This window comes from Streptococcus infantis (genome assembly GCF_047464415.1).
GTDB lineage: Bacteria > Bacillota > Bacilli > Lactobacillales > Streptococcaceae > Streptococcus > Streptococcus infantis_AE.
Genome location: NZ_JASHBX010000012.1, coordinates 1 through 57,671, shown reverse-complemented (window position 1 = coordinate 57,671; position 57,671 = coordinate 1). Strand labels below are relative to the sequence as shown.

Below are 57,671 nucleotides of genomic sequence, written 5' to 3'. Positions count from 1 at the left end.
CAAAATTACGGACAGTTTTCTTGATGTAAGTATAGGTTGGATGGAACATCTTGATTTCAGTCATGCTAGCAACATCGACACCATCATAGGTAATGTAGTCACCTTCTGACTTGCCTTTTTCACGACTGGTGATGCGCCAAACTTGTTTCTTCCCTGGCGTTGAAACCTTCTCTGCATTGTTTGAAAGCTTGATGGTATTGCGCATATGACCGTTCTCATCTTCGATGGCAACAACCTTGTAAACTGCTCCAAGTGCTGGTTGGTCATAAGCAGTGATGAGCTTAGTCCCTACACCCCAGACATCAATCTTAGCTTTTTGCATTTTGAGGTTAAGGATGGTATTCTCATCAAGGTCATTTGATGCATAGATCTTAGCATCTGTAAATCCTGCCTCGTCCAGTTGTTGACGAACTTTTTTAGAAATATAGGCGATATCTCCAGAGTCAATACGGACACCAAGGAAATTAATCTTATCACCAAGTTCACGCGCAACCTGAATTGCTGCTGGAACACCGATCCGAAGAGTATCGTAGGTATCCACTAGGAATACACAGTTTTTGTGCGTTGAGGCATAAGCCTTGAAAGCCTGATAATCATTGCCATAGACTTGTACCAAGGCGTGAGCATGAGTCCCTAGAACAGGAATACCGAAGAGCTTACCAGCACGTACATTACTAGTTCCATTGGCACCACCAATGACAGCGGCACGAGTTCCCCAGATAGCTGCATCCATTTCTTGAGCACGACGTGTACCGAACTCCATCAAAGGCTCATCTTCAATGACTGAACGAATACGAGCCGCCTTAGTCGCAATCAAGGTTTGAAAGTTGACGATGTTCAAGAGAGCTGTTTCAACCAATTGACACTGAGCCAAAGGACCTTCCACTTGAACAATCGGTTCATTGGCAAATACCAAATCCCCTTCTTGAGCAGAACGTACAGTCAATTCCAACTTGAGATTACGGAGATATTCCAAGAAAGCACCATGATAACCAAGTGACTCCAAATAAGCAATATCGCTATCCGAAAAACGCAAATTTTCAAGGTATTTCACAATTCGTTCCAAACCTGCAAATACAGCATAACCGTTTTTGAAAGGTTGTTGGCGGAAATAAACTTCAAAAACTGCTTTCTTGTTATGAATGCCTTGGTCGAAGTAAACTTGCATCATGTTAATTTGATACAAATCAGTGTGCAAAGTTAAACTATCATCTGGGTACATATACTGTCCTTCTTCCCTATTTGTAAAAAGATGAAAATGTTTCTTCTTTTCTCATAAATTAGTACTATTATAACACATTTTCTCGATATTGATAAAAAGCTAACAAGCTATTCCATGCTCTCGAGTTCATCCATATCTTTTTCATACTTTTTCTGAGCCCATTCACCATAACTTTTCAAACCTAAGTTTCCAATAAAGACCCAAGGAAGATAAAGGATATAAGTAAATACCCATGCATAAATATACTTAATATGTAGAGGGTTGTGCTGATAAATTTCGATATTGAACTGGTAGTTCTGTAGCATCAAGGTAGCTGTAATCACTAGAGTTAATAATAGGCAACCTAAAATTGTAAAATGAAAACGACTATAATAGGTCACACCAAGACTTCTAGCACGATTGAAAAAGTAAAAATTCCCTATGATTATAATTACGAGAAGCATGCTAGGATTAAAAAGGCTTGGTGCTAACACTGATATGAAATAAGCTAGAAACAATAATCCGATAGAAATATGAAAACTCTCTGCACCAGCTTTATGAAGTTGTTGCTCTTCTCTTTCATCTAAAAATTGATAATAATAAAATCTATTTTTCATCTTCTTCCTCCCAAAATAATTGGTCTAAAGTTTTGCCTAAGCATCTGCAAATGGACTGGCAAAGGGAGAGACTAGGATTATATTTCCCAGCTTCTATCAAGCCGATAGTCTGGCGCGTAACCCCGACAGCTTCTGCCAAGTTACCTTGTGTCAGTTCATGCTCTACTCGAGCTAGTTTTAATTTTAAATTCTTAACCACTTCTTACCTCCTCCTTAATTTTAAAAGTCGCGCTTCTTCTAAGTTCATTATATCATATAGTTTACATTATGCAATATATATCTGTCAATTTGTACGATTTTTTTAACAAGAAACTCTCTACCAGCTAAATGATAGAGAGTTTTCTGCTTATTCAAATTTTTTCAAAATATCTACAACGTCACTTCTCTGTTTGGCTTGATAGGCTTTGATGCCTAAACTTTCAGCCATGTTAGTGTTGTCTGCTATATCATCAAGAAAGACACAATTTGCTGGATCCAACTGATATTTACGGAGGATTTCTTCAAACATTTCTCGATCAGGTTTGATGACCTTAATATCACAGGAAAGAACAAACCCATCTAAAATCTTTTCTAGAGGTGCTAATTGATCTTTCAATAATTCATAAAAAACTGGTGAGGTATTAGATAGAACAAAAATACGATGGCCATTTTTCTTTAAACGTGCAAGAAGCGGAAAGACTTCCGTGTAAATATCGATATAGGCAGGCCAGTTCCAAATGACTTCTTCAACCTTTTTCTGATAGCAATCTCCTAATAGGGAAAGAACCTTATCAACCAATTCTTCTCGAGTCAAGGTCCCCAGGTCCAATCTTTCCCAGAGTCCCGACTGAAAAATAGCCTTGTCTAAAATTAGATAATCTTTCTGAGTTTTAGCTACAGCCTTCAAAATCTTATCCTTGTTCCATTCCAATAGAACATTTCCCATATCTAGTATGATATCCATTAACCCACCTCCATTATGAAGTGCCACTCTCTTCAATCGTTCATTTTCCGTTTACAACTCTTTTTGATAATAGTGCCTTTGTCCAGTATAGGGATAGTCTTTCATAGTAAAAACTTCCTGGTAGCCATACTTCTGATAAAAGGCTGGCGCTTGAAATTGATAAGTATTTACAAAAGCAAAGCGACAGTTTCTCTTTTTAGCTTCACTCTCTGCTTGCTGCAATAGTTGGGAGCCGATTCCTTGTCGTCGCAACTCCTCTTTCACAAATAAATACTCGATTTCTAGCCAATTTCCAAAGGTCTCTGCTACTAAACCAGCCATGAGTTGACCATGTTCATCTTCAACATATAGGTTTAGTGGCTCACATTCAGCTGCTTCCCTTTTAGAACGATTATAAGAGCGAATCAAATTCCCTATTTCCTGTGCTTTCTGAGACTCTGTATTCTCCAATCTAATGTGCATCAAAACCTCCTCAAAGACACTTACGCCTTGATTATATTCCTATTTTGAAGAACTGTCAAACTAAAAAAACTCACCAACCTGAGTTGATGAGCTTCTGACTTATTTTCTAAACTTCCATTGGCTGTAAATACCAAATGCAACAATCCAGATAGCTGAACCTCTAGCTCCCATTACAGTTGACTCTTGTAAGAAGAGTGTTCCAAATACAAAGATAAAGAAGAGCATAGTCAGAGGATTTAGCAAGCGATATTGTGGCATGAGATAGCCATCTGACATAAAGTCTTTAGACTTACGATATTTGAGATGGGCTACCATGATCAAGATGTAGATGGCGATATAAACACCTGATGAAGAAGCCGTAATCAAAGCAAAGGCATCTGATACTCCTGGAAGGACATTGATGAAGGCTGCAAAACCAATCAATACGGCAGAAGCAATGATTGCATTCTGAGGAACGTTGTGACGTGAGAGCGTGTCTGCCTTAATAGCTTTCAAGAAACGATTTGGTGAATCATGAGCAATTTGGTACAAGTGACGACCTGTTGAGTAAAGGGTTGAATTCAAGGCTGATGCAGCTGAAGTCAATACAACAAAGTTAATTAAAGCTGCCGCCCACTTAAGACCAACAAGTTCAAATACCGTTACAAATGGTGAATCTGCTGCAGAAAGCTCACGCCAAGGAATAATAGACATGATGGCTAAAAGAGCTCCACCATAGAAAAAGATAATTCGCAAGGGAATTTCCTTAACAGCCTTAGGCAAGACTTTTCTTGGATCCTTAGTTTCAGATGTAGTAACACCGATAAATTCAATCATCAAGTAAGCAAAGAAAACCATCTGGAAGGCCATGACAAAGTTCATCCCACCATTTGGGAAAAGTGAGAAGTGTTCACTAATATTAGCAAGACTTGCTGAACCATAAGGCGTTTCAAAGCCGGTCAAAACCATAAAAATACCTGTCGCAATCATAGCAAGAATAGCCACAATTTTAATCATGGCAAACCAAAATTCTACTTCACCAAAGATTTTAACGGCAATCAAGTTCACTAAGCCGAGTATTGTCAGAAATACAACCTGAATCAACCAAGATGGCCAAGATGGAAACCAAAACTGAACATAGTGAGCAATAGCCGTGATCTCGGCCATACCGATAAAGACTACTGAGAGCCAGTAAGACCAGACTGAGAAGTAACCCCAACCCTGACCTAGATAACGGGTAATAAAGTTGATAAAGGTATGTTGCTCCGGATCTTGGTACAACATTTCCCCGATAGCACGCATCATAAGATACATAAAGCCACCCGTAATCATATAGACCAAGACGATTGACGGACCTGTCAAACTAATAGAGCGACCAGCTCCTAGAAAAAGTCCCGTTCCAATTGTTCCTGCAATCGCCATAACCTGAACATGGCGATTGGTTAACCCACGTTCCATTTTATTTTTCTTTTTGTGCTTATTTTCTGAATTCATATAGTCTCCTCTAGTTTTTAGAATTAAGAAAAGGAGTAATAGGAAGCGCTTTCCCTATATCTACTCCTTCTTTTCATTCCTATTAAACTGTTTTTTCTACTTTTAAGATTTTAACATCATAGCTTCCTACAGGTGTTTCAATCGTAGCAGTATCACCTGTTTTCTTACCAATCAAGGCTTGCCCAATTGGGCTTTCATTTGATACTTTACCTGCAAAGGCATCTGCACCCGCTGATCCCACGATGATATATACTTCTTCGTCGTCTTCACCAATTTCTTGGATAGTGACTGTTTTCCCGATAGCAACTTCATCTTGAGCAACTGCATCGCTATTGACAATCTCAGCATAACGGATTTTTGTTTCCAAGCTAGAGATTTGTCCTTCAACGAAGGCTTGCTCATCCTTAGCTGCTTCATACTCACTATTTTCTGACAAGTCACCGTATGAACGCGCAATCTTGATGCGTTCTACAACTTCTGGACGACGAACTAGTTTCAACTCTTCTAATTCTTTTTCGAGTTTTTCCTTTTCTTCAAGGGTCATTGGATATGTTTTTTCTGCCATTTTTCTCAACTTTCTTTTGATTAAATTTAAATTTCTTTAGGTAGTAAAGCAAAATTATGTGGTAAACCACATAATTTTACAATGAAGACAAAGTCTTTTTAAAGCTTTCCTTAAATGATTTTGGTTAGTAGCGACCTTTTAAAATCTGTGCCTAAACCTAATGATTCTATCACTTCTAGACTCAGGTTCAAATAAGAGGTAGTGTTTTACTCTCGCAATTTCCGAACGCCTAAAACTTGTGAATTTCAGGCGTTTCTAATCATAGCGGAAAGACTTGTGTGACTTGCTATTCCCGTAAAAATTAGAGATTCTTTTCTACATTCACGGATGTAATAGCAAATCTTGTTCTAAGAGTTAGTTTGAACTACTTGATTGTGTCAATTTACTGTTAACATGCTCTGCAACGTTTCGATCATGTTCCTCTCGTGTCGTTGCAAAGTAAACCTTACCATCTTGTACATTGGCTACAAAGTAGAGATAGTCGCTCTTAGTTTGATTGATACTTGCTTCAATTGCATCTAGACTTGGACTGTCTACTGGACCAGGCATTAAGCCAAGGTTCGTATAATCATTATATGGTGAATTGATTGTTGTATCAATTGCTGCATCATCTGCCAAGCTAATATTTTGTCCTAGCTTACCTTCTGCATAGAGAATAGCAATATTACTCTGTAGTGGCATGCCAAGGTTCAAACGATTATAGAAAACTCCAGCGATCAGTTTGCGATCGTCAGTTTTCAATCCTTCTTTTTCCACAAGTGATGCGATGGTGAGGAGTTCATTCACTGTCAAGTTCTTTTCTTTGATTGCAGTGTAATGTGCTGACAAGTTTTTGTCCATAGCTGCCACCATTTCATCAATCAAGCTTTCAATAGTTGTGCTTTCTTTGATAGCATAAGTTGCTGGGAATAGGTATCCTTCTAGACGATAACGAACACCACTTTCTTTAGTTGGTAGACTTTCGAGAAGGGTTGGGTACTTAGCAACTAATTGAGAGATGAAGGTTTCATCTTGCACTTTTGCCAAGAAGGCATCAGCAGTCAAAGGTTCTTTAAAGTCTCCTTGAAGCTGACCAACTGTTTGTGCGATTTGATCAAGGGTATAACCTTCAGGGATTGTAAGATTTGCAAGTGCAACTTCTTGAGGTTGAGGCGTTCCACCCTTTTGCAATTCTTTGATGATATCATCTGTACTCATGCTCTTTTGCAAATTATAGTAACCAGATTTCAAATCATTGTAGTCTTTATACTTAGCATAAAGGCTAAAGATAAAACCGTGTTTTACCAATCCAGAGTTTTCTAAGGTATCACCAATTTGCTGAAGATTGGCCCCTTCTGGAATCTGAACCGTGACATACTGTTTTGAATTTGCATCGACTGGTTGGAGTGCAGATTCGACATAACGGTAACCAAAGAATCCACCTACACCTATTAAAATCAATAAAACTAATACTGTTACGAAAAAGCCTTTCAAGCGTGATTTTTTCTTTTTCTTGATTGGTTTCACTGATTCTTTACGACTTCTTCTAGGAAGTTCAGTTCTCGTTTCAACTGGAGCAGCTGGTTCTTGACTAGGAGTTTCTTTTTCAAGAACAGTTGGTTTCGGTTGAGGTTTAATATTCTTTCGAGCAGGACTTGGTTTGGCCTGATTCGTACGATAAGAAACTGGAATCCTTGTCGAAATAGCATTGAACTCTTTCTCTTCTTCCGCTGGTTGAGCAGGTTCAAGAGGCTTGACAGGTTCATCAGCTTCCGTTGATGGTAGAGGATCTGGAGCTACAGCTGGCTCTGAAGCTACAACTGGTTCTGAAGCAACAGAAGTTTCAACTGAATCATCTTGTAAAACTGGACGTGGTGGAACTGCTGGAGCATTAGCAAGCAATTCATCCACTAGAGAAACAGAATTGGCCATCAAGTCTTCTACAGAAGGTTCTTCCGCTGCTTTTTCCGCTTCTGAACTATTACTTAAATTTGAAAACAAATCATCGTTGCTACTTTTAGTATTCGCGATGCCGTCTTCTCTTTTTAATCTTTCTAAATCTCTTAAAATTTGTTCTTTAAAACTTAACTTTTCTTCTTCTCGAGAATTTTCGCTCAAAGGTGTTACCTCCTTGTTGATAATCCATAATATTATATCTTAAAAACTAAAGAAAAGCAACCATAGATGCCTTTCTGATGCCTAATTCGTGTTTTCCCAGACCATGTCATACCATTCTTCACCAGCAAAAGTCGACTTTGATTTTCCTTCATTCACAAAACCATGTTTCTCATAATAGCCAATGAGATAGTCATGGCAGGTTAGATTGATTCCCTCACGCTCATGCTCAAGAGCGAGATCTTTTAAAGCGGTCAATAATTTTCGTCCGACACCTAAAGCTTGAGCTTTCTTAGCAATGGATAGACAACTCACAGAGATATAGCCACCTTTTTGATGGCTATAATCTTTAATGTCTTCTGTAAAGGACTGGTCTTGTAAATATCGATGAGGGACTACTGGTCCCTCAATATAGCCTAGTATTTCCCCCTCTTTTTCAGCCACTAAAAAACTGGTCTTAATTTCCTTCAGATGAGCTTCAAAAACAGGACGAGGAATGGCTTCTTCAATTGAAAAATTTTCTAGTTCAATTTCAAAGATACGATCTAAATCTGTCAATCTAGCTTGTCTAATAATCATAGTTCCTCCTGATAATAGGGATTCTGCCAATGCATGAGAAAGGCAACTTCACTGCTCCTTTCTCCATCTACGATCCCTTGTTCCACAAATCCATTCATTTCAAAGTAGGCCAGCAACTCATCCTCACAAAGCAGATAAATACCTGGTCTATTTTGCTGACGGGTAACTTCCTTCAAAGCTGCTAGCAACAAGGTTCCAAAGCCTTGCCCCTGAAAATCGGGATCGACAGCTAAATCTTCAAGGATGATTGAGTTCTCACTAATGAATTCCTCATCTCCGATCTCAAGCATCCATTTTCTTAAAGAGGGAATAGGAGGTGTCGTCGCAGTGATATAAGCAATCCCTTGATCATCCAGGTTAGCTAAGAGAAACGTACCCGCATGCTTGCGGATACGTTCTTCTATTATTTCTCTATTCAATACTTCTAGGGAGTTTGAAATACTTTCTTGTATCAAGCAAATCTGATTTATATCTGATTGCTGTGCTTCCCTGATTTTAATTGGAAATTCCATGATCTTCCTTACTGAACATTGCTTGTCAAATTAGACAAGAGACGTTCGAATGAATATTCATAAGTTTGGATATCGCCAGCTCCCATGAAAACATAGACAGCATTGTCATGGTCTAGGAGTGGAGAAACATTTTCAACTGTGATAACTTGATGTTTCTTGTTGATTTTATTGGCAAGGTCTTCTACCTTGACATCACCATGGTCCACCTCACGAGCTGAACCGTAGATTTGTGCGAGGTAAACTGCATCAGCCTGATTCAAGGCTTGAGCAAAATCATCCAACAAGGCAATGGTACGAGTAAAGGTATGTGGTTGGAAAATTGCCACGATTTCCTTGCTTGGGTATTTTTGACGTGCAGCATCTAGCGTCGCAATGATCTCAGTTGGATGGTGAGCAAAGTCATCAATGATAACCGTATTATTAACAACCTTTTCTGTAAAGCGACGTTTCACTCCACCAAAAGTCTTCAAGTGTTCACGTACTAAATTCAAGTCAAAGCCAGCAGTATAAAGCAAACCAATCACTGCTGTAGCATTCATGATATTGTGGCGACCGAAAGTTGGAATGTGGAATTGGCCCAACTCTTGACCACGGAAGTGAACGGTAAAGGTTGAACCTGTAGTAGAACGAAGCAAGTCACATGCTACGAAGTCATTACCTTCTGCTTCAAAACCGTAATAATAGATTGGGGCATTTGCTGTAATCTTACGCAACTCAGCATCTTCACCATAGACAAACAAACCTTTGGTAATTTGTTTAGCATAATCATTGAAGGCATTGAAGACATCTTCCAAGCTTGTGAAATAGTCAGGGTGGTCAAAGTCAATGTTAGTTATGATAGAGTATTCTGGGTGATATGGCATGAAATGGCGCTCATACTCGTCAGATTCAAAGACAAAATACTTGGCATTTTCAGAACCACGACCTGTACCATCTCCGATCAAGTAGCTTGTATCAGTGATGTGTGACAAGACGTGAGAAAGCATCCCTGTCGTTGACGTCTTACCGTGGGCACCTGCAACTCCCATACTGATAAAGTCACGCATAAAGCTACCAAGAAACTCATGATAACGTTTGTAGCTGATACCATTTTGGTCAGCATAAGCAATTTCAACATTGTTATCTGGACGGAAGGCGTTACCAGCGATAATTTCTAAATCACCTTGAAGATTTTTTTCATCAAAAGGTAAAATTGTAATTCCTGCTTGCTCTAGTCCACGTTGAGTAAAATAGTACTTTTCAACGTCAGAACCTTGCACCTTGTGCCCCATTTGATGCAACATCAAAGCCAAGGCACTCATACCTGATCCTTTGATTCCGATAAAATGATAGGTTTTTGCCATTTTCTTCCCCTCTATTCGCTCATTCTAGTCAAGTTAAGCTCTTGTGCCACTTGACGTTCTTGTTCTTTTTGTTTACTTTTTTTGTTATAAATTTGGCTTTTCTTTAAAAAGTCATAATTGTTTTTCTTGGAACGACTTGTTTCACCGTCTGAAATTGGATGTTCCACTTGAGAAACGGTTTCTGCCAAAATATAGTGAGATTGACCTAACTTCTGACTATATTTCGCAAATTCTCCTGGATTTTCTTTTTGAAAAGGTGCTGTCGGTTGATTTGCTGGACGCACCTGGCTTGTTTTCGTTTGACGTCTCGTATGACTCACATCCTGAGTCAAATATCGAGCCGAGCGCTTCTTTTTCAAATCTGCACGAGCTTCTTCACGCGCTAATTCAGCATAGGATTTTTCTTTTTTCTCAATCGGTTTTACAAGAGGCTTGGCTTTCTCTTGCTTTTTTTCTTCAGTGATTGGAGACCATTCTAAGTAGTTTTTATCTTGATAATCACCTTTGATATTACTGATGAAATCAGACTCATCGTAGAGATTCATAACTGGCATTTCTGTCAACATGACTTCATCATCTGCCACTATTGGAAATCGTTTTTGTGTCATATTTATTTCCTTTCAATACTCCATTATAGCGTAATGTCTTGATTTTTCAAGTATAGGCTCATGAAATCCCTAAAATTTCTCGTATTTCAGCCAGACTCAGACTTCCTCGAGACTCTGTTCCATCCAAGATTTCAGAAACAAGATTTTTCTTTTTCTCTTGTAATTCTTGAATCTTTTCTTCAATTGTACCTCGAGTCACAAGGCGATAAACTTCAACAGCCTGCTCTTGCCCCATACGATGGGCTCGACCGATAGCCTGAGATTCAACTGCAGGATTCCACCATAAGTCTACTAGAATGACCGTATCCGCACCTGTGAGATTGAGTCCAACCCCACCAGCCTTTAGAGAAATCAAGAATACATCGCGCTCTCCTTGGTTAAAAGCCTTAGTCATTTCCTGACGTTCTTGAGAAGGAGTTGAGCCCGTAATTTTAAAGGAAGTCAAGCCTAAGTCAGGTAGCTCTTGCTCAATCCGATCCAACATACCTCTAAATTGTGAGAAGATAAGTACACGATGTCCACCTTCAGCAATCTGAACCAGCAAATCTCGTAAACTATCCAGTTTCCCGCTCTCTCCTTGGTAGTCCTCCATAAAGAGCGCAGGTGTATCACAAATCTGACGCAGACGCATGAGACCAGTCAAAATTTCGACGCGATTTCGTTGAAATTCCGAATCGCTTACCTGTCCCAGACGCTCCTGCATCTGTTGCAGCTGAGCAAGATAGATAGCTTTTTGTTGATCCTCCAGTTCATTCTTATAGACGACTTCAATCAAGTCAGGCAACTCTGTCAAAACCTCTTCTTTCTTGCGTCTCATGACAAAGGGTTTGATAAATTGAGCCACTCTCTCAGTTGATAGTTTCATAAACTCCTTCTTAGCAGGTAAGAGGCCTGGTAAGACAATCTGAAAAATCGACCAGAGTTCTCCCAGATGGTTTTCAATCGGTGTTCCTGATAGTGCAAAGACAGATGGAACCACAAATCGTCGCAAACTTTGAGCAATCTTCGTTTGTGCATTTTTCATCACTTGAGCTTCATCTAGAAAAAGAAAATCAAAAGATAGGTTTCGATAAATCTCACTGTCCTGACGGAAAGTAGCATAGCTTGTCACATAAATCTGATGATTTTCCGCCAAAATTGATTCTCGATGAGATTTTAAGCCATGCACGACCGCAACATCCAAATCTGGAGCAAACTTTTGAAATTCATCAGCCCAGTTATAGATTAAGCCAGATGGAGCAAGGATTAGGACACTAGTATCTGCTTGAACCTGACTACTTAAAAAGGCGATGGTTTGCAAGGTCTTCCCAAGTCCCATATCGTCTGCTAAAATCCCACCAAAGCCATAATGGTGAAGCATCTGAAGCCACTGAATTCCCTTTTTCTGATAATCCCTGAGATCTGCTTGGATATTCAGCACTTTCATCGGAAAATCTTCTGGATGCGTCAAATCATGGGCCAGATTGCGAAATTCTTCGGTGAAAGAAATTTGATCCTGGTCCTTAAATAGATGAGATAGGGTATAAGCTAGGGATTTACGAGCTCGAAAAGCTCCATCTTGTAGGTCCTCTATCCCTAATTCTTCTAAATCCTGACGGATACGCTTGGTCTGATCATCGAAATAGTAAACCTGATTCGAAGAGCTAATGTAATAATCTTGCTTCTCAACTAGCGATTTCATCGCTCGATCGATTTCTTCTTGATCTATATCTTGAAAATCAAATTGAATTTCTAATAGGCTTCCATTGGATGAGATGTGAACTTGAGGCTTCTGAACCTGATAAAGGTCTTGCAAGCTTTCAGAAATCTTTAATTCTCCAAGTGCTGCAAAGGCTGGCAAAACTTCCTGGAAGAAGGCATGGACTGCATCAGCTTTCAAACTTTGACGCCATGAACGAAAATCTGCTTCAAATCCAGCTGATAGAGCTAGTTGAAAAATCTCTTTCTCTAGTTGAATATCGCTAGCAAATGGAAGACTCTCTAGTTCATTACGATTCCTTACTAGGCAAGTTTCATACTGGAACTGCATATCCAAACGAATAGAACCGTCCTCTTCTCCTTCCATGTAGAAAGAAGGATGGAAAGACTGAATTCGAAGCCCCTCAGGAGCCTCTACCTTTCCTACGTTTTTGAACTGGGATAAGGTCGAAGCTAGAAGATCTCGATCACTAGTATCAAATTGTAAAATCTTTCTACCACTTTTATCGATAGATACTTTTTTAAATTTTTCTATAAGTCTAGCTTGCTCTTTAGACAGAAGGTAAAATGTACCTTTAGTAAACAAGACTTGTCCCTTATAAAATGAATTAAGCCCTACCTGTTGAACAATTTCCATCTCAAAATAGTTGAACTTTTCTTCAATTTGAAAGGTAAACAAACCTGCTTGACCATCAAAATCTTGAAATACAAGATGGTGATAATTCGAAATCTGATGGTCAAATTGAAATGCATCTAAACCCATCAGCAGACTAACACCCTGCTCAAAAAAAGACAGCGGGAAATAAAGATGACGACCTTGATTATGGAAAAAGAGGGCATTTTCAGCCTCATCTTCTACAATTCCTTGAAGGAAATTTAGAACAAATTGGCTACTTTCATCAAACTGACGAATATTCAAGGAAGTTTCATATAACTTCCCAATCATATAGGGTTTGCTAGTTTCTAAAACCTTCAGAAAAAGGGGTATATCTCGGATTACATAGAATTTCTGTGTCTGAATAAGACCGACTCTCAAAGTCCAAATAATACGATTAGTCCCTGCTTCAACCTGCCCTTGAGCAGACAACTGATAGATTTCAGAAAGTTTCGGAATTTGGACGGATTCTAAAAACTTTCCTCCAAAAGTAACCTGAGTTTCAACTTCTTCTTTCTTTTCGTGCACATTTTCCAGATTTCCTAAGAGTTCCTGGCCAATCGGATCATTTTTAAGGTAATGTTCTAGTGCTGCCAAATGCACACAAAACCCTCTTTTTTGGAAAAAATCACAAGCACAAAAAACCAAATCATCATCCAGGCTATAGCGAATTTCTTCATCTGCTACACGCGCATAGAGACGATGGTCTTTCTCTTTGATAATTTCAATCTGACTAGTTTCGTAGAGTTGAGCTCCCTCCATCCGAAGCTTACCTGGAATCAATTTAGCCATATGTTCCCCTTTTCTTTATCTCCTAATTATACCACATTTCTTCCTATGAAAATAGCCTTCTAGGGTACTTTTCCCCCAGAAGGCTAGCTTGTTAAAGGTTAGCGAAAGTGGTTAGGATTCGTTGACAAACTTCTTCCAAGACAGATGTCGGCATGGCTACATTTAAGCGAGCATGTAGAGCTCCTTCTTCACCAAAGTCCAAGCCTCTATTCAGGATAACCTTGGCTTCATCTCTTAAAAGCTTTCTTAGCTCCTCATCGCTAATATCATAGGCTGAAAAATCAAGCCAAATGAGATAGGTCCCTTGAGGTTTCATGACCTTAATTTTAGTTTTTTTCCCAAACAAATCAACTACATAATTGATGTGTTTCTCAATCAGTTCTTTGAGTTCTGTCAACCAATCTTCACCATAGCGATAGGCAGTTTCTGTTGCTAAATATCCCAAACCTGAGATTTCATGTTGATTATTAGCAAGCTGGCGTTTTTGGAAAGCCACTCTCAACTTGGAATTTTCGATAATGGCGTAAGAATTTTTCGTTCCAGCAATGTTAAAGGTCTTGGTCGCACTGCTTAAAATCAGTGAAAATTCTTTAAAATCTTCATTTACCGTATTGAATGACTGGTGTTTATTTCCAAACAAGGCTAAATCTTGGTGAATCTCATCAGATACCAGCAAGACTCCATGTTTTTGACACAGTTGTCCAATCTTCTCCAAGACTTCCTTCTCCCAAACACGTCCACCAGGATTATGAGGATTACAGAGAACGTAGAGCTTCACTTCCTCTTCGACAAAATCTTTCTCCAATTGATCAAAGTCAATCTCAAAAAGTCCGTCTTTTTCTACTAGAGAGTTGGGGATTAGTCTACGATTATTGAGCTTAATGCTGCGAGCAAAAGGAGGATAAACGGGTGTATTAATGAGTACTGCTTCTCCTTCTTTGGTAAAGGCTTGAATAGCTGTTGAAATGGCAGGTACTACTCCCTCGATAAAGACTAGAGCATCCTTTTCAAAGCGATAGCCGTGCTGTTTTTCCTCCCAATTTTGAACAGCTTCAATCAACCCATCACTAGCATAGGTATAGCCATAAACTAATTGCTCCGCATAGCTATGGACAGTCTGACGAATCTCAGGTAACACTTCAAAGTCCATATCAGCAATCCAGGCTGGTAATACTTCTCGGTCAGTCTCTGCTTCTTTCCATTTGTAGGTATGATGTCCAAAACGATTGGGCAAGGTCGTAAAATCATATTTTCCCATAGTCTTATCCTTCCAAGGCTTGACGCAAGTCTTCAATCAAATCTCTGGCATCCTCAATACCAATAGACAATCGCAAAAGATCATCAGTCAGTCCATAAGAATGACGAACCTCTGCAGGAATGTCTGCATGGGTTTGAGTGGTTGGGTAGGTAATCAGACTTTCTACACCACCCAGGCTTTCAGCAAAAGAGAATACTTTCAAAGTATTCAAGATATGAGGGATTCGTTTTTCATCTGCCACTTTAAAGGAAATCATTCCCCCACGACCTGTATACAAAACTTCTTTGACTGCAGGTGACTGTTCCAAAAAGGCTACAATCTCTTGAGCATTAGCTGTTGAGCGCTCCATACGAAGTGACAATGTTTTAAGACCACGAATCAATTGATAACTATCAAATGGTGACAAAACAGCCCCTGTCGTGTTGAGATTGTAAAAGAGCTTTTCGTACAAATCAGCATTATCTGTCACAACTACACCAGCTAGAACATCATTATGGCCTGCAAGGTATTTTGTCGCTGAATGAAGGACAATATCTGCTCCATCTTCAATTGGACGTTGGTAAATCGGGCTATAGAAAGTATTGTCGACGACAACTTTAGCACCCTTAGCATGAGCTAATTTTGACAATTTTTCAATATCAAATTCCAACATCAAAGGATTGGTTGGCGTTTCGATATAAAGTACATCCACATCCTTTTCTAGCTCGGCAATTAGCTCTTCTTCTGTGTTGGCATAGGTAAAGTGGAAACGTCCTTCCTGCTCCACTTGATTGAACCAGCGGAAAGAACCACCGTAAAGGTCACGGACTGCCAAAACCTTGCTTCCTACTGGAAAAACGCTAAAGGCTAACACAATCGCAGACATACCTGAACTAGTCGCCAAAGCATACTTGGCTGATTCAATTGCTGCCAAAACTTCCTCTGCCTTGCTACGAGTTGGGTTTTTGGTGCGGGTATAGTCAAATCCAGTTGATTGACCAAATTCTGGGTGCTGATAAGTCGTTGAAAAGTGAATAGGTGTAACCAAAGCACCTGTTGCCTCATCAGACTTGATCCCTGCTTGTGCTAAAATTGTGTTGATGTGAAATGATTTACTCATACAATACCTCCAAATCTATAGTAACTATTGTACCACTTATTTTGGATCCTTCGTTTTCTTGTTTTCAAGAGCTAGTTATAGTTTCAAACTATATAAAAAAACGATAACCTTTTCTAAAGTTATCGTTTTTTTGTTAAAAATCATTATCTAACGTGCTTGGCAAGATCTTCTTGGGCTTTTTTATTTGATTCTTCTTTTTCTTTCAGCCATTTTTCTTTAGCTTTTTCATACTCAGCAGCCGTTACAGTCTTATCTTGCAACTTGAGGTACTTGTATGATTCGACACCCTTATTTCCAGCTTGTGAGAATGGCGATGAGAATGGAACTGTCTTTCTCAAAGTCGGTGTTCCACCCTGAGAAACGTTTGGAATAGCAAGGGCGCTATCAACGAGCCAAGCTTGAACTTCAGCATATTTTTCATAACGTTTTGCTGGTTCTTGCTCCTTGTTCGCTTCTTCTAGCATTTGAGTGTAAGTATCCAGACCAACTGCCTTAGCCTTGTCATTGACCTCACCTGGTTCTAGACCAATGTTTTGCAACATACCACCGTTATTGACATTTAAGATATCAAGATAACTTGATGGATCCAAGTAGTCCGCACTCCAACCGCCATTATAGATATCAAAGTCTTTTTGAGCTGCAGTTTGAGCTAGGTAGCCAGAATTATCGTAATCGTCTGTTGATAATTGTTGGATATCGATCACCACATTCTCAGCTCCTAGAACAGATTCGATGGATTGTTTCAAAGAGCTTGCTTCAAGTACACCTTTTTTAGCTGATTGGTCAACTGTTACATCCAAGTGGATTGGGAATTGCACACCCTTAGCTTCCAATTCTTTCTTGGCTTCCGCAAATTTAGCCTTAGCCTTGTCAGGATTGTAGTATGGGTCTTGCGCATCTGCAAAGTTGATTCCTTGCCATTCTTGGCCATAGTTGACCATCTTTTCTGAAACAACATCACCAAAGTCTTTTCCGTTGATGCTTACAAATGTAGGAGGTACAACTAGGTTACGAATAATCTTCGTTGCTCCGTCTTCCCCTTGAGATTGAGCTCCATAGGCTGTACGGTTATAAGCATAGTTGAAGGCTTGACGGAAGTTTTTATTCAGAACTGCTTCTTGGGTTGATTTCTTTTCGATATCTGAGGACTTAGAAGTGAAGTTATAAGACTTTCTGTCCAAGTTGAAGTTCAAGTAATAAGAAGTTGCATTTTGCATACTATAGATGATGTTATCCTTGTTCTTCTCTTTAATTCCTTCAAAGCTTGAGCTATTTGGATAGAGACGTGCGTAGCTGTAGACTCCTTCTACAAAGTTACGAGCTAGTGCATCTTGGTCACTACCATCATAATAGGCCAATTTCACATCATCTACAAAGACATTTTTTTCATCCCAGTAGTTGGGATTTTTCTTGAACTCGATAACAGATTTTGAAACAAAGGATTTCATCAAGAAAGGTCCATTGTACAAAATGCTAGAAGGGTCTACCTTACCAAAGTCATCCCCTTTTGATTTCAGGAAGTCTGCATTGACAGGGAAGAGAATGGTTGATGTTGTTTTAGAATTCCAATAAGATTCTGGTCGTGTCAAAGTGTACTGAACTGTTTGGTCGTCAATCGCCTTAACACCGACAGTTGAAAAGTCAGTTGTTTTCCCGTTGATATAGTCATCCAAACCTGCTACAGAATCTTGAACCAGGTACAAAGCTTCGGATTTTTTATCAGCAGCATATTTCAAACCAGTTACAAAATCTTGGGCAGTTACTGGAGCATATTCTTCACCTTCAGAGGTATACCACTTAGCATCTTTACGAAGTTTATAAGTGTATGTCAAACCGTCCTGAGAAACAGTCCAATCTTCTGCCAAGGATGGAACGTAGTTACCGTATTGGTCATTTTCCATCAACCCATCTACCAAATTGGTAACGATGTCATTGGTTGTTGCACGGTTTTCTGCAAGATAGTTCAAACTAGACGGATCGCTAGAATAGACATAGTTGTATGTTTTAGTTGAACTAGCTGAGTTGCTACAAGCCGCCAATAGTAGACCGGCACTTAGGGCAAGGCCTGCCAGCGTCAGATATTTTGCCTTAGACTTTTTCATTTCCAGAACCTCCAAATTTAAATATTTGTATCATTATACAGCTATTGTTTTTTTTAGTCAAGCAATTTTATCTAATTTTTACCAAATTATAGATTTTTTTCTACTAATTTTATATTTTATCCTATTTTTTAAATAAAAAAATGAACAATTTAAACTTTTTCGGATAGAAAAGTTCAAATTACTCATTTTATTTATAAATTTTTATGATAATTTTAATCGTGCTCGTAACTGGTCAGCTTTTGCCTGTCCAATAACCTTATCTAAGAGACGAGTATAGAGACTCATGAATCCGTAGAGTCCACCACCGATAGCACCGATTAGAGCGACATAAATGAAACTCCAGAAACGTCCAGTTGGTTGGAAGACAAATCCTATCATCCATTGTAAGAAACCTACCAGAATAAACATGACAAGAGTTAAAATAGTCACTAGGACGGTTCGTTTAAGGATGATCTTTCGACGAACTCCTGTAATCTGACAGATTTCGCGATACATCAAAACAATTGGAATGATAAGACCGATAGTCGTTGAAATGAGAGGACCATAACTATGAAAAAGCGCTATTGATGGTAATTGTAAAACAATCTTAGCAATTGAGCCATAAACAAAATACAAGACTGCCTTACGGTTACGGAACATAGCCTGAAGCATTGGTGACAAGACCATGTACAAACCAAGAATGGTTGACTGCAAAACTGCAAAGACAAACAAGCCCATCGCCAAGCTATCTGGTTTACCGTAAAAGACTGTATAGAGTGGTTCACCTACCATGACTACTCCAACTGTTGCAGGTAAGAGGAATAGGAAAAGCATGGTAATACTATCTTGCACTAAGCGAGAAGCTGCTGGCAAATCCCCCTTGACATAGTTCTCAGTTAAAAGTGGTAATCCCACACTACCAATCGAAACTCCAACAGAAATGAGAATCATGGTGATTTTATTAGGATTGGCAGAGAAATAAGAAAACATGACAACTAAATCTTCATTATTGTAGTTGGTAAACCACTTCATGCTATTGATAAAGGTCATTTGGTCCAAAATTTGGAAAAGCTGAATAGCTGAACCTGTTATGATAAAAGGAATAGCTTCCTTAATCGTATCCATTAACAGATGTTTGCTATCAATCTTATCTCGTGTTTCAAAGACTTTTTGAAGCATTCCTTCTTTATAGAGGAAATAAAGCAAGACAGCAAAGCTAGCTACCATTCCCACAAAGGCCGCAAAGGTAGATTGGGTAACCGCTGCTAGATAGTCTCCTGAACCAAGCTTCATGATGATAAAGGTTGCTAAGAGCATCCAAATAACTCGGATAACTTGCTCAGCGATTTGACTCATGGCATAAGGCTTGAGATTATTCATCCCTTGGAAAAATCCACGGATGACACTCATAGACGGGAAAATCAAGACAGCCCAAGCTAGACTCTGCATAATGGGAATCAAGTCCTTACCGACACCAGAAAGATCTGCCAACCAAGGCGCAAAGAGATATAAGACCAAAGCAAAGACAAGACCTAGTCCAGTCATAAAGCCCAGGAAACTCCGAATCAGAGCAAAACTATGCTCTTCTTCTTTCATGGTGTTATACTTAGCAACCTGCTTTGCGACTGCAACAGGGATACCTGCTGTCGAAATCAACAAGAACCAAGCATAGATATTGTAACCCATAGTAAAGAGACCATTAGCCTTAGCAGCATAAGTCCCCATCCAGATATACCAAGGGATGATGTAAATGGCCCCGAGCAGGCGGCTGATAAAGTTACTAGCCGTTAGCCAGGCCGTTCCGCGTAACATCTGGGCCTGCTGATGATTATTTTCGTTAGACATAACTTCCTCATTCAATTTTAATAACTAGGAAATGTTCCTTATATTCCATTATAAACTTTTCCTTGTTACTTGTAAAATTCAGACTTTCGGTTTACAATAGAAAGTATGATAAAGATTGAAACTATATTAGACATTTTAAAAAAGGATGGTCTCTTCCGTGAGATTATCGACCAAGGACATTACCATTATTATCACAGTGATGTCGTTTTTGATAGCATCTGCTACGATAGCCGAAAAGCTCAAGAAAATAGTCTCTTTTTTGTCAAAGGAGCAGCCTTCAAAAAAGAATTTCTCCTTTCTGCAATTGAACAAGGACTTGGTTGGTATGTAGCTGAGCAGGACTATGAAGTCAATATTCCCGTCATTGTCGTTAGCGATATTAAGAAAGCCATGAGTTTGCTTGCCATGGAGTTTTATGGCAACCCTCAGGAGAAATTAAAATTACTTGCTTTCACTGGTACTAAAGGAAAAACAACCGCAGCTTATTTCGCCTACAACATCTTAAATCAACAACATCGTCCAGCTATGTTATCAACCATGAATACGACCTTGGACGGTAAGACTTTCTTTAAATCTGCTCTAACAACTCCTGAAAGCATTGATCTCTTTGATATGATGGCTCAAGCAGTTGATAATGGAAGAACCCACCTTATCATGGAAGTATCCAGCCAAGCTTATTTGGTGAAACGGGTTTACGGCCTGACCTTTGATGTCGGTGTCTTCCTCAACATTAGTCCTGACCATATTGGTCCTATTGAGCATCCGACCTTTGAAGACTACTTCTACCACAAGCGTCTCTTGATGAAAAATAGCCGAGCAGTTGTCATTAATAGCGATATGGACCACTTCTCTGTTCTAAAAGAACAAGTTGAGAACCAAGAGCATGACTTCTATGGTAGCCAGTCAAGTAACCAAATCGAGAACTCCAAAGCCTTTAGCTTCTCAGCTACTGGTAAATTAGCTGGAGACTATGATATTCAGTTGATTGGGCACTTCAACCAAGAGAATGCTGTTGCAGCAGGACTTGCCTGTCTTCGTTTAGGTGCTAGTCTAGATGATATCAAAAAAGGGATTGCGTCTACTCGCGTCCCTGGACGTATGGAAGTCCTCACTCAAAAAAATGGAGCAAAAGTTTTCATCGACTACGCCCACAACGGTGACAGTCTTAAAAAACTAATCTCAGTTGTTGAAACACATCAAACTGGAAAGATTGCTTTAGTACTCGGCTCAACAGGAAACAAGGGAGAAAGCCGTCGTAAGGACTTTGGACTTCTCCTCGATCAACATCCTGAAATTCAAGTATTCCTTACGGCTGACGATCCAAACTATGAAGATCCGATGGCCATTGCTGATGAAATTAGTAGCTACATCCATCGTCCTGTTGAAAAGATTGCTGACCGTGAGCAAGCCATCAAGACTGCGATGTCTGTTACAAGTCAAGAACTGGACGCTGTGATTATCGCTGGTAAAGGAGCCGACTGCTACCAAATCATCCAAGGGCAGAAAGAAGACTATCCTGGAGATGCTGCTGTTGCAGAACGTTATCTATAGTATATTTAAAGAAGGCTAGGAAAATCCCTAGCTTTTATTTTTTTATAAAGATGAATCTTTCTTTATCAAATTCTACAGCTAACTCATATTTCCCATCTTCATTTTGAATGATGTAGCCCAATAAAACTAAACTATCAACAAAGATATCTCGACGCTTCTGCATGAGCTGGTCTTTTATGAGAAATTTAAGCAAAAAGGTTGTCATATACTTGAGAGCATACTCAGGGTTGACATCACCCAAAACACCATAGAGTTTCTGCTGATCTTCTGTCAGCGGATACTGGTGCTTAACCTTATAAAAATAATTAGACAAGGTCATCTTTTCCCTAGCAAAATCCGTATACTCTTCAAGGATAGCTGCATTGGTTTGATTGCGTAATTCCGTCTGAAAATGTTTCTCCAGGATTTCTTGATAGATTGGACTATCGTCTCTCACAAAGACTTCTAGGTCTAGTTCAAGAGATTCTGTAGATTCTAGAAAGGGAAGATTGAGATAATAGCGTTTGTTTTCTCGAAGGATGAAACCAGCTTTAATATATTCCTCCAAATACTTATCAACAGGTATCTCCGGAAACTGAGCCTTGATTTCGCGGAGGATAACATCATCATGCTTATCAAGATAGTTTACCAAATCTCTAAAGAATGGTTGACGCGTCATGCGAGATGGATTAAAAATCTGAATCATGAAGATTCCTTTCTTTACAAACTAAAAGTGGTGATATTGCTAATTGACTAGGGTTAGTGCCAGGATGATTCAGAGGTACAGGAAGCCCCAACTCTCGATAATATTTTCTCCAGAAATCACTAATTTCCTGTGTATCATCCCCAAACTTCATGGGAATGGTCTCAAAAATAGGGAGAATTTCTGCTACAAACTGGGAACAGTAATAACCATCTCCAGCCAGGTAAAAGGAAGCATTGTAGGGCGAACCCAAAAGGCTCTCTGCCTGATTTTTGACTTCTTTGTGATCGATTTTCGGATAGCGATAAAGGTCATATACTTTCTCAGCTTCAAAGAAATCTTCAGGAGATTGGGCAATGACTCCGCCTTCCGTAGTTGCATGATAGATGAAGCCGTCTAAAAAAATGGCCACATGGCTATAGTTGCCAGTAGATTTCTGGATGGCTTGTCCTATATCTGACAAGTCCTTTATAAAAATCAAATCGCCAGATTCTAACATGCTCTCCTCCTAGCAAAAAAGGAGTCGAGACTCCTTTTTAACAATGGGTATCCCCATTTTCTTATTACAATTAAGCATTGAAGCTTTCAGTCAATTGTGGTACTACTTGTTTCTTACGTGAAACAGCACCTGGAAGGAAGGCATGGTTGTTTTCAAGTTTGAAGTTGAAAGCTGCTTCTACCTTGTCCATATTAGCACCAAGAGCCAAAATTTCTGAGTTTGAGTTGACGATATCTGTAATCATCAAAACGAAGTCAGAGTAACCGTTAGCTGCATTTGCAGCTTGGATAGCTGCTTCGATTTCAGCTTGGCGTTCCAAGACTTCAGCGATATCAACTGTATTGACTTGAGCCACACGAACGTTGTTTCCGTTCAATTCAAAAGTCTTGGCATCGATGTCGATCAATTCTTCTGCTGATTTGCTTGCCAAGTTAGTACCTGCTTTGAGCATTGCAAGACCGTATTCTTCCAAGTTAACTCCTGCCAATTCAGCCAATTCAGGCGCAATCACCTTATCAGATGGGTGAGTTGTTGGAGATTTCAAAAGAAGGGTATCTGAAATCAAACCTGAAAGCATCAAACCTGCAATTTCTTTTGGAACAGCTACACCGTGTTCTTTGAACATGCGGTAAACGATAGAAGATGCTGATCCAACTGGCTCCAAGCGCATGTAAAGTGGGCTAGCAGTTTCAAAGTTAGCTACGCGGTGGTGGTCCACAACACCATAAACTTCTACTTCAGCGATATCTGACACTGATTGTTGGAATTCATTGTGGTCAGTCAAGATAACTTGTTCTGCACCTTCTGCTTTAGCAGATGTGATAACGCGCGGTGCTTCAACACCAAAATAGTTCAATACGAAAGCTGTTTCTTCATTTGGAGTTCCAAGAGCCACCGCTTCTGTATCCAAACCATAAGCTTCTTTTGCAAGATAAGCAAAGGCTACTGATGAACCGATAGCATCTGAATCTGGATTTTGGTGACCAAATACTAGAATCTTAGACATGATAATACCTCGTTTCTTTATTCTCTTTATTGTAGCATTTTTTTTAATTTTTGACAAAAGTAAGAGGAGTCAAAGAACTCCCCACTACTCTTCTAAATGACTGAGTAAATTTTTTTCTTGGTTTTCAGATAAAAATCTTTCCTTTTGCACTCTCTTCTTACGTTTGAGAAGGGCTTCAGCAGACATGGCTTCTTCCTTACTATCGAAACCTTGAACATAGATGAGTTTTACTGGCAACCGAGCTCGTGTGTACTTGGCACCTTTCCCACTATTGTGGACAGCCACACGTTTCTTGACATCCGTTGTATAACCAGTATAGTAGGAACCATCCCGACACTCAACTACATACATATAAGCTTTATGATCCATAATAGATTTCTTGAATTTCTGGAGTATAGGAACCATCATCATTATGAACAATGAGTGGTGGCAGAACCTTAAAACCACTAGTGGAGCCGTCCTTAATAGCCTCGATCAAAAGCATATTGGCTTCCTTCTCCCGTTTAGGGTAGACAAATTGCAGACGCTTTGGAGCTAAATTGTGTTGTTGAAGCGTGTCTAAAATATCTAACAATCGATCAGGACGATGGACCATGGCTAAACGCCCATTGGATTTGAGAATACTTTGGGCACTACGGCAGATTTCCTTGAGATTGGTCGTAATTTCGTGCCGAGCCAACAAGTAATGCTCACTCTCGTTCAGATTAGAATTTGGGTCCACCTTAAAATAGGGAGGATTGCACAAAATCAAATCAACCTTGCTCCCCTGAATATAAGTAGGCATATTCTTCAAATCATCACAAATGACTTGCATCTGTTCTTCTAAGCCATTTAATCGGACTGACCGTTCTGCCATATCTGCTAGGCGTTCCTGGATTTCAACAGACAGAATTTTCGCCTTAGTCCTGCTACTGGCAAAAAGTCCAACAGCTCCATTCCCAGCACAAAAATCCACTATCAAGCCATTTTTAGGAAAACGAGGAAAGCGTGACAAAAGTACACTATCCACCGAATAGCTGAAAACCTCTCTATTTTGAATAATCTTGATATCTGTAGAAAAGAGCTGATTGATTCTCTCTCCTGATTTTAATAATTCTTCTACCATACTTCTATTATAACAAACTATATTAACATTTCAAGAGAGAAAAAATCAATTAAGACTTTTTCTTATTTAGATTAGAAATAGCTTCCTTGGTCCAGATAGGCATCATACGAGCCAAAGGAGCAAAGCCGTATTTGACACGGTCACTTGAAAAACGTCTCCGTCTCGGTAACTGATGTTTCTCTTCTTCCAAAGTCCGAATAGAAAGGCTTGCTTTCCCTGTATATTCGTCCAAATCGACAACTTGGACTTGAACTTCTTCACCGATTTTCAGTACATCATAGATATTCTCAATAAATCCTGTACGAATTTCAGAAATATGAATCAAACCTGTGATACCAGTCTCTAGCTCTACAAAGGCTCCATAAGACTGAATCCCTGTAATTCGCCCTGTTAGCTTATCACCTATTTTCATCTTAGTCCTCGATTTCAATCGTTTCGATGACGACATCTTCAACTGGCTTGTCCATTGCACCTGTTTCTACACCTGCAATTGCATCCAGAACTTCATAAGAAGTTTCATCTGCAAGCTGTCCAAAAACTGTGTGACGACGATCAAGGTGAGGAGTTCCACCTTGTTCCGCATAAATTTCCGCAATTGGTTCTGGCCAACCACCACGAGCAATTTCTTTCTTAGAGTATGGCAAGTGTTGATTTTGCACGATAAAGAACTGGCTACCGTTTGTATTTGGTCCAGCATTAGCCATAGAAAGGGCTCCGCGGATATTGTAAAGTTCTTCTGAAAACTCGTCCTCAAATGACTCACCATAGATTGATTCGCCACCCATACCAGTACCAGTTGGGTCTCCACCTTGAATCATAAAGTCTTTGATAATACGGTGGAAAATGATCCCGTCATAGTAACCAGCTTTTGACAGAGCGATAAAGTTGGCTACTGTTTTTGGTGCATGTTCAGGGAAAAGCTTAATACGCATATCTCCATGATTTGTTTTAATAGTCGCAATCGGACCTTCTACTGCTTCAATGTCTACTTGCGGAAACTGTAATTCTTTTTCTACCATACCAAATCCTTCTAAGGCATCAAAGATGCCATCTTCTTCTAATGTTTTTGTAATATAATCTGCTTTTTCTTTGATTTCGTCATGAGAAATCCCCATAGCAACACTAATACCTGCATAATCAAAGAGCTCTAAATCGTTAAGACCGTCTCCAAAGACCATGACGTTCTCAGGTTTAAAACCTAAATGTTCTATAACTTTTGCTACACCAGCTGCTTTTGAACCTGAAATTGGTACCACATCTGACGAATGTTCATGCCAGCGTACCATACGCAAAGTCGATGCTAAACTTTCAGGCAACGTCAGGTCATCTCCCTGATCCTCAAAAGTCCACATCTGATAGATGTCTTCTTTTTCATAAAAATCAGGATCAACATCCAAGTCAGGATAAATTGGATCAATGGCCTCACTAATCAACTCAGTTCTAGTGGAGAGTTTAGCAGTATGACTACCAACTAAACCATATTCAATCCCCACTTCCTTAGTCCAAGCAATATAGCTTTCAACCTTATCTTTAGCGATTTTGTTACTATCAATCACATTGCCTTTTTTATCCTCAATATAGGCACCATTCAAGGTAACAAAAAAGTCAGGTTTTAGCTCGCGAATCTCTGGCACGACACCGAAAATCCCACGACCAGTTGCAATCCCAGTCAAAATACCTTTTTCACGCAATTGTTTAAAAACAGTTGAAATTGAGGTGGGGATAAAACCAGTCTTTGAGTTTCTCAACGTATCATCAATATCAAAAAAAATAACCTTTATCTTTTTTGCCTTATATCTTAATTTCGCATCCATCACCTTTCCTCCTTCAATTCACTCTTTCCATTATACCATAAAGTAGTCAAATCCCACATCCCCAATAAAATCCTTGTCTCTTATCCGAATTCCTTTACTAGATACAGAACCAAATCATCATTATTTTGGCTAGTTGCATTCATTTCCAAGGGTTGATTTCGATACCAGACACCTGTCCCATCTGGAATGTAGCCCCGTCTGATATACAATCTCTGGGCAGGGCCATAGCCTAAGTGCAAACCTACACCAAGAGTGACCTTACTCGAAACAAACTTGACTCGTTTTTCTGCTTCTTCTAGCAGTTGATTCCCAATCCCTTGATTTCGAAAAGGCTCAAACACATTAAAATCTGATAATTCTGGATAGACTTCTGCAAAAGGACCATGTTTAGCAGAGGGCAAAATGGTAATGTAGCCCGCTACCGCACCCTCAACCTCTGCAACTAAGACTTCTCTCTCCCCACTTTCTTGCTCCTTAAAGTATAGAGTTAAAATCTCCTCTCTACTTGGCCAACCTTGGCTGATAAATCCTCGAGATAATCTTTTATGTCAGATTCTTGCATTTTTCTAATTGAACTTGTCGTCTTCATAAGCTTCTCCTTTATAGCTTTCTCCTAACATTATAGCATGCCAAGGTCAGAAAAAAACTATCTCTTGAAAAAAGACCCACCCGGGTTTTAATTCGCTTTCTTGTTTTCAAGCTAATGAAAAAGAGAGCCACTCGGACCCAAACTCGCTCTCTCATTTCAAAGCTCGTGAAAAAAAGACCCGTCGGGGTCTTACTCGCTCTCTTGTTTTCAAGCTCGTGAAAAAGAGGTCCACCCGGACCTCTTTTTTGGCTCTATAATATTTGTAGTGGGTAAATCCCCTATGGATATTATGAAGCCTATTTTTGTGTAGAAAAAAAGTTCCATAAGATCTATAATGAAAAGCGACCAAACCATCATTAGAAAGAATCATATGGAACAATTAAATTTTATCACAAACTTACTCGGAATTAAAGACAAGAACATCATAATTTTGGATTATATTGATGCTGGAACGCATAAAGAAGTCATCGCTAAGCTAGATTATCCTGCTCCTAAGTGTCATCACTGCCTAGGGCAAATGACTAAATATGACTTCCAGAAAGAATCTAAAATTCCCTATCTAGAGTGTGCAGGCTATAAGACACTCATTCGATTGAGAAAACGCCGTTTCCGTTGTAAAGTCTGCGGGAAAATAGCTGTCGCAGAGACTTCCTTAGTCAAAAAGAATCACCAAATCGCTACCATCGTTAACCAGAAAATCACTCAAAAATTAATCGAGAAAGTCCCTATGACGGCTATCGCAGAAAGTCTATCTGTATCTACTTCGACAGTCATTCGTAAATTGAAAGAATTCAAATTCAAGACAGATTTATCTTTCCTTCCAACTCACATGTCTTGGGATGAATACAGCTTCAAGAAAGGTAAGATGAGTTTCATTGCACAGGATTTTGATTCCAGAAAGATCGTAGTTATCCTGGATGGGCGAACTCAAGTGACTATTCGCAATCATTTCCTTCGTTATTCTAGTCAGGTGAGAAGTCGAGTGAAAGTCATTACCATGGATATGTTTAGCCCCTACTATGATATTGCCAGAAAACTTTTTCCTAACGCTAAAATCGTTCTCGACCGCTTTCACATTATCCAACATCTCAGTCGAGCTATGAATCGTCTTCGCATCCAAGTCATGAATCGTTTTGATCGCAAATCGCACGAATATAAGGCACTAAAACGTTACTGGAAACTCATTCAACAGGATAGCCGTAAACTCAGCGATAAACGATTTTATCGCCCGACTTTTCGCTCACACTTGACCAATAAAGAGATTCTCGAAAAGCTCCTTGCATACTCTCAAGAACTTAGAGAGCACTATGAACTCTATCAACTATTACTGTTTCATTTCCAAGAGAAACAAACAGACCATTTCTTTGAACTGATTGAAGAAACGATTTCTTGTGTAAATCCTATTTTTCAAACTGTTTTTAAAACCTTTTTGAAAGACAAGGACAAAATCATGAACTCACTGGAACTGCCCTACTCAAACGCAAAACTAGAGGCTACCAATAACCTCATTAAGGTCATCAAGCGCAATGCTTTTGGCTTCCGGAACTTTGAAAACTTTAAAACCAGAATCCTCATTGCTTTGAACATAAAAAAGGAGAGAACCAAGTTGGTCCTCTCCAGGTTATAACTTTTCATCAACCCACTACAGTTGACAAAGAGCTTCTTTTTTAATCTTCGTTTACGAAAGGCATCAAAGCCATTACGCGAGCGCGTTTGATAGCTGTTGTTACTTTACGTTGGTTTTTAGCTGAAGTTCCTGTTACACGACGAGGAAGGATTTTCCCACGTTCTGAAACGAAACGGCTAAGAAGCTCAGTATCTTTGTAATCAACATATTCAATTTTGTTTGCTGCGATGTAATCAACTTTTTTACGGCGTTTGAATCCGCCACGACGTTGTTGAGCCATGTTTTTTTCTCCTTTATAGTATTAATTGTCCATTAGAATGGTAAATCATCATCTGAAATATCCAAAGGATTCGTTGTTCCGAATGGATTTTCATCACGTGAAAAGTCAGGTACTGATTGAGTAGGTGCTGAATAGTTTGAACTTGGTGCAGAATAAGCTCCACCCGTATGTCCTTCACGCACACTACGGCTTTCCAACATTTGGAAATTCTCAGCCACGACTTCCGTCACGTAGACACGTTGTCCTTGCTGGTTATCGTAACTACGAGTCTGAATACGACCTGTCACCCCGATAAGTGAGCCTTTTTTAGCCCAATTAGCAAGATTCTCAGCCTGTTGGCGCCACATAACGACATTGATAAAATCAGCCTCACGTTCGCCATTTTGACTCTTAAATGTACGGTTTACTGCAAGAGTAAAAGTCGCAACTGCTACATTTGATGGGGTATAACGCAACTCAGCGTCACGAGTCATACGCCCTACAAGTACAACATTGTTAATCATAATCTACCTTCTTACGCGTCAGTTTTGACGATCATGTGACGAAGAATGTCAGCGTTGATTTTTGAAAGACGGTCAAACTCTTTAAGAGCTGCATCATCATTTGCTTCAACGTTAACGATGTGGTAAAGTCCTTCGCGGAAATCTTGGATTTCGTATGCAAGACGACGTTTTTCCCATGTTTTTGATTCAACAACAGTTGCACCGTTGTCAGTCAAGATAGAGTCAAAACGTGCTACCAAAGCGTTTTTCGCTTCTTCTTCAATGTTTGGACGAATGATATAAAGAATTTCGTATTTAGCCATTGATATGTTCCTCCTTTTGGTCTAATGACCCCAAGACATTGCAAGGGGTAAGTGAGGTTTGCTCACAATAAATTATTATACTAGAAAAAAATTTTTTTAGCAAGTAAAAACTGCTTCTATTTTATTTTTTACAGTTTTTTTGCTAAAGTTTGTGTAATTTCTTCAACCTGAATATTCTCAGATTCAAATTTCTGTTTAAAGGTAGCTAGATCAACCGTTCCCTCAATTTGAACTTCGATAACAATCTTACCATCTTTACGTGGAATATTAACAGTATGAGAAATATTTAGATTTTCCTCAACGATTAAAGAAACAATCTTACCAAGTACCCCAACTTCATTTTCTGTGATAAAACGAACACGGATTCCCTCTTCGCCATAACCAGAAATTTCAAGAAATGCTCTGAATACATCACGGTCAGTAATGACACCATAGACTTGTCCATTATCAATAACTGGCAAGATTCCAATCTTATTTTTCAGCATAAGGTAGGTTGCATCTTCCAAACTTGCATAACCTGAGACAGTTACAACATCACGAATCATGACGTCTTTTACTTTTGTTTTATTGAGCAAGTAATTCATCTCGAAGATTGAAAGACTCGTTGCTTTTGACGGACTGGCTTCAGCAATTGTTCCTTCTGTTACTAGACCAACTAATTTATCATTTTCAATAACAGGAAGACGATGCAAACCTTGTTCGCGCATCAAGTCCGCTGCATGTGCTACAGTCGTATCTGGACTAATATATACGACCTTTCGTGTCATAAAATCTTTAACTGCCATAGGAACTCTCCTTTATGTTTATAGTTTTATTATACACTTTTTACGAAAATCAATCAAACGCTTTCATCTCTTTTTCAAGATTCTGAAAACTCTGAAATACTATAAAAAGAGCCCTATATTAAGGCCCTCAATCTTATGATTATGTAATTTGTTTGGTAATCTTTCCCGCGAACTAAAACAATCCACTGGTTCTGATGATTGCCAAGCAATCTCTATCCGCAACCTAAACTAGTCTCCCAGACTATGCGAAGATTACTACGCAATCCTTATCCGCCGACTAAAAAGGTCCCCCGGACCTTTTTAGCCACCTAAATATGCTTTTCTGACTTCGTCTGATGCTGCGAGTTCTTTACCTGTTCCTGAAAGAACGATTTTACCTGTTTCAAGAACATAGCCTCGATCTGCGATGGCTAGTGCTTTATTGGCATTTTGCTCGATCAAAAGAACAGTTGTACCTTGTTTTTGAATATCTTGGATGATATCAAAAATTTCTTGGATGAAAATTGGTGCAAGCCCCATTGATGGTTCATCTAAGAGAAGAAGTTTAGGCGTTGACATAAGCGCACGTCCCATAGCAAGCATCTGTTGCTCACCACCAGAAAGGGTAGCTGCATCTTGGTTTTTACGTTCTTCCAGACGAGGGAAACGTGAAAAGACTTTTTTCAGATTTGCTTGGTTCTCTTCACGATTTTTCTTAAGAAAAGCTCCCATCTCCAAGTTTTCCAAAACTGTCAAACCAGGGAAGACGTGACGTCCTTCTGGTACTTGAGAAAGTCCTGATGCCACAATTTTTTGTGCAGGCATCTTTTGGATTTCTTGTCCCAAAAATTCAATTTTACCAGAACTTGGACGAACAAGTCCTGACAAGGTACGAAGGATGGTTGTTTTACCAGCCCCGTTGGCACCGATAAGGGAAACAACTTCTCCTTCATTTACTTCAAAGCTCACATCACGTACAGCTTGAATCATACCGTAGTGTACTGAGAGGTTTTCAACTTTTAACATAGACATTAGGCTTCACCTCCAAGATAAGCTTCGATAACACGTTTATTACTCTTGATTTCATCTGGTGTTCCATGAGCAATCAAACGACCGTACTCAAGAACATAGATACGCTCAGTAACTTCCATAACCAAGTTCATATCATGTTCAATCAGCATAATAGTAATGTTGAATTCATCCTTGATACGACGAATCAACTCAGTCAATTCTGCAGTTTCTTGTGGATTCATACCCGCTGCAGGCTCATCCAAGAAAAGGATTTTAGGTTCTGTAGCAAGAGCACGAACAATTTCCAAACGACGTTGTTGACCATAGGCTAAATTTTTAGCTAGAGTTTCAGCATCTCCATCCAAATCAAAGATTTTTAGTAATTCTAAGGCTTTAGCTTTCAATTCTTTTTCATTCTTATAAAAAGCTGGTAAGCGCAAGAAACTCGCAAAAACATGTTGTTTATGATGGTTGCTAAATGCAATCAGAACGTTATCCAAAACTGTCAAGTCCTTAAAAAGGCGGATATTTTGGAAGGTACGCCCTAAACCAAGAGATGCGATTTTATAGGGTTGCTTGCCATTTAACAAGTGACCATCCAAGGTTACTGTCCCTTCGCTTGGTTCATAAACACCTGTCAACAAGTTGAAGAGGGTTGTTTTTCCAGCACCATTCGGTCCAATCAAACCAACAAGTTCACCTTCGTTCAATTCGAGAGTGACGTCCCCAACGGCTGTCAGACCACCAAAATGTTTGGTTAAATTTTTTACTTCAAGTAATGCCATTAGTTTTGTCCCTCCTTCTTACCTTTTTTAAAGAGACGTGATAGGCTCAATTCCCATGTCCCAAGAAGACCACCTGGTCTGAAGATCATAACGAGTACCAAGGCCAAAGCATAGATAATCATACGAACGCTAGCCACGTCTTGAAGGAGCATGTTCAAGATTCCAAGCACGATCGCCGCAACAATTGCCCCTGTAATGGATCCTAAACCACCAAATACAACGATAATCAAGACATTGATAGAGTTGATAAACGTATAATCTTTTGGTACGACTGATCCGATAAATCCTGACTGAAGAGTACCTGCGATACTTGCAGTAACAGCACCAAAAACAAAAGCAATGATTTTAATTTTTGTAGTATTTACCCCTACTGACTCAGCAGCAATCTCATCTTCACGAACTGATAAGGTTAAACGTCCGATAGGACTGCGAAGGAAATTAAGAGTGGCAATCGTTGTAATCACGGCAAAGAAGTATACCATCTGCCAAGTTGTAAAGTTAGGAATCCCCAAAATACCAGCAGCACCGTTTGTAAGGCTTCCACCATTAATAATGAAGATACGAATAATTTCAGCAACCCCTAAAGTTGCAACTGCAAGGTAGTCACCCTTCAAACGTAGGGTTGGAATTCCAACGATCAAGGCAACCAAACCAGCAATGATAGCACCGAGCAACATAGCTCCAAAGAATGCACCATAGGTTGGAGATTTTGATCCGATAATGGCTGCTGCATAAGCACCAATAGCCATAAATCCAGCATGTCCAAGTGAAAATTGACCAGAGAACCCAACGATTAGGTTAAGACCTACTGCTAGAATAATATTGATACCGATTTGTTCAATAATCTGAATATGGAAAAGGTTCAAGACTCCTACTGAAACCAATAGGCTAATCAAACCATATCCAAGCAACAAAAGGAATAACCATAGAATATTAACTTTTAAATTTTCTTTCATTGTTTACACCTTCTCTTTCACATTCTTACCGAGGATACCAGCTGGACGAACAATCAAGATTAAGAGCAAGATTCCATACACGATGGCATCACGGAAATCTGACATTCCGAAGGCGGTAGCAAATGTCTCCAAAAGACCAATAACAAAGCCACCCAGAGCTGCACCAGGGATGATTCCGATACCACCAAGAACGGCAGCCACAAATGATTTAATACCTGGAGTCATTCCCATCAATGGTTCAAGAGAGTTATAGTAAAGTGCAATCAAAACACCCGCTGCACCAGCTAGAGCTGAACCCAATGCAAAGGTGAAACTGATTGTACGGTTCACGTTAATCCCCATCAGCTGAGCAGCATCACTATCTACAGAAACGGCACGCATGGCTTTCCCCATCTTGGTTTTTTGTACGATGAGTTGTAGAAGAACCATCAAAACAAGTGAGACAGTCAAAATCAACAATTGAATATTTGTTAGACTGATTGGTCCCAAGTCATAACGAACTGTTTGGATTGCTTGAGGAAAGGCACGTGTATTGGCGCCTACCAGATAGACCATCCCATACTCCAGTAAGAAGGAAACCCCGATGGCTGTAATCAATACAGAGATACGAGTTGAATGACGTAATGGACGATAAGCTAGGAACTCAATGATAACACCGAGAATTGCCGTTCCAATCATCGATAAGATCAAGGCTACAAAGAAATTTAATTGCAAGGAATTAATCAAGAAATAACCCATGAAAGCACCCATCATATAAATATCACCGTGGGCAAAGTTAATGAGCTTGATAATTCCATAAACCATAGTATAACCTAGGGCTAGCAGCGCATAAACACTCCCTAAGATTAGACCATTGACAAGTTGTTGAAGCATATGGTTCACTCTTTCTAAGTTTTATTTTTTAGGATTTTTATAAAAAATAATCCTTTCATAAACACCGAAACAGGGAGTGAGTAAAAGCTCATTCCCCATTTCCTGTATCTATAACTATGGTTTTACGACTTCTGCCGCTTCTACTTTACCATTATTCATGGTCATCATGAAGGCTGTTTTCACAGTGTTGTGATCTGCATCAAAGCTTGTTTGACCTGTAACACCTTCAAAGTTTTGTGTTTTAGCAAGATTGTTCTTGATATCAACTGAAGTTTTTGCACCTTTTGCTGCATTAGCTACAAGGTAAACTGAGTCATAAGCAAGAGCTGCAAATGTTGAAGGATCTTCGTTGTATTTTGCACGGTAAGCTTCAAGGAAGGCTTTTGCTTTATCTGAAACCTCTACTGTAGTTGAGAATCCTGAGATGAAGTAAATATTTGATGCGCGTTCAGCTGTTGCTTGTTGAACAAATTCTGCACCGTTAAATCCATCACCACCAATGATTGGTTTATCAATTCCCATACCACGAGCTTGGTTTACAATCTTACCAGCTTCTGTGTAGTAACCTGGCAATACGATTGCATCAAAGTCTTTATCTTTGATTTTTGTCAAAGCTGCTTGGAAGTCAGTGTCACCTGATACAAACGTTTCATCTGCTACGATTTCACCTGAGAATGAATCACGGAATGATTTTGCAATTCCTTTAGCGTAGTCGCTTGAGTTATCTGTATACAAGACAACTTTCTTAGCGTTCAACTTGTTTGTAACATAGTTAGAAATGATTTTCCCTTGGAAGCTATCTTGGAATGTTCCGATGAAAAGGAAATCTTGACCTTTTGTCAAACCATCTTGAGTAGCACTTGGAGAAATCAATGGAACTCCAGCTTGTGTAGCATTTGCTACAGCTGCTGCAGTCGCACCTGAAGTTGCAGGTCCTACGATAGCTGCTACTTTAGATTGAGTAACAAGGTTTGTTGAAACTGAAGCAGCTTCAGCAGTTTCAGACTTGTTATCTTTATCTACTACTTCGATCTGTTTTCCATCGATACCACCTGCTGCGTTGATTTCATCAACTGCAAGTTGAGCACCCTTTTGCTCAGATGTACCGTAAGATGCTACAGCACCAGTTTCTTCAAAGTTGAAACCGATTTTAACGACTTTCTCATCTACTGGGTTACCAGTTGAGTTTGAAGCTCCTGACTTCACTTCTCCACAAGCTGCTAAAACAGCTACACTTGCAAGAGCTACAAGTGATAAGGCAAATTTTTTCTTCATGTTTATCTCCTTTTAATTTCTTAATTTAAGTTACATGTTAAGAATATACCGAATTATCAGAAAATTGTCAACACATTTATCTTAATTTTTACATGATAACGTTTTCGCTATTTCTATAGAGACTACCAACAAAGGGAGTTTCCAATTCTTGGATATGACATCGTCGCACTTTTTTGATAAATCTCTCTTTTCCTAAACGGCTAACCACTTCTTCCACTTCTTCTGTTGGGACATACAGTTGCAGATAACGGTGTTTTTTAGAGTGGTAACAAATATCACCATAATTATCGAGTTTTTTTGCATCACGATTATAGTATAGGTAGATAATCAGACCAGACCGATTCTCTTTTTGAAACATATTACAACTTCCTTCTAACAATCTTCTTACTATTATATCAAAAAAAGCAAACTCAGTCGAGTTTGCTTCAAAAGATTAATTCAAAGAATTATTAGCCATGATTTCATCAATGAAACCATATTCAAGTGTTTCTTGAGCGCTCATCCAGTAATCACGTTCAGCATCTGCATGGATTTGCTCAACTGATTTACCAGAATTATCTGCAAGAATTTGCTCCAAAGTCTTACGAGTTTTAAGCAAGTGTTCAGCAGCAATCGCCATATCTGTTTGCTGTGTACCACCACCTGTACCACCCATCGGTTGGTGAATCATGTATTCTGCATTTGGAAGCATGAAACGTTTGCCCTTTGCTCCACTTGAGGCAATAATTGTTCCCATTGAAGCAGCCATCCCCATAACGATGGTTTGGACATCTGCCTTGATAAAGTTCATAGTATCAACGATTGCCAAACCAGCTGATACAGAACCACCTGGAGTATTCACATAAAGGTAAATATCTTTTGTACTATCTTGGGCATCCAAGAAAAGCAATTGGGCGATAACTGAGTTTGCCATATTGTCTTCGACTGGTCCAGTCAACATGATGATACGATCTTTTAGAAGACGTGAGTAAATGTCATATGAACGTTCTCCACGACTTGTTTGTTCAATAACTACAGGAATCATTCAATTCTCCTTCTGATTTCTAAATTTCTTAGTCGATTGACTCAATACAGATCTATTATATCTTTTTGGTCAAAAAAGGTCAAATTTTTGCTCTATTCTAAAGACAGACACAAAAATTCAACCTCCTTTCGAGACTAAAACCAATGAACAGTTTTAGTTTATGCTTAAAATCTTATTTAGTACCGAACAAGCGGTCTCCAGCATCACCAAGACCTGGAACGATATAGCCATGTTCGTTCAAACGTTCATCCAAAGCTGCTGTAAAGATTTCTACATCTGGGTGAGCTTCTTGAAGAGCTTTTACACCTTCTGGAGCGGATACAAGGCAGACAAATTTGATGTTTGATGCTCCACGTTTTTTGAGGGAATCAACAGCCAAGATTGCTGAACCACCTGTTGCAAGCATAGGGTCAACCACAAAAATTTGACGTTGGTCGATATCTTCAGGCAATTTAACCAAGTATTCTACTGGTTGAAGAGTTTCTTCGTCACGGTACATACCAATATGTCCAACTTTGGCTGCTGGAACCAAGCTCAATAGCCCATCGACCATCCCGATACCTGCACGCAAGATTGGAACAATTGCCAATTTTTTACCAGCCAATTGTTTTTGAACTGTTTTTGTGATAGGTGTTTCGATTTCAACGTCTTCAAGCGGAAGATCACGAAGTACTTCATATCCCATCAACATAGCAATTTCATCTACTAACTCACGAAAAGCTTTTGTAGAAGTGTCTGTACGACGCAAGATTGACAATTTGTGTTGAATGAGTGGATGATTAATGACTTCAAGTTTTCCCATTTTCTGAATTCCTTCTTTCAATTTATTCTTCTTATTATATCAAAAAATGGTTTAAAAATCCTTCTAAACCATCTTTTTTTTTAATTTTTAAATCAAGTTAGCTTCTTGAAGAGCTGCTTGTACTGTCTCAAGTGGTAAATGGGTCAACTCGGTCCCTTTTTCACGATAGAGATACTGGGCGTAGTCGTCCATACGGTACTGGTTAATATAAACGACACGCTCACATCCTACCTGAAGCAATTGCTTGGTGCAGTTGAGACAAGGAAAATGAGTAACGTAAGCTGTAAATCCTTTTGGAACGCCACGTTCTGCTCCTTGTAAAATAGCATTAACCTCAGCATGAAGAGTGCGGACACAGTGGCCCTCAATCACCAAACAGTCATGGTCAATACAATGCTCCGTTCCTGATACAGAGCCATTATAACCTGTTGAAATAACCTTATTATCCTTGACTAAAACAGCTCCTACCTTGGCGCGTTTACAGGTTGAACGATTGGCAATCAATAGGGCTTGAGCAGCAAAATACTCATCCCAAGCCAGTCTTTTTTCTGTCATAACTTCTCTCCTCCTGATCTATTTTTTGAAAAATGGTAGGCGTAAATCTGCGATTTTTTCAGCAGGAACCTTCATTCCATCCTTGATCCATTTAAGCAAAACTGATACGATGGCAGAACTCCAAAAAGAATGCAGGTAAGAGCTGACTCCTTTTGATTTTCCATAGTATTTTTCTAAAAACTCTTGCATGGCTTGCACAAAGATTTTTTCCAAGTGGTAGTCCAAGGCAAGCTGAATAACCTTGGCTTCTTTTCTGGCTTCACGAAAGAGATGAACCCAAACCAGATAGAGATCTGTTTTGACATCATAATGACTGAGCTGCTCCATGATATTATGGACACTGCGTTTAAAGACGCTTTCTAAAATCTCTTCTTTGGAGTCATAGTTTCGATAAAAGGCTGCACGGGAGACCCCAGCTCTTTTTACTAATTCGGAAATGCTAATCTTTGTCAATTCCTTTTTCTCCAAAAGTTGCAAGAGAGCTGTTTCGATAGCTTCTCTGGTCAGCAAATTGGATTCTTGATTGGATTTTCTGAGATTTTCAAGCGAATTTTCAGAAATTCTTCGTTCGGCCATAACACTTCCTTTCTACTTGTGACAACAGAGTGACGAGACTTTTGTTTTAAGATTTTTCATGATATAATTGTAAAAAAAGACAGAACCTTTGTCAATGTATAAGTGATAAAGATGGAGAATTTCTATGACTTGGAAGATTGTAGCTGACTCTGGTTGTGATTATCGTCAACTGGCAAATCCAGCAATTGATACTGAATTCATCAGTGTTCCCTTAACCATTCAAGTGGCTGATCAAGTCTTTATTGACGATGCTAGTCTTGATATTGACAAAATGATGGAAACCATGTATGCAACTTCTGAAGCTTCAAAATCAGCTTGTCCTAGCCCTGATGATTACTTGCGAGCATTTGAAGGGGCAAAACATATTTTTGTAGTGACCATTACCGGAACTCTTTCTGGTAGTCAAAACAGCGCTCAATTAGCTAAGAATCTCTATCTCGAAGAACATCCTGATACTCAGATTCATGTTATCGACAGCTTGTCTGCTGGTGGGGAAGTTGATCTAATCGTTGAGAAAATCAATGATTTGATTGACCAAGGACTTTCTTTTGAAGAAGTGGTTAATGCTATTACTGCTTACCAAGAAAAAACTAAGTTATTGTTCGTTCTCGCTAAGGTTGATAATCTGGTTAAGAATGGTCGCTTGAGTAAACTGATCGGTACAGTTGTTGGGCTCCTCAATATTCGTATGGTTGGGGAAGCAAGTGAAACTGGAACCTTGGAACTCCTCCAAAAGGCTCGTGGTGCTAAAAAATCTCTTCAAGCTGCCTATGAAGAGTTAATCAAAGCTGGCTATGCTGGTGGACGTATCGTCATGGCTCACCGCAGTAATGATAAATTCTGCCAACAACTCTCAGAACTCTTGCGTGAAAAATTCCCACAAGCTGAAATCAAGATTATCCCAACCTCTGGACTCTGCAGTTTTTATGCAGAAGAAGGTGGACTCCTCATGGGATATGAAATTGACTAATAAATCAAACAGGAGATGACTTATCATCTCTTGTTTTTTTATGGTACAATACTTTTATGAAACATTTTGACACTATTGTAATCGGGGGAGGCCCTGCTGGTATGATGGCTACGATTTCAAGTAGCTTTTATGGGCAGAAAACCCTTCTCATCGAAAAAAATCGAAAACTCGGAAAAAAATTAGCTGGTACTGGTGGTGGTCGCTGTAACGTGACCAACAATGGAACTCTAGATGACCTATTAGCTGGCATCCCTGGGAATGGTCGCTTTCTATACAGTGTCTTTTCCCAGTTTGATAACCATGATATCATCAACTTTTTTACTGAAAATGGCGTAAAACTCAAGGTCGAAGACCATGGTCGCGTCTTTCCAGCCAGCGACAAATCTCGAACCATTATCGAAGCTTTGGAAAAGAAAATCATGGAGCTAGGTGGGCAAGTTGCCACTCAAACAGAGATTGTTTCTGTTAAAAAGATTGACGACCAGTTTGTCCTTAAGTCTACAGATCAAACCTTCACTTGTGATAAACTCATTGTCACAACAGGTGGAAAATCCTATCCTTCTACTGGCTCTACTGGTTTTGGTCATGAAATCGCCCGACATTTCAAACACACTATTACCGAACTCGAAGCTGCTGAAAGTCCATTGTTGACTGATTTCCCGCATAAGGCCTTGCAGGGAATTTCCCTAGACGATGTAACCCTAAGCTATGGCAAGCACGTCATCACCCATGACCTGCTCTTTACCCACTTTGGTTTGTCAGGTCCTGCTGCACTACGCATGTCTAGCTTTGTCAAGGGTGGGGAAATTCTCTCTCTAGATGTCTTGCCACAACTTTCAGAAGGTGACTTAGTTGACTTTTTAGAAGAGAACCGTGAAAAGTCCTTGAAAAATGCCTTAAAAACTTTACTCCCTGAACGCTTGGCAGAATTTTTTGTCCAAGGATATCCTGAAAAAGTCAAACAACTAACTGAAAGAGAACGCGACCAACTTGTCCAGTCCATCAAGGCACTTAAAATCCCTGTGACTGGAAAAATGTCCCTTGCCAAGTCCTTTGTCACCAAAGGTGGCGTCAGTCTCAAGGAAATCAATCCTAAAACGCTGGAAAGTAAGCTAGTACCTGGACTCCACTTTGCTGGTGAGGTACTAGATATCAATGCCCATACGGGGGGATTTAACATCACTTCCGCCCTCTGCACCGGCTGGGTGGCAGGCTCAAACTAGAACTATAAATGATATAGTATCTAAAGATATTGGATAAGAAAGGAGCTATTTTGGAACATATTATTTTACTGAGAGGTGTTACACCGAATGGACAAAATGCTATCCCTAAAATGTCTTATCTGGTAGATATCTTAACAGAGGCTGGTTTTCAACACGTTCGAACTTATATTCAAAGTGGAAATATTATTCTTGAAAGCGACTTAGCCATAGAAGAAATACGAGAACAAGTCCATACTCTAATAAAAGAAAAAATCGGAGCCGACTTGAAAATGGTCATTAAAAATAAGAGTGATTTTACAAAAATTGTCCAAGAAAATCCGTTTGGAGAACACTATCTTTATGACCGTATACATATAATTCTTTTCCAGAATGCTATCCAAAGTCTACCATTAGAAAAATTGAATATTGACTATGGGGAAGAAGAAATTTGTATCGGCAACCATTGTCTTTACCTCTATCTCCCTAGAACTGCAAAACGAAAAAAGCTTAATACCAACTATCTCGAAAAGCTGTTCGGCGTTGATCTGACCATGCGAAAGTTAAACGTGGTAGAAAAATTACTAACAAAATAGGAAAAATAAGATGAACAGAAGAGAATCAGTCGAATTTGTCAACATGTGCTTGATTAAAAATGGGGACAAGGTCCTAGTTCAAGACCGAGTTAGTCCTGACTGGCCTGGCATTACCTTTCCTGGTGGCCATGTTGAACGTGGCGAATCCTTTGTCGATGCTGTCATTCGTGAAGTGAAAGAAGAAACTGGTCTGACCATTTCTAAACCCCAACTCTGTGGGATCAAAGACTGGTATGATGATGCAGATTATCGCTATGTTGTCCTCTTTTACAAAACTGAACACTTTACTGGTGAGCTCCAATCTTCAGACGAAGGAAAAGTCTGGTGGGAGGATTTTGAAAATCTATCTCATCTTAAACTAGCTACTGAGGATATGTCTGATATGCTTCGTGTTTTTTTGGAAGAAGACCTCAGTGAGTTCTTTTACTATAAGGATGGGGAAGATTGGTCTTACCAACTCAAATAACAGTAAATCGGCAGAGGTCTCTCCGCCGATTTTTAGCTTGTCTAATCTTCAAGCTAGGTCTGTGTCCTCCTACTAATACTCAATGAAAATCAAAGAGCAAACTAGAAAGCTAGCCGCAGGCTTTACTTGAGTATGGCAAGGTGAAGCTGACGTAGTTTGAAGAGATTTTCAAAGAGTATAAATTTCTGTTACTGGCTTTGTCAGTCCTAGCTTGGTCTTTGATTTTTATCGAGTTTGTGTGCTTACATAGTGGGCAATAACATCTGATGTGTACTGAGCTGTCCCTGGGCCAAATTTGTCAATATTTTCCTTAAACTCTGGATTATAGACATAGCCTTTTCCGATATGACCGAAGACTTCCATAGAGCAGTCAAATCCATAGGTACGAATGGCTTGCAAGAGCTTGACTGCTTCCTCTTGGTTTTCAGATGCTGTTATCGGCAGACCAGATTTTAGATTTTGAGCCAAGGTTTGAAAGATTTGATTAAAGGTTGTTGTAGCTTCATCCTCTCGTCCTTTTTGACGCTCGAGAGCCTGGTCCATGACTTCTTGGCCATATTTCTCTACTGCCTCTTGGTGGTATTTTTGATTGTCTTGATAGCTAAATCCAGTGAATTTTTCCTCAATGGTCATTTTTCTCTCTCCTTTTTGTTCTTGAATGGTTTTTTGTAAGGTTGAAATTAAGGTATCCAGATGTTGTCTTTCTCGAGTCAGGTAATCCAACTGTCTCGTCAAATGTGGTAACAAGTCCGTCTTTTCTTCCTTCAATAGCTCTGCTATTTTTTCTAAAGAAAAGCCTAGATACTTGTAATAAAGGATAACCTGAAGTCGTTCTAAATCCTCTTGGCTGTAGATTCGATAACCATTTTCTGACTTTAATGGGACCAAAAGTCCTATCTTATCATAATGGTAAAGTGTTTTGATAGAAACGCCTGAAAGCTGCGCAGCTTCTTTGATATGGTACATGATTTCCTCCTCACATAATTAGTATATACCCTCCCCTTTGGGGAGAGTCAAGTATTTTTTAAGAATTATGAAAACGTAAAATTGATTTTCTTGACAGACTTCAAAAATCATGATAGGATAATCAAGTCTATCAATCAAATAAAAAGCTCATAAAGAGTCATTGAGAGAAGGCTATTTGACAACTCAAGTAGCCTTTTCTTATTTTAAAAATAGATCGGAGTTTTACTATGTCTGAAAAATCGCAATGGGGCTCGAAACTGGGCTTCATCCTTGCGTCTGCTGGTTCTGCTATTGGTCTTGGAGCTGTTTGGAAGTTTCCATACATGACTGCAGCCAATGGTGGAGGAGGATTTTTACTGGTCTTTCTCATCTCAACGATTTTAATTGGTTTCCCACTTTTGCTCGCTGAATTTGCCCTCGGTCGGAGCGCTGGCGTGTCAGCAATCAAAACCTTTGGAAAATTGGGCGATAACAAGAACTACAATTTTATCGGTTGGATCGGTGCCTTTGCCCTTTTCATCCTCTTATCCTTTTACAGTGTTATTGGAGGATGGGTTTTAGTCTATCTAGGTATCGCTATTGCTAAAGCCTTCCAAGTTGGGATTAGCAGTGATTATGCCCAGCTCTTCACAGACATTATTTCAAATCCATGGATTGCTCTTGGTTCCCAATCCCTCTTCATCTTCCTCAACATCTTTATCGTATCTAAGGGAGTTCAAAAAGGGATTGAAAGAGCATCGAAAGTTATGATGCCCCTGCTCTTTATCATCTTTGTCATTATCATTGGGCGCTCTCTCAGCTTGCCAAATGCCATGGAAGGTGTAGTTTACTTCCTCAAACCTGACTTTTTAAAACTGACAAGTGCTGGACTCCTCTATGCTCTGGGACAATCTTTCTTTGCATTATCCCTCGGGGTTACAGCCATGTTGACCTATGCTTCTTACTTGGATAAGAAAACCAATCTGGTCCAATCAGGTATGTCCATCGTTGCCATGAACATCTCTGTATCCATCATGGCAGGATTAGCTATTTTCCCAGCTATGTCAGCCTTTAACATCCAGTCTGAAGGTGGTCCAAGTCTCCTCTTTATTGTCTTGCCTCAACTCTTTGACAAGATGCCTTTTGGAAGTATTTTCTACATCCTTTTCCTATTGCTTTTCCTCTTTGCGACAGTCACTTCTTCTGTCGTAATGCTGGAAATCAATGTAGGCAACATCACCAACCAAGACAATTGTAGACGTACTAAGTGGAGTATGATTTTAGGTGTTTTAACTTTTGTATTTGGTATCCCCTCAGCCCTATCCTACGGAGTCATGGCAGACGTTCAAATCTTTGGAAAGACCTTCTTTGATGCCATGGACTTCTTGGTTTCTAATCTCCTCATGCCCTTTGGTGCCCTCTGCTTGTCTCTCTTTACAGGATATATTTTCAAAAAAGCATTGGCTATGGAGGAACTCCATCTTGATGAAACACCGTGGAAACAAGGACTTTTCCAAGTCTGGCTCTTCCTTCTTCGTTTTATCATCCCAATCATTATCATCGTGGTCTTTATCGCCCAGTTTATGTAACTATAAAAAGGACTTGAGTAATGAACTCAGGTCCTTTCTTTTTACGGATGGCTAACAATCAATTCCAAATCTTGTCCTTCAAGTGTCCAAGTTTCAACATCACTTGGTAAGATAAAGTGGCTACCTTTTTGAATTGGATAATCTTTACTGTCCACAGTCAGTTTCCCTTGACCAGCCAAGACACTCAACAAGCTGTAATCAGCTGTTTTTTCAAAGTCAACTTTTCCAGTAATTTCCCACTTGTAAACTGCGAAGAAATCATTTGATACAAGAAGAGTTGAACGCAAATCATCTGCTTTAACAGTTACAGGACGGCTGTTAGCAGGCTCACCAATATTTAAAACATCAATGGATTTTTCAAGATGAAGCTCGCGCAAGTTACCATTATCATCCTTACGGTCAAAGTCATAGACACGGTAGGTTGTATCACTAGACTGTTGCGTTTCAAGGATCAAGATACCTGCTCCAATAGCATGCATGGTTCCACTTGGAACATAGAAGAAATCTCCAGCTTTTACAGGAACTTTTGTTAACAAGGCATCCCAGTTTTTATCTTCGATTTGCTGGCGGAGTTCTTCTTTTGACTTAGCGTTATGGCCGTAAATAATTTCTGAACCCTCATCTGCAGCAATAATGTACCAACATTCTGTTTTTCCGAGTTCGCCCTCATGCTCTAGTCCATAAGCATCATCTGGGTGAACTTGAACACTGAGCCAGTCATTGGCATCAAGGATTTTGGTCAAGAGCGGAAATACAGGTTCTGGACGGTTGCCAAACAACTCACGGTGTTCTGCATACAAAGTAGCGAGGTCTGTTCCTTGATAGCGGCCATTAGCTACCTTAGACACTCCATTTGGATGAGCTGAGATGGCCCAATACTCACCAATCTTTTCATTTGGAATGTCGTAGCCAAACTCATCACGTAGTTTAGTACCACCCCAGATTTTTTCTTGCATTACAGAATTTAAAAATAACGGTTCTGACATGTTGATCTCCTGTCTGATTTTTCTCCCTTCATTATAGCAAAAAAAGAGTTCTAGTTGAACTCTTTTTCATATCTTATAAAGTAGGGAGAAGATTTTATAAAAATAGTGAATAAATGTGTTCTACTCAATGCTTGCACCATTACTGGCAATGACCTCCTTGTACCAGTAGAAGGACTTCTTCTTGCTACGTTTGAGACTTCCATGACCAGCATTATCACGATCCACATAGATAAATCCATAGCGTTTGTTCATTTCGCCTGTTCCAGCTGACACCAAATCAATACAACCCCAAGTCGTATAACCAAGCAAGTCAACCCCGTCTTGGAAAATAGCATCTCGCATAGCCTTGATGTGGGCCTCTAGATAAGCAATCCTATAGTCATCTGCTACATAACCATTCTCATCCGGTGTATCAATAGCACCGAGGCCATTCTCTACGATGAACATGGGCTTTTGGTAACGATCCCAGATGGCATTGAGGGTGATTCGAAGCCCAAGTGGGTCAATCTGCCATCCCCATTCTGAGGATTCTAGATAGGGATTTTTGAGAGAGGCAAAAACATTTCCAGCTGTTAATTCTTTAACTTCTGGATCACCTGAGGCCACTCGACTTGCATAGTAAGAGAAGGAAACAAAGTCAACAGTATAATTCTTCAACAAGTCTTCATAAAAGGCTAGACCAGCTTCATTTGGCTCTGCTTCATCTCCTTTGGGGAATATTCTTGTCCAAGCAATAGAAAGTCGATAAGTCTTAAAGCCCATTTCCGCAAAAAGGGCAATATCTTCCTTGTAATGATGGTACATATCAATGGCTTCTTTTGCTGGGTAAAAATAGCCTTCCTCAAACGAGAACATCTTTTTCTGACCTGTGATTATGGCTTCACGGTCCTTTCCGATTGGAACAACATCAACATTCGCCAACCCACGACCGTCTATATTATAAGCACCCTCACATTGATTAGCTGCCGTAGCACCACCCCAGAGGAAACCCTCTGGAAATTGTAGTATTTCTGTCATCACTTTACCTCACATGATTTAGTACTACTATTATACTATCAAACATTTAAATAAAGCTGAAATAGCCCCCAAAAATGTTTTAAGAAAAGCATTTTCTTTACAAAAAAGCTTCTACGATGAACATAGAAGCCAAATAGGGTAGTTGAAGTTTGTATACAAAACTGCTTTATTTCATAAGATTTGGAAGAATGAACATGATAAAGAAAGCTAGAGCAACCATAATAAAAACATTAAGATAGATAAAACATTTTGCCAACCATGCATATCGCCCAGGTCTTAGTGGTCTTTCTACATAGGAATATTTTGGTTTTTTAGGATCATAATAAACAGCAACTTTTCCACCAATTGGAAAGCGTTCCTTAAGAGGAGATTTTGTAAAAGACAAAAAACTATTCCCCTTAACTTTGTATCTTAAAACTTGTGGAATTTCACCATTTTCAAAATTATCCGTTTTTACATCAGATACGATTGAACCTAAGGGAGTACTGATTGTATTTGAAATAGCAGATAGAAATTTAGGCCCTACGACCTTGTATTGGTTTCCATCAACAGTGTATTCAACAACTGGGAGACTAATCCCATTATAAAGAGCATAGGAATATCGGATAATAACTCCTTCCGTTCTTTCGGTACATCTCTTGGCATTGCTATAATCACTAAATATAAAATAGGAAAACATAAAATAGGTGAAGGCAGCAAAACCTAACATCATTAAGCCAATTAATAGAAAGAAAGTTGTTGGCATATTTTTCTCCTTAGAACATTGTTATGAAGCTATTTTAACAAATTTAACAGAAAAGACAAGAAAAAGACCGGATTAATCCGATCTTTCAATAGTTCATAGCGCACATTCTTTTTTAAGAATCATTATGGTTAACTTCAAATGACTAAGCGTCCTATTTCATACGATAAAAATCAATCACTAGACCTGCAGGGCCACTTACTAGCAGGGATTCGGTTCCCCAATCAGTTACAACTGGCCCATGTAAAATCTCAATCCCTAATTCTTTCAAACGCTTTTGATTCTGTTCCAAATCTTCAACTTCAATGTGTAGAATGATTCCTGACTGAAAATTTTCCAAAGGTATCAAATGATTTTGTGATAACATGAGGCAGTGACTGCCAATCGTGAACTGAGCAAAACCATCATCAACATAGTCTGCCTTCTTATCCAAGATACGCTCCAAGTCAGAACAGATCTGGGGAACATTTGAAACGATAATATCTAATTGATTTAAATTCATTTACTATCCTCCATAAAAAGACCGGATTTCTCCGATCTTTTAAGTTTCTCTCTAAGAAAATCAAAGCATAAAATTTACAATGTTTACTTTTGATTTTCCACAAGAGAAATTATTTGATTGCGCGTGATTGCAACCCTTCTTCTTCCAAGAAGAGACGGAATGGTACGAGTTCTTCTGCTTCGTATTTTTCCTTGAAGGCTTTGATTGCTTCTTCTGAGTGAAGTTTTGGATCCAATTCAAGTACTTCTACTGGAAGTGGACGATGTGGAGTGATGTGAGCATCGATAACAACAGTTTTACCTTCTTTGTTCAATTTAACAGCTTCAGCAACGACTGCGTCGATGTCTTCGATACGGTCAACTGTAAATCCAATAGCTCCTTGAGCTTCAGCGATTTTCGCATAGTCAGCATTAGGGAAGTCACAACCAAACAAGTGTTTGTTTGTGTCTTCGTATTTGTCCTTGATGAAGGCATATTTACCATTTGAGAAGACAACGTTGATAACTGGAAGGTCGTATTGAACGTTTGTGATCACGTCTGGGTAGCACATGTTGAATGCACCGTCACCCATGATGTTCCATACTTGGCGATCTGGATTGTCTTTCTTAGCAGCGATACCACCAGGAAGGGCAATACCCATTGTCGCGAAGAGTGGAGATGTACGCCACATGTTCTTAGGTGTCATGTGAAGGTGACGAGTAGATGTTTGAGTAGTGTCACCTACGTCGATTGAATAGATAGCGTCTTGATCAGCATGTTTGTTGATTGCATTGTAAACTTGATACAATTGCAATTCACCTTCAGTTTTACCTTCGAGTTTGTTCATGTAATCACGCCAGTTTTGGTTATTCTTAACGTTTGCACGCCACCATGGAGTAGATTCAACTGGATTCACTTTGTCAAGGATTGCTTTCGCTGCTTGACCTGCATCACCAAGGATTGAAGCGTCTAGGGCATGACGTTTACCAAGTTTGTAAGGGTCGATATCCACTTGGATGAATTTTTCAGTATTCTTGAATGCTTCGTAAACTTCAGCAAATGGGAAGTTTGAACCAAGGAAAAGAACTGTGTCTGCTTCAAAGACCACTTCGTTAGCTGGTTTCCAACCAACACGGTAAGCAGAACCTGTCAAACCTTCATAGTTCCATTCGAAAGCTTCAAAGTTTTTACCAGTTGTGATGATTGGTGCTTTGATTTTACGTGACAATTCAGTAATCACTTCACCTGCTTTAACACCACCGTAACCAGCATAGATAACTGGACGTTCAGCATTGTTCAAGATTTCAACTGCTTTGTCAATTTCAACTTCGTTCAAAGCAGGAGCGATGAATGAACGTTCGTATGAACCTGAACCGTAGTATGAGTTTTCGTCGATTTCTTGGAAACCAAAGTTTACTGGAATTTCAACAACGGCTGGACCTTTTTTAGAAACGGCAGCACGGCAAGCTTCGTCGATAACTTTTGGTAATTGCTCTGCGTAAGCTACACGTTTGTTGTAAACAGCGATACCGTTGTACATTGGGTTTTGGTTTAATTCTTGGAAAGCATCCATGTTTAATTCATTAACAGGACGTGATCCAAGGATAGCAAGGAATGGAGTGTTATCCATAGCTGCATCGTAAACACCGTTGATCAAGTGAGTCGCACCTGGACCACCTGAACCAACTGCAACACCAATAGATCCGCCAAATTTAGCCTGCATAACTGCTGCAAGAGCACCTGTTTCTTCGTGGCGAACTTGCAAGAAACGGATATCTTTGTCTTCAGCCAAAGCGTCCATTAGTGAGCTGAGTGTTCCTGATGGGATACCGTAGATTGTGTCTACGCCCCATGTTTTCAATACGTTAAGCATTGCTGCAGATGCAGTAATTTTCCCTTGAGTCATAATGATAACTCTCCTTAAAAGTTAATTTGATGAATAATAAAAGCGCTTTTATATGTTTTTTGAAAACGATTCAGTAAATTTACACTCCTAATTTATCACATTTACTTTTAGTTTCATAAGAATGTGCTCAGAAAACTTCATTCTCTATTACAGTACAGATTGAAAACGTTTTGAAAATCTGTTTTAGAATAGCAAAAAAGCGGTTAAGACCGCCTTTTTATACTCAATGAAAATCAAAGAGCAAACTAGGAAGCTAGCCGCAGGCTGTACTTGAGTACGGCAAGGTGAAGCTGACGTGGTTTGAATTTGATTTTCGAAGAGTATTAATCGACTTTAGTAAAATTAAGCATAAGAGAGCTGATTAAAACAGAGACTGAACTAAAGGCCATGGCTAATCCTGCAAGTTCTGGATTGAGCACCAAACCGAGTCCTGAAAAGACTCCTGCTGCAACTGGAATACCGATAAGGTTATAGATAAAGGCCCAGAAAAGATTGAGTAGAATACGATTAAAGGTCTTCTTACTCATATCAAAAGCACGCGCCAATCCTAGTAAATTGTTGGTTGTAAGGACAAGGTCTGCTGATTCGATAGCAATATCTGTTCCAGAGCCCATGGCAATTCCGACATCAGCTACACTGAGGGCTGGCGCATCATTGATGCCATCTCCGACAAAGGCCAATTTGCCATTCTTTTGAAGCTTGTGAATTTCATGCGCCTTTTCTTCTGGCAAGACATTTGCGATTACTTCTTCTATTCCAATTTGCTCTGCAATAGCATGGGCTACTCCAGCATTATCTCCGGTAAGCATGACCGTTCTAAGACCACGTTTTTTCAATTTAGCAATTGCTTCTTTAGCATTTCCCTTAGGAACATCTTGCAAGGCAAGTAAGCCTTTTAGCTCTCCATCAACGGATAAGAAGACAACTGTTTTCGCTTCTTTCTCAAGCAAATCAAATCGTTCTTGATAGTCACTCGGAATATCAAGGTCAGCTAATAGTTTAGCATTCCCAAGCAAGACTTGTTTACCATTAATAGTCCCAGTCACACCTTTCCCATGCAAGGCTTGGAAGTTTTCTACTGGATAAAGACTGATTCCTAATTCAGACGCACGATTGACAACAGCTTGAGCTAGCGGGTGTTGAGAGGCATCTTCTAATGAGGCAGCCAAACTTAACACTTCTCTTTCATCACCGATAACATCTGTCACTACTGGTTTTCCTTCTGTCAAGGTTCCAGTTTTATCAAAAACAACCGTTTGAACTTTTTGGATTTCCTGTAAAACTGTACCGTTTTTGAGGAGAACCCCCATCTTAGCACTTCGTCCTGTTCCTACCATAAGTGCTGTCGGTGTCGCAAGTCCCAGAGCACAAGGGCAGGCAATAATCAAAACAGCAACTCCGTAAAGAAGGGAAGTCACAAAGCTTTCACCAAGCAAGACAAACCAGATCCAGAAAGTAAGGAGGCCTAAAATGACAACTGCTGGTACGAAAATTCCAGAAATCTTGTCTGTCAAGTCTTGTATAGGAGCACGACTCGTTTGGGCTTTCTTCACAAAGTCTACAATCTGAGCCAACATAGTCTCAGAACCAACTTTTTCAGCTTTAAAAATGATCGTACCACTGTTATTGATGGTTGACCCAATAACAGCATCACCAACTGACTTATCGACCGGTATACTTTCCCCAGTCACCATTGATTCATCAATACTCGTTTCACCTTCTATTACAGTCCCATCAACGGCAATTTTCTCACCTGGTCGAACGCGAATGAGATCCCCAACTTTGACTTGTTCTAGAGGAATTTGAACATAAACATCATCACGCAAAACTTCCGCTGTTTTTGCTTGTAAGTCTAATAATTTTTCAACTGCCTGCGAAGCATTTTTGCGCATGCGTTCTTCAAATACTGCGCCTAAAAGAACGAAGAAGAGGATAAAACCTGCACTTTCAAAATATACTGGTAAGCCTGCAAAAAGAGCAAATAAACTATAGACGTAGGCTACTAAGGTTCCAAGAGCTACCAAGGTATCCATGTTAGCATTATGTTTCTTAAAGCTAGCCCAAGCACTTCTGATATAAGGAACTCCAGCTACCAGCATAATGGGTGTTGTAGCCAAGAAGGTACCCCAGTGCATAACTGGGTGACTGATACTGCCAGTCAGCATACCAAGCATGATAAGGACTAATGGTAGCGTAAAAATGCTGGTAATCCAAAAACGTTGCAACAGACTGAGAGACTTTTTAGTTTTTTCAACAACGGTGTAGGTTCCCTTTTGCATTTTCATGCCACATGAGAATTCATGTTCACCCAAGTCTTGAGGAGTAAAGCGAATGACTTTTTCCTCATCTTGAGCGATTGGTTCTAGAATCCCTTCTTCTTCGAAAAGAATTTCTTTATAGCAGTTTGATGGTGTCACACGGTGAAAGGTAATCTCAGCAGGAATTCCTTTTTGTAGTTGAATATGGGCTGGATGATAGCCTTTTTCTGCTTTGATACGGATTTTTTGAACACCATTTTCAAGACTTGCCTTTACAATTTCGGTCATATCCTTCTCCTATTCTACAATCATCTTACCGTGCATCATGTTCATGCCACAAGAGAAACCATATTCTCCCGCTTCTTCAGGAGTGATTTCAACCACATATTGGTCTCCCATAGGCAGATCAGCATGTACACCAAAGTCTGGAAATACAATTTGGTCCAAGCAAGGTGACGGATCTTTTCGATCAAAAATAATGCGAGCAGGTTGAGATTTTTTGAGGATAATGGTTCCTGGAGTATAGCCTCCCATGACTTCCACTCGAATTTCCTGATAGCCATTCTTTTGTTGGGCTCTCTTTCCGTCTTCTTGCGGTTTTTGGAAAAACCAAAAGAGGATAAAAGCGATCATTCCTAGAACAATTATAGATACAAATAGATTTAACATAGCGTCTCCTTTACATACAATTACATCTTACTTCTGCCACAGCACTTGCTTTTTTATTTGCAATCACTTCTTCCAAACCTTCCAAATCAGCTAGGGTAAAGTCACATTCTTCAATCAAATCAGCTAGTAAGAGCTTTATTCTGCGAGAACAAAGCTTGTCTTTGATATCTTGGACAAGTAACTTCTTGCTATCTTCCTGCGTCAACAGAGCTGAATAGATAAAGGACTTGCCCTGCTTTTCCCGAGTCAAACATTCTTTCTCCACCAAACGTGCCAAAAGTGTCTGGATCGTGGACTTAGACCAGCTGAATCTTTTTTCTAATACTTTTATCAGATCCGTACTAGTCTGCTCGCCCTGCATCCAGATAATCTTCATGACCTGCCATTCTGCATCTGAAATCTGCATCGTCATTCCCTCCAAAATCTACATTCGTCAATTACAATTATTACTATACACCTATAATCTACATTTGTCAACCAAAGAAATCACATTTTTAAAATTTATCGCCGCTATAAATATTTTTTATCGCCACAATAAAAAATACATATTATCCAAAGCTCTCTTTTAATGCTACAATAACTGTATCATTTTCCTAGATGGGAGGTTCTACTTTTGGATTGGTCCATTGTTGAACAATATCTACCACTCTATCAAAAGGCATTCTTTCTGACCTTGCATATTGCAGTTTGGGGAATTCTAGGTTCTTTTTTGCTAGGGCTCATCGTCAGCGTCATCCGGCATTACCGCCTTCCTGTTTTCTCACAGTTGGCAACAGCCTATATAGAATTGTCACGAAATACACCCCTTTTGATACAACTTTTCTTTCTCTACTTTGGTCTACCTCGAATAGGGATTGTTCTTTCTTCAGAAGTCTGTGCAACAGTCGGGCTCATCTTCTTAGGTGGTTCCTACATGGCAGAATCCTTCCGAAGCGGGCTAGAAGCCGTCAGTCAAACCCAGCATGAAATAGGTTTAGCCATTGGCCTCACACCATTTCAGGTCTTTCGCTACGTGGTTCTTCCACAAGCGACTGCGGTGGCTCTACCATCCTTTAGTGCCAATGTTATTTTCCTGATCAAGGAAACTTCTGTCTTTTCAGCAGTTGCCCTTGCTGACCTTATGTACGTTGCTAAGGATTTGATTGGACTCTATTATGAGACAGATATTGCGCTGGCTATGTTGGTGGTTGCTTACCTCATCATGCTTCTACCAATTTCACTAGTCTTTAGCTGGATAGAAAGGAGACTCCGTCATGCAGGATTCGGGAATGCAAGTACTCTTTCAGGGAAATAATCTCCTGAGAATTTTACAGGGATTGGGAGTCACAATTGGGATTTCTATCCTGTCTGTCCTCTTATCCATGATTTTCGGAACGGTGATGGGAATTATCATGACTTCTCATTCTAGAGTGATTCGTTTCTTGACTCGTTTTTATCTAGAATTTATCCGGATCATGCCCCAGCTGGTGCTCCTTTTCATCGTTTACTTTGGTTTAGCTCGAAACTTTAATATCAATATTTCTGGGGAGACTTCTGCTATTATCGTTTTCACCCTCTGGGGAACAGCTGAGATGGGTGACTTAGTTCGTGGAGCTATCACTTCCCTGCCTAAACATCAATTTGAGAGTGGACAAGCACTTGGCTTAACTAAATTTCAACTCTACTACTACATCATCATCCCTCAGGTCTTAAGAAGATTGCTCCCACAAGCCATCAACCTTGTCACTCGGATGATTAAAACGACTTCCTTGGTTGTTTTGATTGGGGTTGTTGAAGTTACCAAAGTTGGACAACAAATTATAGATAGCAATCGTTTGACTATCCCAACCGCTTCCTTTTGGATTTATGGAACCATCCTAGTCTTGTATTTCGCGGTTTGCTTCCCTATTTCCAAACTATCTACTCACTTAGAAAAACATTGGAGGAACTAAATGTCTGAAACTATTTTAGAAATCAAGGAACTAAAAAAATCCTTCGGAGACAATCCTATCCTCCAAGGACTTTCCCTAGATGTTAAAAAGGGGGAAGTGGTCGTCATCCTAGGGCCGTCTGGTTGTGGGAAAAGTACCCTACTTCGTTGCCTCAATGGTTTAGAAAGTATTCAAGGAGGAGATATCCTGCTGGATGGCCAGTCCATCGTTGAAAATAAAAAAGATTTTCACTTGGTTCGCCAAAAAATCGGCATGGTCTTTCAAAGTTATGAACTCTTTCCTCACTTAGATGTCCTTCAAAACCTTATCTTAGGCCCTATCAAGGCTCAAGGAAGAGACAAAAAAGAAGTCACTGAAGAAGCTCTGCAACTACTAGAGCGTGTTGGACTTCTAGATAAACAACATAGCTTCGCTCGTCAATTATCTGGTGGACAAAAGCAACGGGTAGCCATCGTTCGTGCCCTTCTCATGCATCCAGAAATCATTCTTTTTGACGAGGTGACGGCTTCACTGGATCCAGAAATGGTGCGTGAGGTTCTGGAACTTATCAATGACTTGGCTCAAGAAGGGCGTACCATGATTCTGGTAACCCATGAAATGCAGTTTGCCCAAGCCATTGCGGACCGCATTATCTTCCTTGACCAAGGGAAAATTGCTGAAGAAGGAACTGCTCAGGAATTCTTTACAAATCCACAAACCAAACGAGCACAAGAATTTTTAAACGTCTTTGACTTTAGCCAGTTTGGCTCATACTTATAATAACTAAAGGAGATTATTATGAAACTACTAAAACCAATTCTAACTGTTTTTGCTCTAGCATTTGCGCTTATCTTTGTCACAGCTTGTAGTTCAGGCGGAAGCTCTGATGCTTCATCTACTAAGGCAACTGCCAAAGCTCGTACTATTGATGAAATTAAGAAAAGTGGCGAACTTCGAATCGCGGTATTTGGAGATAAAAAACCATTTGGTTATGTTGACAACGATGGTTCTTACCAAGGTTACGATATCGAACTAGGTAACCAATTAGCACAAGACCTTGGTGTGAAGGTTAAATACGTTTCTGTTGATGCTGCTAACCGTGCTGAATACTTGATTTCAAACAAGGTTGATATTACACTTGCAAACTTCACAGTTACTGACGAACGTAAAAAACAAGTTGACTTTGCCCTTCCTTACATGAAGGTTTCACTCGGTGTAGTATCTCCTAAAGATAAGGTCATCACAGATGTGAAACAATTGGAAGGAAAAACCTTGATTGTGACCAAGGGAACTACTGCTGAAACCTACTTCGAAAAGAACCATCCAGAAGTGAAACTTCAAAAATATGACCAATACAGCGATGCTTACCAAGCCCTTCTTGACGGACGTGGAGATGCCTTCTCTACTGACAATACTGAAGTATTAGCTTGGGCGCTTGAAAATAAAGGATATGAGGTAGGAATTTCTTCTCTAGGCGATCCAGATACTATTGCGCCAGCAGTCCAAAAAGGAAACCAAGAACTACTCGACTACATCAACCAAGAAATCGAAAAATTAGGTAAAGAAAACTTCTTCCACAAGGCCTATGAAAAAACACTTCACCCAACTTACGGTGACGCTGCTAAAGCAGATGACCTGGTTGTTGAAGGCGGAAAAGTTGACTAATACTCTTCGAAAATCAAATTCAAACCACGTCAGCTTCACCTTGCCGTACTCAAGTACAGCCTGCGGCTAGCTTCCTAGTTTGCTCTTTGATTTTCATTGAGTATAACATCTAATAAACATAACAAAAAGAAATCAGGTAATCCTAGTGACTACCTGATTTTTATATACCTTAAGCATTTTGCCAATTTTCTTGATCTTCTTTAAAGCGTTTTAGGAGGTCGAGTCCTTCTGGTGTGATATAGCCTTCTTCTTGAGCTAGATGAATCAGTTCGCTGTAGTTTGAAAGGGTTACTAGTTTGACACCAGCATCCGCAAAGTTCTTATCTGCTTTTGGCAATTGATAGCTGAAGATAGCCACAACTCCAAGAACATCAGCTCCTTCACGTTTAGCAGCTGCTACGGCTTCAAGAACTGAACCGCCAGTTGAAATCAAATCTTCGACAACGACCATCTTTTGTCCTTGGGCTACACGGCCTTCGATTTGATTTCCAGCACCATGGTCTTTTGGTTTGCTACGGATATAGGCAAATGGCAGATTCATCTTGTCAGCGATGATGGCACCATGAGGAATACCTGCAGTCGCTGTTCCTGCAATCACTTCTACTTCTGGGAATTCTGCCTTAATAGCTTCCACAAAACCATTTTCAATCAAGCTACGAGTATCTGGATAAGCAAGTGTCACACGGTTGTCCGTATAAATCGGTGACTTGATACCTGATGCCCAAGTAAAGGGTTCTTCTGGCTTGAGGTAAACGGCTTGAATTTTCAATAGATGGCTGGCAATATCTTTAGCAAGTGTCATGGTCTACTCCTTTTGTTTTTATAATCTATTTCTTTAATTTCAGTCTTGGTTCCACTCATCCTTGATAGCATGATAAGCTGCGACTGGATCAGTTGCTTGCGTAATCGGACGGCCAACTACGATGTAGTCACTGCCAATCTGGTAAGCTTCTCCTGGGGTTACTACCCGTTTCTGATCCCCTGCTTCTGTCCCTCTTGGGCGAATCCCTGGTGTCAGACAGATAAAGTCTTCATGAGTTGCTTGTTTGATAAGCTTGGCTTCTTGGGCCGAGCAAACGACTCCATCTAGACCAGCTTCAGCTGTTTTCTGGGCATAGTGGATAACCGACTCTTGGAGGCTGGTTTGGATATTTTGACATTCTTGCATTTGTTCCTCCGAGGTTGAGGTTAATTGGGTAACAGCTATGAGAATCCCCTTGTCTCCCAATCCTTCACGCGCTGCTTGCATCATCTCAACCCCACCTGCTGCCTGCACATTGGTCATATCAACTCCCAGGTTCGATAAAATTTTCATGGTTGATTTGACTGTATTGGGGATATCATGCAGTTTGAGATCCAAAAAGACACTATGTCCTAATGACTTCAAATAACGGACAACTTCAGGTCCTACAGCATAGTAGATTTCCATTCCTACTTTGACATAGAGCTTTTCCTCTGCTGGAAATAGGGCTAAGAACTCCTTGGCTTCTTCAAAACTTGGAAAATCCAGAGCTATGACTGGGCGACTTTCACGCATGCGTTTCTCCTTTTATCTTTCTTATCAGCCCAGCTTCCGTCAAAAAGACTACAAAAAAGGAACCTGCCAACAGCAAGGTTCCACGAAAAATGGGTAGAATCCACCCTTTCACCGTCTAACCTTAGCTGCCTCTCTGGACTGCTTTAAAGGTTTTTTACTATTCTATTATTTAAAGTGGGACTTGTCAAGTAAAAACTAGTATCCGTATGCGGTAGAATTTTTTAGAACGCCTAAATTCATAATTTTTTTAGGAGAACATCACCGAGTTTTAAAAAAAGACTGAACAAATTTCTTGCTCAGTCTTGACATTGATACATTTATCAGGTATCAT

The 57,671-nt window shown here is 39.7% G+C and carries 60 protein-coding genes and 1 pseudogene (1 of these 61 running past the window's edge); 11 read left to right on the top strand and 50 right to left on the bottom strand.

Annotation, left to right across the window (positions count from 1 at the left end):
* The 17 genes from QM460_RS07960 to QM460_RS07880 form a co-directional block, all read right to left on the bottom strand.
* Positions 1-1,222 carry the 5' portion of a nicotinate phosphoribosyltransferase gene (locus tag QM460_RS07960; RefSeq protein WP_414260522.1) on the bottom strand. 239 nt of this gene lie to the left of the window's left edge, so the window shows 1,222 of its 1,461 coding nt (coding positions 1-1,222); it begins with the start codon at positions 1,220-1,222; the stop codon falls past the left edge of the window.
* Positions 1,223-1,329: 107 nt separating this feature from the next.
* Positions 1,330-1,818, bottom strand: coding sequence for a DUF6773 family protein (locus QM460_RS07955; RefSeq protein ID WP_414289741.1), 489 nt, complete (start codon positions 1,816-1,818; stop codon positions 1,330-1,332).
* Complete coding sequence (locus tag QM460_RS07950; RefSeq protein ID WP_414289740.1) at positions 1,808-2,017, bottom strand: helix-turn-helix transcriptional regulator; 210 nt, start codon at positions 2,015-2,017, stop codon at positions 1,808-1,810. Before QM460_RS07950 ends, QM460_RS07955 begins: the two co-directional genes overlap by 11 nt.
* 147 nt (positions 2,018-2,164) lie before the next feature.
* Positions 2,165-2,761 carry an HAD family hydrolase gene (locus QM460_RS07945; protein WP_414289739.1) on the bottom strand — a complete coding sequence of 199 codons (597 nt, stop codon included), beginning with the start codon at positions 2,759-2,761 and terminating at the stop codon, positions 2,165-2,167.
* Between the two features lie 51 nt (positions 2,762-2,812).
* Positions 2,813-3,223, bottom strand: coding sequence for a GNAT family N-acetyltransferase (locus tag QM460_RS07940; RefSeq protein ID WP_414289738.1), 411 nt, complete (start codon positions 3,221-3,223; stop codon positions 2,813-2,815).
* Between the two features lie 99 nt (positions 3,224-3,322).
* Positions 3,323-4,696, bottom strand: a complete 1,374-nt coding sequence (locus QM460_RS07935) for an amino acid permease (protein ID WP_414289737.1) — start codon at positions 4,694-4,696, stop codon at positions 3,323-3,325.
* 82 nt (positions 4,697-4,778) lie between these two features.
* On the bottom strand, positions 4,779-5,261 hold the full coding sequence (greA, locus tag QM460_RS07930) for a transcription elongation factor GreA (protein ID WP_000818756.1): 483 nt from the start codon (positions 5,259-5,261) through the stop codon (positions 4,779-4,781).
* Between the two features lie 354 nt (positions 5,262-5,615).
* The gene (gene mltG, locus QM460_RS07925) at positions 5,616-7,358 is read right to left on the bottom strand and encodes an endolytic transglycosylase MltG (protein ID WP_414289736.1); all 1,743 of its coding nucleotides are present in this window, start codon (positions 7,356-7,358) and stop codon (positions 5,616-5,618) included.
* An 81-nt stretch (positions 7,359-7,439) separates the two neighbouring features.
* The gene (locus QM460_RS07920; RefSeq protein WP_414289735.1) at positions 7,440-7,934 is read right to left on the bottom strand and encodes a GNAT family N-acetyltransferase; all 495 of its coding nucleotides are present in this window, start codon (positions 7,932-7,934) and stop codon (positions 7,440-7,442) included.
* The gene (locus QM460_RS07915; RefSeq protein ID WP_414289734.1) at positions 7,931-8,446 is read right to left on the bottom strand and encodes a GNAT family N-acetyltransferase; all 516 of its coding nucleotides are present in this window, start codon (positions 8,444-8,446) and stop codon (positions 7,931-7,933) included. Before QM460_RS07915 ends, QM460_RS07920 begins: the two co-directional genes overlap by 4 nt.
* An 8-nt stretch (positions 8,447-8,454) precedes the next feature.
* Positions 8,455-9,789 carry a UDP-N-acetylmuramate--L-alanine ligase gene (murC, locus tag QM460_RS07910; protein WP_414289733.1) on the bottom strand — a complete coding sequence of 445 codons (1,335 nt, stop codon included), beginning with the start codon at positions 9,787-9,789 and terminating at the stop codon, positions 8,455-8,457.
* A gap of 11 nt (positions 9,790-9,800) precedes the next feature.
* Positions 9,801-10,397 carry a hypothetical protein gene (locus QM460_RS07905; RefSeq protein ID WP_049503372.1) on the bottom strand — a complete coding sequence of 199 codons (597 nt, stop codon included), beginning with the start codon at positions 10,395-10,397 and terminating at the stop codon, positions 9,801-9,803.
* 58 nt (positions 10,398-10,455) lie between these two features.
* A complete protein-coding gene (locus QM460_RS07900; protein WP_414289732.1) occupies positions 10,456-13,542 on the bottom strand; it encodes a DEAD/DEAH box helicase in 3,087 nt (1,028 codons plus the stop codon).
* Between the two features lie 91 nt (positions 13,543-13,633).
* A complete protein-coding gene (locus tag QM460_RS07895) occupies positions 13,634-14,800 on the bottom strand; it encodes a MalY/PatB family protein (protein ID WP_414289731.1) in 1,167 nt (388 codons plus the stop codon).
* A gap of 4 nt (positions 14,801-14,804) precedes the next feature.
* Positions 14,805-15,899, bottom strand: coding sequence for a cystathionine gamma-synthase (locus QM460_RS07890; protein ID WP_223333289.1), 1,095 nt, complete (start codon positions 15,897-15,899; stop codon positions 14,805-14,807).
* 143 nt (positions 15,900-16,042) lie between these two features.
* Complete coding sequence (locus tag QM460_RS07885) at positions 16,043-18,001, bottom strand: peptide ABC transporter substrate-binding protein (RefSeq protein WP_414289730.1); 1,959 nt, start codon at positions 17,999-18,001, stop codon at positions 16,043-16,045.
* Between the two features lie 201 nt (positions 18,002-18,202).
* The gene (locus tag QM460_RS07880) at positions 18,203-19,825 is read right to left on the bottom strand and encodes a putative polysaccharide biosynthesis protein (protein WP_414289729.1); all 1,623 of its coding nucleotides are present in this window, start codon (positions 19,823-19,825) and stop codon (positions 18,203-18,205) included.
* 105 nt (positions 19,826-19,930) lie between these two features.
* Between QM460_RS07880 and QM460_RS07875 the strand changes: the two genes are divergently transcribed.
* Complete coding sequence (locus QM460_RS07875; RefSeq protein ID WP_414289728.1) at positions 19,931-21,376, top strand: UDP-N-acetylmuramoyl-L-alanyl-D-glutamate--L-lysine ligase; 1,446 nt, start codon at positions 19,931-19,933, stop codon at positions 21,374-21,376.
* 34 nt (positions 21,377-21,410) lie between these two features.
* Here the strand turns inward: QM460_RS07875 and QM460_RS07870 are convergent, their stop codons facing one another.
* The 8 genes and pseudogenes from QM460_RS07870 to QM460_RS07835 form a co-directional block, all read right to left on the bottom strand.
* Positions 21,411-22,061 carry a DUF1803 domain-containing protein gene (locus tag QM460_RS07870; RefSeq protein WP_414289727.1) on the bottom strand — a complete coding sequence of 217 codons (651 nt, stop codon included), beginning with the start codon at positions 22,059-22,061 and terminating at the stop codon, positions 21,411-21,413.
* The gene (locus QM460_RS07865; RefSeq protein ID WP_414289726.1) at positions 22,045-22,557 is read right to left on the bottom strand and encodes a YiiX/YebB-like N1pC/P60 family cysteine hydrolase; all 513 of its coding nucleotides are present in this window, start codon (positions 22,555-22,557) and stop codon (positions 22,045-22,047) included. The genes QM460_RS07870 and QM460_RS07865 overlap by 17 nt, the downstream gene beginning before the upstream one ends.
* Positions 22,558-22,627: 70 nt before the next feature.
* Positions 22,628-23,563 (bottom strand): manganese-dependent inorganic pyrophosphatase, encoded by a 936-nt coding sequence (locus QM460_RS07860; protein WP_009731484.1) that lies wholly within the window; start codon positions 23,561-23,563, stop codon positions 22,628-22,630.
* 84 nt (positions 23,564-23,647) lie between these two features.
* Positions 23,648-23,932 carry a GIY-YIG nuclease family protein gene (locus tag QM460_RS07855; RefSeq protein WP_414289725.1) on the bottom strand — a complete coding sequence of 95 codons (285 nt, stop codon included), beginning with the start codon at positions 23,930-23,932 and terminating at the stop codon, positions 23,648-23,650.
* Positions 23,922-24,668 (bottom strand): tRNA1(Val) (adenine(37)-N6)-methyltransferase, encoded by a 747-nt coding sequence (locus tag QM460_RS07850; protein ID WP_049528547.1) that lies wholly within the window; start codon positions 24,666-24,668, stop codon positions 23,922-23,924. Before QM460_RS07850 ends, QM460_RS07855 begins: the two co-directional genes overlap by 11 nt.
* 49 nt (positions 24,669-24,717) lie before the next feature.
* The gene (locus tag QM460_RS07845) at positions 24,718-25,080 is read right to left on the bottom strand and encodes a S1 RNA-binding domain-containing protein (protein ID WP_000689622.1); all 363 of its coding nucleotides are present in this window, start codon (positions 25,078-25,080) and stop codon (positions 24,718-24,720) included.
* Position 25,081: 1 nt separating this feature from the next.
* Positions 25,082-26,482, bottom strand: a complete 1,401-nt coding sequence (locus tag QM460_RS07840; protein WP_414289724.1) for a bifunctional Cof-type HAD-IIB family hydrolase/peptidylprolyl isomerase — start codon at positions 26,480-26,482, stop codon at positions 25,082-25,084.
* An 80-nt stretch (positions 26,483-26,562) separates the two neighbouring features.
* Positions 26,563-27,071 (bottom strand): annotated as a pseudogene (locus QM460_RS07835) (GNAT family N-acetyltransferase).
* Between the two features lie 370 nt (positions 27,072-27,441).
* On the opposite strand from QM460_RS07835, the gene QM460_RS07830 reads away from it, so the two are divergent.
* Positions 27,442-28,698, top strand: coding sequence for an ISL3 family transposase (locus tag QM460_RS07830; protein ID WP_414289723.1), 1,257 nt, complete (start codon positions 27,442-27,444; stop codon positions 28,696-28,698).
* A 40-nt stretch (positions 28,699-28,738) separates the two neighbouring features.
* Here QM460_RS07830 and rpsR read toward each other — a convergent pair whose 3' ends face one another.
* From rpsR to QM460_RS07760, 14 genes are all read right to left on the bottom strand, one after another.
* A complete protein-coding gene (gene rpsR / locus QM460_RS07825; protein WP_000068664.1) occupies positions 28,739-28,978 on the bottom strand; it encodes a 30S ribosomal protein S18 in 240 nt (79 codons plus the stop codon).
* 32 nt (positions 28,979-29,010) lie between these two features.
* Positions 29,011-29,481: a single-stranded DNA-binding protein SsbA gene (gene ssbA / locus QM460_RS07820; protein ID WP_000609604.1), complete on the bottom strand. Its 471-nt coding sequence runs from the start codon at positions 29,479-29,481 to the stop codon at positions 29,011-29,013.
* A gap of 11 nt (positions 29,482-29,492) precedes the next feature.
* Entirely contained in the window at positions 29,493-29,783 is a 291-nt protein-coding gene (rpsF, locus tag QM460_RS07815) for a 30S ribosomal protein S6 (protein WP_001151786.1), read from the bottom strand.
* A 128-nt stretch (positions 29,784-29,911) separates the two neighbouring features.
* Positions 29,912-30,568, bottom strand: a complete 657-nt coding sequence (locus QM460_RS07810) for a CBS domain-containing protein (protein ID WP_000268637.1) — start codon at positions 30,566-30,568, stop codon at positions 29,912-29,914.
* Positions 30,569-30,868: 300 nt separating this feature from the next.
* Positions 30,869-31,579: an ABC transporter ATP-binding protein gene (locus QM460_RS07805; protein WP_000062222.1), complete on the bottom strand. Its 711-nt coding sequence runs from the start codon at positions 31,577-31,579 to the stop codon at positions 30,869-30,871.
* Positions 31,579-32,343 (bottom strand): ABC transporter ATP-binding protein, encoded by a 765-nt coding sequence (locus tag QM460_RS07800; RefSeq protein WP_049503117.1) that lies wholly within the window; start codon positions 32,341-32,343, stop codon positions 31,579-31,581. Before QM460_RS07800 ends, QM460_RS07805 begins: the two co-directional genes overlap by 1 nt.
* A complete protein-coding gene (locus tag QM460_RS07795; protein WP_316108576.1) occupies positions 32,343-33,299 on the bottom strand; it encodes a branched-chain amino acid ABC transporter permease in 957 nt (318 codons plus the stop codon). Before QM460_RS07795 ends, QM460_RS07800 begins: the two co-directional genes overlap by 1 nt.
* A gap of 3 nt (positions 33,300-33,302) precedes the next feature.
* Entirely contained in the window at positions 33,303-34,172 is an 870-nt protein-coding gene (locus QM460_RS07790; protein WP_000941435.1) for a branched-chain amino acid ABC transporter permease, read from the bottom strand.
* A 114-nt stretch (positions 34,173-34,286) separates the two neighbouring features.
* Positions 34,287-35,447 (bottom strand): ABC transporter substrate-binding protein, encoded by a 1,161-nt coding sequence (locus QM460_RS07785; RefSeq protein ID WP_049503118.1) that lies wholly within the window; start codon positions 35,445-35,447, stop codon positions 34,287-34,289.
* An 88-nt stretch (positions 35,448-35,535) separates the two neighbouring features.
* Positions 35,536-35,805, bottom strand: a complete 270-nt coding sequence (locus tag QM460_RS07780; RefSeq protein ID WP_414289722.1) for a YlbG family protein — start codon at positions 35,803-35,805, stop codon at positions 35,536-35,538.
* 75 nt (positions 35,806-35,880) lie between these two features.
* On the bottom strand, positions 35,881-36,471 hold the full coding sequence (clpP, locus tag QM460_RS07775) for an ATP-dependent Clp protease proteolytic subunit ClpP (RefSeq protein WP_000613459.1): 591 nt from the start codon (positions 36,469-36,471) through the stop codon (positions 35,881-35,883).
* A gap of 172 nt (positions 36,472-36,643) precedes the next feature.
* Positions 36,644-37,273 carry a uracil phosphoribosyltransferase gene (upp, locus tag QM460_RS07770; protein WP_000517029.1) on the bottom strand — a complete coding sequence of 210 codons (630 nt, stop codon included), beginning with the start codon at positions 37,271-37,273 and terminating at the stop codon, positions 36,644-36,646.
* An 87-nt stretch (positions 37,274-37,360) separates the two neighbouring features.
* Positions 37,361-37,828, bottom strand: coding sequence for a deoxycytidylate deaminase (locus QM460_RS07765; protein WP_000136981.1), 468 nt, complete (start codon positions 37,826-37,828; stop codon positions 37,361-37,363).
* A gap of 18 nt (positions 37,829-37,846) precedes the next feature.
* On the bottom strand, positions 37,847-38,404 hold the full coding sequence (locus tag QM460_RS07760; protein ID WP_414289721.1) for a TetR/AcrR family transcriptional regulator: 558 nt from the start codon (positions 38,402-38,404) through the stop codon (positions 37,847-37,849).
* Positions 38,405-38,528: 124 nt separating this feature from the next.
* Between QM460_RS07760 and QM460_RS07755 the strand changes: the two genes are divergently transcribed.
* The 4 genes from QM460_RS07755 to QM460_RS07740 are packed head-to-tail and all read left to right on the top strand — an operon-like array spanning position 38,529 to position 41,635.
* Positions 38,529-39,374, top strand: coding sequence for a DegV family protein (locus QM460_RS07755; RefSeq protein WP_049530669.1), 846 nt, complete (start codon positions 38,529-38,531; stop codon positions 39,372-39,374).
* Positions 39,375-39,430: 56 nt separating this feature from the next.
* The gene (locus QM460_RS07750) at positions 39,431-40,597 is read left to right on the top strand and encodes an NAD(P)/FAD-dependent oxidoreductase (protein ID WP_414289720.1); all 1,167 of its coding nucleotides are present in this window, start codon (positions 39,431-39,433) and stop codon (positions 40,595-40,597) included.
* Between the two features lie 50 nt (positions 40,598-40,647).
* Positions 40,648-41,169, top strand: coding sequence for a DUF1697 domain-containing protein (locus QM460_RS07745; protein ID WP_000400057.1), 522 nt, complete (start codon positions 40,648-40,650; stop codon positions 41,167-41,169).
* Positions 41,170-41,179: 10 nt separating this feature from the next.
* On the top strand, positions 41,180-41,635 hold the full coding sequence (locus QM460_RS07740; RefSeq protein ID WP_001081772.1) for an 8-oxo-dGTP diphosphatase: 456 nt from the start codon (positions 41,180-41,182) through the stop codon (positions 41,633-41,635).
* A gap of 225 nt (positions 41,636-41,860) precedes the next feature.
* Here the strand turns inward: QM460_RS07740 and QM460_RS07735 are convergent, their stop codons facing one another.
* Positions 41,861-42,601, bottom strand: a complete 741-nt coding sequence (locus QM460_RS07735) for a MerR family transcriptional regulator (protein WP_000274759.1) — start codon at positions 42,599-42,601, stop codon at positions 41,861-41,863.
* A gap of 227 nt (positions 42,602-42,828) precedes the next feature.
* Between QM460_RS07735 and QM460_RS07730 the strand changes: the two genes are divergently transcribed.
* Positions 42,829-44,169, top strand: coding sequence for a sodium-dependent transporter (locus QM460_RS07730; RefSeq protein ID WP_414289719.1), 1,341 nt, complete (start codon positions 42,829-42,831; stop codon positions 44,167-44,169).
* A 41-nt stretch (positions 44,170-44,210) separates the two neighbouring features.
* On the opposite strand, the gene manA is transcribed toward QM460_RS07730, so the two are convergent.
* The 8 genes from manA to QM460_RS07690 all read right to left on the bottom strand — a co-directional run bounded on the left by manA (position 44,211) and on the right by QM460_RS07690 (position 52,634).
* Complete coding sequence (gene manA, locus QM460_RS07725; RefSeq protein WP_414289718.1) at positions 44,211-45,155, bottom strand: mannose-6-phosphate isomerase, class I; 945 nt, start codon at positions 45,153-45,155, stop codon at positions 44,211-44,213.
* A gap of 120 nt (positions 45,156-45,275) precedes the next feature.
* The gene (locus QM460_RS07720; protein WP_414289717.1) at positions 45,276-46,172 is read right to left on the bottom strand and encodes a family 1 glycosylhydrolase; all 897 of its coding nucleotides are present in this window, start codon (positions 46,170-46,172) and stop codon (positions 45,276-45,278) included.
* 166 nt (positions 46,173-46,338) lie between these two features.
* Positions 46,339-46,917 (bottom strand): DUF3592 domain-containing protein, encoded by a 579-nt coding sequence (locus tag QM460_RS07715; RefSeq protein WP_414289716.1) that lies wholly within the window; start codon positions 46,915-46,917, stop codon positions 46,339-46,341.
* Between the two features lie 151 nt (positions 46,918-47,068).
* Complete coding sequence (locus tag QM460_RS07710; protein WP_045763233.1) at positions 47,069-47,416, bottom strand: VOC family protein; 348 nt, start codon at positions 47,414-47,416, stop codon at positions 47,069-47,071.
* 109 nt (positions 47,417-47,525) lie between these two features.
* A complete protein-coding gene (spxB, locus tag QM460_RS07705) occupies positions 47,526-49,301 on the bottom strand; it encodes a pyruvate oxidase (protein WP_084975676.1) in 1,776 nt (591 codons plus the stop codon).
* Positions 49,302-49,624: 323 nt separating this feature from the next.
* Positions 49,625-51,847: a heavy metal translocating P-type ATPase gene (locus QM460_RS07700; RefSeq protein WP_414289715.1), complete on the bottom strand. Its 2,223-nt coding sequence runs from the start codon at positions 51,845-51,847 to the stop codon at positions 49,625-49,627.
* A gap of 9 nt (positions 51,848-51,856) precedes the next feature.
* On the bottom strand, positions 51,857-52,228 hold the full coding sequence (locus QM460_RS07695) for a cupredoxin domain-containing protein (protein ID WP_414289714.1): 372 nt from the start codon (positions 52,226-52,228) through the stop codon (positions 51,857-51,859).
* A 10-nt stretch (positions 52,229-52,238) separates the two neighbouring features.
* A complete protein-coding gene (locus QM460_RS07690) occupies positions 52,239-52,634 on the bottom strand; it encodes a CopY/TcrY family copper transport repressor (RefSeq protein WP_414289713.1) in 396 nt (131 codons plus the stop codon).
* 207 nt (positions 52,635-52,841) lie between these two features.
* Here QM460_RS07690 and QM460_RS07685 point away from each other — a divergent pair, with 207 nt between their 5' ends.
* From QM460_RS07685 to QM460_RS07670, 4 genes are read left to right on the top strand one after another with little or no spacing between them, the layout of a single operon-like run.
* The gene (locus QM460_RS07685) at positions 52,842-53,522 is read left to right on the top strand and encodes an amino acid ABC transporter permease (RefSeq protein WP_000384100.1); all 681 of its coding nucleotides are present in this window, start codon (positions 52,842-52,844) and stop codon (positions 53,520-53,522) included.
* Positions 53,482-54,159 (top strand): amino acid ABC transporter permease, encoded by a 678-nt coding sequence (locus tag QM460_RS07680; protein WP_045763229.1) that lies wholly within the window; start codon positions 53,482-53,484, stop codon positions 54,157-54,159. The genes QM460_RS07685 and QM460_RS07680 overlap by 41 nt, the downstream gene beginning before the upstream one ends.
* Complete coding sequence (locus tag QM460_RS07675; RefSeq protein ID WP_060956040.1) at positions 54,160-54,918, top strand: amino acid ABC transporter ATP-binding protein; 759 nt, start codon at positions 54,160-54,162, stop codon at positions 54,916-54,918.
* Positions 54,919-54,936: 18 nt separating this feature from the next.
* Positions 54,937-55,803 (top strand): cysteine ABC transporter substrate-binding protein, encoded by an 867-nt coding sequence (locus QM460_RS07670; protein ID WP_414289712.1) that lies wholly within the window; start codon positions 54,937-54,939, stop codon positions 55,801-55,803.
* A 169-nt stretch (positions 55,804-55,972) separates the two neighbouring features.
* On the opposite strand, the gene pyrE is transcribed toward QM460_RS07670, so the two are convergent.
* Entirely contained in the window at positions 55,973-56,605 is a 633-nt protein-coding gene (gene pyrE / locus QM460_RS07665; protein WP_045763222.1) for an orotate phosphoribosyltransferase, read from the bottom strand.
* A 39-nt stretch (positions 56,606-56,644) separates the two neighbouring features.
* Positions 56,645-57,340 (bottom strand): orotidine-5'-phosphate decarboxylase, encoded by a 696-nt coding sequence (pyrF, locus tag QM460_RS07660; RefSeq protein WP_045763221.1) that lies wholly within the window; start codon positions 57,338-57,340, stop codon positions 56,645-56,647.
* Between the last annotated feature and the right edge of the window lie 331 nt (positions 57,341-57,671).

Bases quoted from the DNA above. Each gene is read 5' to 3' on its own strand.
- QM460_RS07785 (WP_049503118.1), bottom strand. From the start codon at position 35,447: ATGAAGAAAAAATTTGCCTTATCACTTGTAGCTCTTGCAAGTGTAGCT.
- rpsR (WP_000068664.1), bottom strand. From the start codon at position 28,978: ATGGCTCAACAACGTCGTGGCGGATTCAAACGCCGTAAAAAAGTTGAT.
- QM460_RS07805 (WP_000062222.1), bottom strand. From the start codon at position 31,579: ATGTCTATGTTAAAAGTTGAAAACCTCTCAGTACACTACGGTATGATT.
- QM460_RS07830 (WP_414289723.1), top strand. From the start codon at position 27,442: ATGGAACAATTAAATTTTATCACAAACTTACTCGGAATTAAAGACAAG.
- QM460_RS07905 (WP_049503372.1), bottom strand. From the start codon at position 10,397: ATGACACAAAAACGATTTCCAATAGTGGCAGATGATGAAGTCATGTTG.
- QM460_RS07755 (WP_049530669.1), top strand. From the start codon at position 38,529: ATGACTTGGAAGATTGTAGCTGACTCTGGTTGTGATTATCGTCAACTG.
- QM460_RS07715 (WP_414289716.1), bottom strand. From the start codon at position 46,917: ATGCCAACAACTTTCTTTCTATTAATTGGCTTAATGATGTTAGGTTTT.
- QM460_RS07850 (WP_049528547.1), bottom strand. From the start codon at position 24,668: ATGGTAGAAGAATTATTAAAATCAGGAGAGAGAATCAATCAGCTCTTT.
- QM460_RS07710 (WP_045763233.1), bottom strand. From the start codon at position 47,416: ATGAATTTAAATCAATTAGATATTATCGTTTCAAATGTTCCCCAGATC.
- QM460_RS07800 (WP_049503117.1), bottom strand. From the start codon at position 32,343: ATGGCATTACTTGAAGTAAAAAATTTAACCAAACATTTTGGTGGTCTG.
- QM460_RS07720 (WP_414289717.1), bottom strand. From the start codon at position 46,172: ATGACAGAAATACTACAATTTCCAGAGGGTTTCCTCTGGGGTGGTGCT.
- QM460_RS07780 (WP_414289722.1), bottom strand. From the start codon at position 35,805: ATGTTTCAAAAAGAGAATCGGTCTGGTCTGATTATCTACCTATACTAT.
- QM460_RS07695 (WP_414289714.1), bottom strand. From the start codon at position 52,228: ATGTTAAATCTATTTGTATCTATAATTGTTCTAGGAATGATCGCTTTT.
- QM460_RS07855 (WP_414289725.1), bottom strand. From the start codon at position 23,932: ATGGATCATAAAGCTTATATGTATGTAGTTGAGTGTCGGGATGGTTCC.
- ssbA (WP_000609604.1), bottom strand. From the start codon at position 29,481: ATGATTAACAATGTTGTACTTGTAGGGCGTATGACTCGTGACGCTGAG.
- QM460_RS07750 (WP_414289720.1), top strand. From the start codon at position 39,431: ATGAAACATTTTGACACTATTGTAATCGGGGGAGGCCCTGCTGGTATG.
- QM460_RS07900 (WP_414289732.1), bottom strand. From the start codon at position 13,542: ATGGCTAAATTGATTCCAGGTAAGCTTCGGATGGAGGGAGCTCAACTC.
- murC (WP_414289733.1), bottom strand. From the start codon at position 9,789: ATGGCAAAAACCTATCATTTTATCGGAATCAAAGGATCAGGTATGAGT.
- pyrF (WP_045763221.1), bottom strand. From the start codon at position 57,340: ATGCGTGAAAGTCGCCCAGTCATAGCTCTGGATTTTCCAAGTTTTGAA.
- QM460_RS07730 (WP_414289719.1), top strand. From the start codon at position 42,829: ATGTCTGAAAAATCGCAATGGGGCTCGAAACTGGGCTTCATCCTTGCG.
- QM460_RS07670 (WP_414289712.1), top strand. From the start codon at position 54,937: ATGAAACTACTAAAACCAATTCTAACTGTTTTTGCTCTAGCATTTGCG.
- QM460_RS07700 (WP_414289715.1), bottom strand. From the start codon at position 51,847: ATGACCGAAATTGTAAAGGCAAGTCTTGAAAATGGTGTTCAAAAAATC.
- QM460_RS07915 (WP_414289734.1), bottom strand. From the start codon at position 8,446: ATGGAATTTCCAATTAAAATCAGGGAAGCACAGCAATCAGATATAAAT.
- QM460_RS07945 (WP_414289739.1), bottom strand. From the start codon at position 2,761: ATGGATATCATACTAGATATGGGAAATGTTCTATTGGAATGGAACAAG.
- QM460_RS07810 (WP_000268637.1), bottom strand. From the start codon at position 30,568: ATGGCAGTTAAAGATTTTATGACACGAAAGGTCGTATATATTAGTCCA.
- QM460_RS07860 (WP_009731484.1), bottom strand. From the start codon at position 23,563: ATGTCTAAGATTCTAGTATTTGGTCACCAAAATCCAGATTCAGATGCT.
- QM460_RS07895 (WP_414289731.1), bottom strand. From the start codon at position 14,800: ATGGGAAAATATGATTTTACGACCTTGCCCAATCGTTTTGGACATCAT.
- QM460_RS07935 (WP_414289737.1), bottom strand. From the start codon at position 4,696: ATGAATTCAGAAAATAAGCACAAAAAGAAAAATAAAATGGAACGTGGG.
- QM460_RS07690 (WP_414289713.1), bottom strand. From the start codon at position 52,634: ATGCAGATTTCAGATGCAGAATGGCAGGTCATGAAGATTATCTGGATG.
- QM460_RS07890 (WP_223333289.1), bottom strand. From the start codon at position 15,899: ATGAGTAAATCATTTCACATCAACACAATTTTAGCACAAGCAGGGATC.
- QM460_RS07790 (WP_000941435.1), bottom strand. From the start codon at position 34,172: ATGCTTCAACAACTTGTCAATGGTCTAATCTTAGGGAGTGTTTATGCG.
- QM460_RS07880 (WP_414289729.1), bottom strand. From the start codon at position 19,825: ATGTCTAACGAAAATAATCATCAGCAGGCCCAGATGTTACGCGGAACG.
- QM460_RS07675 (WP_060956040.1), top strand. From the start codon at position 54,160: ATGTCTGAAACTATTTTAGAAATCAAGGAACTAAAAAAATCCTTCGGA.
- greA (WP_000818756.1), bottom strand. From the start codon at position 5,261: ATGGCAGAAAAAACATATCCAATGACCCTTGAAGAAAAGGAAAAACTC.
- QM460_RS07735 (WP_000274759.1), bottom strand. From the start codon at position 42,601: ATGTACCATATCAAAGAAGCTGCGCAGCTTTCAGGCGTTTCTATCAAA.
- QM460_RS07765 (WP_000136981.1), bottom strand. From the start codon at position 37,828: ATGACAGAAAAAAGACTGGCTTGGGATGAGTATTTTGCTGCTCAAGCC.
- manA (WP_414289718.1), bottom strand. From the start codon at position 45,155: ATGTCAGAACCGTTATTTTTAAATTCTGTAATGCAAGAAAAAATCTGG.
- QM460_RS07845 (WP_000689622.1), bottom strand. From the start codon at position 25,080: ATGAAAATAGGTGATAAGCTAACAGGGCGAATTACAGGGATTCAGTCT.
- pyrE (WP_045763222.1), bottom strand. From the start codon at position 56,605: ATGACACTTGCTAAAGATATTGCCAGCCATCTATTGAAAATTCAAGCC.
- QM460_RS07760 (WP_414289721.1), bottom strand. From the start codon at position 38,404: ATGGCCGAACGAAGAATTTCTGAAAATTCGCTTGAAAATCTCAGAAAA.
- QM460_RS07875 (WP_414289728.1), top strand. From the start codon at position 19,931: ATGATAAAGATTGAAACTATATTAGACATTTTAAAAAAGGATGGTCTC.
- clpP (WP_000613459.1), bottom strand. From the start codon at position 36,471: ATGATTCCTGTAGTTATTGAACAAACAAGTCGTGGAGAACGTTCATAT.
- QM460_RS07940 (WP_414289738.1), bottom strand. From the start codon at position 3,223: ATGCACATTAGATTGGAGAATACAGAGTCTCAGAAAGCACAGGAAATA.
- QM460_RS07865 (WP_414289726.1), bottom strand. From the start codon at position 22,557: ATGTTAGAATCTGGCGATTTGATTTTTATAAAGGACTTGTCAGATATA.
- QM460_RS07840 (WP_414289724.1), bottom strand. From the start codon at position 26,482: ATGGATGCGAAATTAAGATATAAGGCAAAAAAGATAAAGGTTATTTTT.
- QM460_RS07870 (WP_414289727.1), bottom strand. From the start codon at position 22,061: ATGATTCAGATTTTTAATCCATCTCGCATGACGCGTCAACCATTCTTT.
- spxB (WP_084975676.1), bottom strand. From the start codon at position 49,301: ATGACTCAAGGGAAAATTACTGCATCTGCAGCAATGCTTAACGTATTG.
- QM460_RS07740 (WP_001081772.1), top strand. From the start codon at position 41,180: ATGAACAGAAGAGAATCAGTCGAATTTGTCAACATGTGCTTGATTAAA.
- QM460_RS07795 (WP_316108576.1), bottom strand. From the start codon at position 33,299: ATGAAAGAAAATTTAAAAGTTAATATTCTATGGTTATTCCTTTTGTTG.
- QM460_RS07680 (WP_045763229.1), top strand. From the start codon at position 53,482: ATGCAGGATTCGGGAATGCAAGTACTCTTTCAGGGAAATAATCTCCTG.
- QM460_RS07920 (WP_414289735.1), bottom strand. From the start codon at position 7,934: ATGATTATTAGACAAGCTAGATTGACAGATTTAGATCGTATCTTTGAA.
- QM460_RS07955 (WP_414289741.1), bottom strand. From the start codon at position 1,818: ATGAAAAATAGATTTTATTATTATCAATTTTTAGATGAAAGAGAAGAG.
- rpsF (WP_001151786.1), bottom strand. From the start codon at position 29,783: ATGGCTAAATACGAAATTCTTTATATCATTCGTCCAAACATTGAAGAA.
- QM460_RS07885 (WP_414289730.1), bottom strand. From the start codon at position 18,001: ATGAAAAAGTCTAAGGCAAAATATCTGACGCTGGCAGGCCTTGCCCTA.
- upp (WP_000517029.1), bottom strand. From the start codon at position 37,273: ATGGGAAAACTTGAAGTCATTAATCATCCACTCATTCAACACAAATTG.